45 protein-coding genes and 2 tRNA genes (1 of these 47 only partly in view) are annotated in these 48749 nt (G+C 62.7%); 16 read left to right on the forward strand and 31 right to left on the reverse strand.

The window, feature by feature from the left end; translation table 11 throughout:
- Window positions 1–229, reverse strand: partial view of an excinuclease ABC subunit UvrB gene (uvrB, locus tag ACW5W4_RS09360; protein ID WP_456689191.1) — the 5' end (the start) only. The gene continues 1784 nt to the left of window position 1, outside the view; the window shows 229 of its 2013 coding nt (coding positions 1–229); its start codon is at window positions 227–229; the stop codon falls past the left edge of the window.
- A 132-nt stretch (window positions 230–361) separates the two neighbouring features.
- Here uvrB and ACW5W4_RS09365 point away from each other — a divergent pair.
- Both ACW5W4_RS09365 and ACW5W4_RS09370 read left to right on the forward strand, forming a co-directional pair.
- A tRNA-Asn gene (locus tag ACW5W4_RS09365) sits at window positions 362–437 on the forward strand.
- A gap of 782 nt (window positions 438–1219) precedes the next feature.
- Entirely contained in the window at window positions 1220–2905 is a 1686-nt protein-coding gene (locus tag ACW5W4_RS09370; protein ID WP_408795421.1) for an aspartate:alanine antiporter, read from the forward strand.
- 118 nt (window positions 2906–3023) lie between these two features.
- Here ACW5W4_RS09370 and alr read toward each other — a convergent pair whose 3' ends face one another.
- The 15 genes from alr to pspA form a co-directional block, all read right to left on the reverse strand.
- The gene (alr, locus tag ACW5W4_RS09375; RefSeq protein ID WP_456689192.1) at window positions 3024–4088 is read right to left on the reverse strand and encodes an alanine racemase; all 1065 of its coding nucleotides are present in this window, start codon (window positions 4086–4088) and stop codon (window positions 3024–3026) included.
- Between the two features lie 409 nt (window positions 4089–4497).
- Window positions 4498–6162, reverse strand: coding sequence for an AMP-binding protein (locus tag ACW5W4_RS09380; RefSeq protein WP_456689193.1), 1665 nt, complete (start codon window positions 6160–6162; stop codon window positions 4498–4500).
- Window positions 6163–6261: 99 nt separating this feature from the next.
- Window positions 6262–6540, reverse strand: coding sequence for a YfcL family protein (locus ACW5W4_RS09385; RefSeq protein WP_408795414.1), 279 nt, complete (start codon window positions 6538–6540; stop codon window positions 6262–6264).
- A gap of 102 nt (window positions 6541–6642) precedes the next feature.
- Window positions 6643–7758: an ATP-NAD kinase family protein gene (locus ACW5W4_RS09390; RefSeq protein ID WP_456689194.1), complete on the reverse strand. Its 1116-nt coding sequence runs from the start codon at window positions 7756–7758 to the stop codon at window positions 6643–6645.
- Window positions 7759–7864: 106 nt separating this feature from the next.
- Complete coding sequence (locus ACW5W4_RS09395) at window positions 7865–8419, reverse strand: OmpA family protein (RefSeq protein WP_456689195.1); 555 nt, start codon at window positions 8417–8419, stop codon at window positions 7865–7867.
- The gene (locus tag ACW5W4_RS09400; protein ID WP_456689196.1) at window positions 8416–9687 is read right to left on the reverse strand and encodes a diguanylate cyclase domain-containing protein; all 1272 of its coding nucleotides are present in this window, start codon (window positions 9685–9687) and stop codon (window positions 8416–8418) included. Before ACW5W4_RS09400 ends, ACW5W4_RS09395 begins: the two co-directional genes overlap by 4 nt.
- Entirely contained in the window at window positions 9684–10238 is a 555-nt protein-coding gene (locus ACW5W4_RS09405; protein WP_427262362.1) for a YfiR family protein, read from the reverse strand. Before ACW5W4_RS09405 ends, ACW5W4_RS09400 begins: the two co-directional genes overlap by 4 nt.
- 204 nt (window positions 10239–10442) lie before the next feature.
- On the reverse strand, window positions 10443–11990 hold the full coding sequence (tyrR, locus tag ACW5W4_RS09410) for a transcriptional regulator TyrR (RefSeq protein ID WP_408795401.1): 1548 nt from the start codon (window positions 11988–11990) through the stop codon (window positions 10443–10445).
- Window positions 11991–12148: 158 nt separating this feature from the next.
- Entirely contained in the window at window positions 12149–12487 is a 339-nt protein-coding gene (locus ACW5W4_RS09415; protein WP_427262364.1) for a 4a-hydroxytetrahydrobiopterin dehydratase, read from the reverse strand.
- Between the two features lie 45 nt (window positions 12488–12532).
- On the reverse strand, window positions 12533–13327 hold the full coding sequence (phhA, locus tag ACW5W4_RS09420) for a phenylalanine 4-monooxygenase (RefSeq protein ID WP_456689197.1): 795 nt from the start codon (window positions 13325–13327) through the stop codon (window positions 12533–12535).
- Window positions 13328–13513: 186 nt separating this feature from the next.
- Window positions 13514–14551 (reverse strand): YcjF family protein, encoded by a 1038-nt coding sequence (locus ACW5W4_RS09425; protein ID WP_456689198.1) that lies wholly within the window; start codon window positions 14549–14551, stop codon window positions 13514–13516.
- A 59-nt stretch (window positions 14552–14610) separates the two neighbouring features.
- A complete protein-coding gene (locus tag ACW5W4_RS09430) occupies window positions 14611–16026 on the reverse strand; it encodes a YcjX family GTP-binding protein (RefSeq protein WP_427262367.1) in 1416 nt (471 codons plus the stop codon).
- Window positions 16023–16427, reverse strand: a complete 405-nt coding sequence (gene pspC, locus ACW5W4_RS09435) for an envelope stress response membrane protein PspC (RefSeq protein WP_456689199.1) — start codon at window positions 16425–16427, stop codon at window positions 16023–16025. The genes ACW5W4_RS09430 and pspC overlap by 4 nt, the downstream gene beginning before the upstream one ends.
- Window positions 16424–16660, reverse strand: a complete 237-nt coding sequence (gene pspB, locus ACW5W4_RS09440) for an envelope stress response membrane protein PspB (protein ID WP_041994160.1) — start codon at window positions 16658–16660, stop codon at window positions 16424–16426. Before pspB ends, pspC begins: the two co-directional genes overlap by 4 nt.
- Before the next feature lie 3 nt (window positions 16661–16663).
- The gene (gene pspA / locus ACW5W4_RS09445) at window positions 16664–17341 is read right to left on the reverse strand and encodes a phage shock protein PspA (protein WP_456689200.1); all 678 of its coding nucleotides are present in this window, start codon (window positions 17339–17341) and stop codon (window positions 16664–16666) included.
- 195 nt (window positions 17342–17536) lie between these two features.
- Between pspA and pspF the strand changes: the two genes are divergently transcribed.
- From pspF to ACW5W4_RS09475, 6 genes are all read left to right on the forward strand, one after another.
- Window positions 17537–18595 carry a phage shock protein operon transcriptional activator gene (gene pspF / locus ACW5W4_RS09450; RefSeq protein WP_456689201.1) on the forward strand — a complete coding sequence of 353 codons (1059 nt, stop codon included), beginning with the start codon at window positions 17537–17539 and terminating at the stop codon, window positions 18593–18595.
- A 63-nt stretch (window positions 18596–18658) separates the two neighbouring features.
- Complete coding sequence (gene sapA / locus ACW5W4_RS09455; protein WP_456689221.1) at window positions 18659–20254, forward strand: ABC transporter substrate-binding protein SapA; 1596 nt, start codon at window positions 18659–18661, stop codon at window positions 20252–20254.
- Between the two features lie 78 nt (window positions 20255–20332).
- Window positions 20333–21292, forward strand: coding sequence for an ABC transporter permease (locus ACW5W4_RS09460; protein ID WP_408795381.1), 960 nt, complete (start codon window positions 20333–20335; stop codon window positions 21290–21292).
- A gap of 35 nt (window positions 21293–21327) precedes the next feature.
- Complete coding sequence (locus ACW5W4_RS09465) at window positions 21328–22221, forward strand: ABC transporter permease subunit (RefSeq protein WP_408795379.1); 894 nt, start codon at window positions 21328–21330, stop codon at window positions 22219–22221.
- Window positions 22222–22303: 82 nt separating this feature from the next.
- Window positions 22304–23302 carry a peptide ABC transporter ATP-binding protein gene (locus tag ACW5W4_RS09470; protein WP_456689202.1) on the forward strand — a complete coding sequence of 333 codons (999 nt, stop codon included), beginning with the start codon at window positions 22304–22306 and terminating at the stop codon, window positions 23300–23302.
- A gap of 97 nt (window positions 23303–23399) precedes the next feature.
- A complete protein-coding gene (locus ACW5W4_RS09475; protein ID WP_456689203.1) occupies window positions 23400–24200 on the forward strand; it encodes a peptide ABC transporter ATP-binding protein in 801 nt (266 codons plus the stop codon).
- A 133-nt stretch (window positions 24201–24333) separates the two neighbouring features.
- Here ACW5W4_RS09475 and miaE read toward each other — a convergent pair whose 3' ends face one another.
- Window positions 24334–25101 carry a tRNA isopentenyl-2-thiomethyl-A-37 hydroxylase MiaE gene (gene miaE, locus ACW5W4_RS09480; protein ID WP_456689204.1) on the reverse strand — a complete coding sequence of 256 codons (768 nt, stop codon included), beginning with the start codon at window positions 25099–25101 and terminating at the stop codon, window positions 24334–24336.
- A gap of 152 nt (window positions 25102–25253) precedes the next feature.
- Between miaE and ACW5W4_RS09485 the strand changes: the two genes are divergently transcribed.
- Window positions 25254–25853, forward strand: coding sequence for a Yip1 family protein (locus ACW5W4_RS09485; RefSeq protein WP_456689205.1), 600 nt, complete (start codon window positions 25254–25256; stop codon window positions 25851–25853).
- A gap of 79 nt (window positions 25854–25932) precedes the next feature.
- Here ACW5W4_RS09485 and purF read toward each other — a convergent pair whose 3' ends face one another.
- From purF to lrp, 8 genes are all read right to left on the reverse strand, one after another.
- On the reverse strand, window positions 25933–27453 hold the full coding sequence (gene purF / locus ACW5W4_RS09490; RefSeq protein ID WP_427262376.1) for an amidophosphoribosyltransferase: 1521 nt from the start codon (window positions 27451–27453) through the stop codon (window positions 25933–25935).
- Window positions 27454–27471: 18 nt separating this feature from the next.
- A complete protein-coding gene (locus ACW5W4_RS09495) occupies window positions 27472–27963 on the reverse strand; it encodes a CvpA family protein (RefSeq protein WP_041994188.1) in 492 nt (163 codons plus the stop codon).
- Window positions 27964–28087: 124 nt separating this feature from the next.
- Window positions 28088–29677, reverse strand: coding sequence for an AbgT family transporter (locus ACW5W4_RS09500; RefSeq protein ID WP_456689206.1), 1590 nt, complete (start codon window positions 29675–29677; stop codon window positions 28088–28090).
- A 234-nt stretch (window positions 29678–29911) separates the two neighbouring features.
- Window positions 29912–31207, reverse strand: coding sequence for a serine--tRNA ligase (serS, locus tag ACW5W4_RS09505; protein ID WP_456689207.1), 1296 nt, complete (start codon window positions 31205–31207; stop codon window positions 29912–29914).
- A gap of 212 nt (window positions 31208–31419) precedes the next feature.
- Entirely contained in the window at window positions 31420–32763 is a 1344-nt protein-coding gene (locus ACW5W4_RS09510) for a replication-associated recombination protein A (protein ID WP_456689208.1), read from the reverse strand.
- A gap of 70 nt (window positions 32764–32833) precedes the next feature.
- On the reverse strand, window positions 32834–33442 hold the full coding sequence (lolA, locus tag ACW5W4_RS09515; protein WP_408795359.1) for an outer membrane lipoprotein chaperone LolA: 609 nt from the start codon (window positions 33440–33442) through the stop codon (window positions 32834–32836).
- A 55-nt stretch (window positions 33443–33497) separates the two neighbouring features.
- Window positions 33498–35996 (reverse strand): DNA translocase FtsK 4TM domain-containing protein, encoded by a 2499-nt coding sequence (locus tag ACW5W4_RS09520; RefSeq protein ID WP_456689209.1) that lies wholly within the window; start codon window positions 35994–35996, stop codon window positions 33498–33500.
- A gap of 191 nt (window positions 35997–36187) precedes the next feature.
- Window positions 36188–36679 (reverse strand): leucine-responsive transcriptional regulator Lrp, encoded by a 492-nt coding sequence (lrp, locus tag ACW5W4_RS09525; RefSeq protein ID WP_005300047.1) that lies wholly within the window; start codon window positions 36677–36679, stop codon window positions 36188–36190.
- Between the two features lie 1082 nt (window positions 36680–37761).
- Here lrp and trxB point away from each other — a divergent pair.
- Together trxB and ACW5W4_RS09535 are read left to right on the forward strand one after the other, a co-directional pair.
- Window positions 37762–38712, forward strand: coding sequence for a thioredoxin-disulfide reductase (trxB, locus tag ACW5W4_RS09530; RefSeq protein ID WP_456689210.1), 951 nt, complete (start codon window positions 37762–37764; stop codon window positions 38710–38712).
- Window positions 38713–38769: 57 nt separating this feature from the next.
- Window positions 38770–40011 carry a diguanylate cyclase gene (locus tag ACW5W4_RS09535; protein WP_456689211.1) on the forward strand — a complete coding sequence of 414 codons (1242 nt, stop codon included), beginning with the start codon at window positions 38770–38772 and terminating at the stop codon, window positions 40009–40011.
- Between the two features lie 103 nt (window positions 40012–40114).
- Here ACW5W4_RS09535 and ACW5W4_RS09540 read toward each other — a convergent pair whose 3' ends face one another.
- Window positions 40115–40585: a glycine zipper 2TM domain-containing protein gene (locus tag ACW5W4_RS09540; protein ID WP_427262383.1), complete on the reverse strand. Its 471-nt coding sequence runs from the start codon at window positions 40583–40585 to the stop codon at window positions 40115–40117.
- A 20-nt stretch (window positions 40586–40605) separates the two neighbouring features.
- Here ACW5W4_RS09540 and aat point away from each other — a divergent pair, with 20 nt between their 5' ends.
- The 3 genes from aat (at window position 40606) to infA (ending at window position 42313) form a co-directional block, all read left to right on the forward strand.
- Window positions 40606–41313 carry a leucyl/phenylalanyl-tRNA--protein transferase gene (aat, locus tag ACW5W4_RS09545; protein ID WP_456689212.1) on the forward strand — a complete coding sequence of 236 codons (708 nt, stop codon included), beginning with the start codon at window positions 40606–40608 and terminating at the stop codon, window positions 41311–41313.
- Window positions 41310–42026 (forward strand): arginyltransferase, encoded by a 717-nt coding sequence (locus ACW5W4_RS09550; protein ID WP_456689213.1) that lies wholly within the window; start codon window positions 41310–41312, stop codon window positions 42024–42026. Before aat ends, ACW5W4_RS09550 begins: the two co-directional genes overlap by 4 nt.
- Window positions 42027–42094: 68 nt before the next feature.
- A complete protein-coding gene (gene infA, locus ACW5W4_RS09555; RefSeq protein ID WP_005300033.1) occupies window positions 42095–42313 on the forward strand; it encodes a translation initiation factor IF-1 in 219 nt (72 codons plus the stop codon).
- A gap of 65 nt (window positions 42314–42378) precedes the next feature.
- On the opposite strand, the gene clpA is transcribed toward infA, so the two are convergent.
- Window positions 42379–44631, reverse strand: coding sequence for an ATP-dependent Clp protease ATP-binding subunit ClpA (gene clpA / locus ACW5W4_RS09560; RefSeq protein WP_427262385.1), 2253 nt, complete (start codon window positions 44629–44631; stop codon window positions 42379–42381).
- 59 nt (window positions 44632–44690) lie between these two features.
- Window positions 44691–45008, reverse strand: coding sequence for an ATP-dependent Clp protease adapter ClpS (gene clpS / locus ACW5W4_RS09565; protein WP_041994230.1), 318 nt, complete (start codon window positions 45006–45008; stop codon window positions 44691–44693).
- Window positions 45009–45238: 230 nt separating this feature from the next.
- Here clpS and cspD point away from each other — a divergent pair, with 230 nt between their 5' ends.
- Window positions 45239–45457, forward strand: a complete 219-nt coding sequence (cspD, locus tag ACW5W4_RS09570) for a cold shock-like protein CspD (RefSeq protein WP_041994233.1) — start codon at window positions 45239–45241, stop codon at window positions 45455–45457.
- Between the two features lie 204 nt (window positions 45458–45661).
- On the opposite strand, the gene ACW5W4_RS09575 is transcribed toward cspD, so the two are convergent.
- Both ACW5W4_RS09575 and ACW5W4_RS09580 read right to left on the reverse strand, forming a co-directional pair.
- Window positions 45662–45749 (reverse strand) — tRNA-Ser (locus tag ACW5W4_RS09575).
- A 226-nt stretch (window positions 45750–45975) separates the two neighbouring features.
- On the reverse strand, window positions 45976–46431 hold the full coding sequence (locus ACW5W4_RS09580; protein WP_456689214.1) for a YbjN domain-containing protein: 456 nt from the start codon (window positions 46429–46431) through the stop codon (window positions 45976–45978).
- Window positions 46432–46587: 156 nt separating this feature from the next.
- On the opposite strand from ACW5W4_RS09580, the gene ACW5W4_RS09585 reads away from it, so the two are divergent.
- Window positions 46588–47925: a flavohemoglobin expression-modulating QEGLA motif protein gene (locus tag ACW5W4_RS09585; protein WP_456689215.1), complete on the forward strand. Its 1338-nt coding sequence runs from the start codon at window positions 46588–46590 to the stop codon at window positions 47923–47925.
- Between the two features lie 79 nt (window positions 47926–48004).
- Here ACW5W4_RS09585 and ACW5W4_RS09590 read toward each other — a convergent pair whose 3' ends face one another.
- Window positions 48005–48586 (reverse strand): thymidine kinase, encoded by a 582-nt coding sequence (locus tag ACW5W4_RS09590; protein ID WP_041994243.1) that lies wholly within the window; start codon window positions 48584–48586, stop codon window positions 48005–48007.
- Between the last annotated feature and the right edge of the window lie 163 nt (window positions 48587–48749).

A 48749-nucleotide genomic window follows, 5' to 3' on the forward strand; every position in this document is an offset into this window, starting at 1 on the left:
TCTCCCCATAGAGCTGGGCGGCCAGGGTCTTGTTCGGCGCCAGTATCATGGTGGGGCGGTTGAGGGTGGCGATGACGTTGGCCATGGTGAAGGTCTTGCCCGACCCCGTCACCCCGAGCAGGGTCTGGTGGGCGAGACCGGACTCAATCCCCTCGAGCAGCTGACCGATGGCGGCGGGTTGATCCCCCGCGGGTGCAAATTGGCTGACGAGTTGAAACGACTTGCTCATGGCGACTCCGGACAAGAAAAGCAAAGCGCAAGTGTACCCCGACTTTCCCCGTGACGGGTATCGCTCTCCACCCCCGAGCGGCTATTGACCCGACGTGGCGCTATCTGTATAGTGCTCCTCCTTGCCTGATGTTCCCCCGTAGTTCAGTCGGTAGAACGGCGGACTGTTAATCCGTATGTCACTGGTTCGAGTCCAGTCGGGGGAGCCAATTCCTCACCATCTCGGTGCAAGTTATCCACTTTAGTGCCCCCCTCTGCCAAATTTAATGCACAAGTCTCCTTGACGCGCATCTCACACCCCTTGCCTCCCTTGCTCCCCCGTCAGTGTTTTGTGCTGCCGCCTTTAACTATTTGATTTTTATAGAAACATATTTTCAGCGGTATTTTTTGAACAGGCCTGCCAGGCCAGTAACCGCAAGGGCTGGCGCCCCTTTTTCAATTTTCACGCACAGGGTTATCCACAGAATCTGTGGGTAAGTGCCCCTAGCCCAGACGGCGCCTGCGTTTGGCCCATTCAGGCCCCGCCTCCCCTCCCCATTCCGAACCAACCTGATTTTCTGCTGTTTTCCAGCCAGGGCCGACGCGAGCGGGATCGGCCTGGCAACGCCACCTTTTTTGCTGCCTGATGGGCGAGCCCAGATGCCATGGGTCAGCGGGGCATGGCGCCAGGTGGCCACGCCGCCCAGGGGGCGTTCCCCTGTGCCAATCCGGCAGCATCATGCTCTGTTATGGGGGCGAAATCGCGCCCGGGACAGCATTCTCTAAACGCCGCCTCGACCTGCGTCTCGCCGGGGGCCAGACAGCACAAATCACTCATTGACAGCGGCTCTGACAGACGGAAAAACTCGCGCGCTCGCCCAGGAGGGTGAAAACCCCATGCCCCCGAACGGGGCACCCGCCCGAGATGTCGATTTGTCCCATCCGACGCTTCTTTATTGGCGAGGGATCCGGCACAATACCGGCCCCACTTTTTTCCTCGGTTTTTCCGGGCATGACCATAGATTTCGTGACACTGCTACACCAAAGCGACTCCCTGCTGCTGTTCGTGGTACTGGCCTTCGGCCTGCTGCTGGGCAAGGTGCGGGTCGGCAACTTCCAGATAGGCAACACCATAGGGGTGCTGTTCACCGCCCTGCTGTTTGGCCAGATGGGCTTCCAGTTCTCCGCCACCACGGAAAACCTCGGCTTCATGCTGTTCATCTTCTGCGTCGGCATCGAGGCGGGACCGCACTTTTTCAGCGTCTTCCTGCGCGACGGCATCCACTACATCACCCTGACCCTGGTGATCCTGCTGACCGCCCTGCTGCTCACCGTGGGGCTGGCCAAGTTCTTCAACCTGGGGCCCGGCATGGCGGCCGGGATCCTGGCGGGCTCCCTCACCTCCACTCCGGCCCTGGTCGGTGCCCAGGATGCCCTGCGCAGCGGCCTGCTCAACCTGCCCCATGAGACCGACATGCGCGCCGTGCTCGACAACATGGGCATCGGCTACGCCCTGACCTACCTGGTGGGCCTGGTGGGATTGATGCTGGTGGTGCGCTATCTCCCCGCCATGGCACGGCTGGATCTCAGCACCGAGGCCCAGAAGATCGCCCGCGAGCGGGGGCTGTCGGACAGCGAGAATCGCAAGACCTACCTGCCCATCATCCGCGCCTATCGAGTCGGCCCGGAGCTCGCCGCCTGGATAGGTGGCCGCACCCTGCGGGAAACCGGCATCTATCCCCACACCGGCTGCTATGTGGAGCGCATTCGCCGCAACGGCATACTGGCCAGCCCCGATGGCGACGCCGTCATTCAGGAGGGGGACGAGATCGCCCTGGTGGGTTATCCCGAGAGTCACGAGAAGCTCGACGTCAACTACCGCAACGGCAAGGAGGTGTTTGACCGCAACCTGCTGGATCTGCAGATCGTCACCGAAGAGATAGTGGTGAAGAACGACGCCGTGGTGGGCCGCCATCTGGTGGAGCTCAATCTCACCGAGAAGGGCTGCTTCCTCAACCGGGTGGTGCGCTCCCAGATAGAGATGCCGTTCGATCGCAACATCATGCTGCAAAAGGGCGACGTGCTGCAGATCAGCGGCGAGAAGCAGCGGGTCAAGCAGCTGGCCAACAAGATCGGCTTCATCAGCATCCATAGCCAGACCACGGATCTGGTGGCTTTCGCCACCTTCTTCGTGCTGGGCCTGCTGATCGGCTCCGTCTCCCTGGTATTCGGCCAGCTGGAATTTGGTCTGGGCAACGCCGTCGGCCTGCTGCTGGCGGGGATCCTGATGGGTTACCTGCGGGCCAACCACCCGACGGTCGGTTATGTACCGCCGGGCGCCCTGCGCCTGGCCAAGGATCTGGGCCTCGCCGTCTTCATGGTGAGCACGGGCTTGAAGGCGGGTAGCGGCATCCTGGATCACCTGAGCCAGGTGGGGGCCGTGGTGCTCTTCTCCGGCATGCTGGTGACCACCTTGCCGGTGCTGGTGGGCTACCTGTTCGGGGTCTGGGTCTTGAAGATGAACCCGGCCCTGCTGCTGGGGGCCATCACCGGGGCCCGCACCTGCGCCCCGGCCATGGACGTGGTCAACGAGGCCGCCAACAGCTCCATCCCGGCGCTCGGCTACGCTGGCACCTATGCGGTGGCCAACGTCATGCTGACCCTGGCCGGCTCCTTCATCATCGGCTTCTGGTTCTAGCGCCCCTGTCCTAAGACGCCTCCCCCTGGGAGGCGTTGTTGTCTGCGCTGTCCGCTCGCCTCCTCGCGCCATGACAACAAACAGGCCGCCCAAGGGCGGCCTGTTGCAAGCTGGCGACTCAGCACATCTGCCATGCGACCCGCCCGGTCAGCCGGGTCACCAGCTCGTAGGGGATGGTGCCTATGTGCTCGGCTACCCGCTCGACCGGCAGCCCCTCCCCCCACAGCACCACCTCGTCCCCCACCCGATCGGTCGCCGCCGGGCCGAGATCCACGGTCAGCATGTCCATCGAGACCCGCCCGACGATCGGCACCTCGCGGCCATTGACGAGCATGGGTGTCCCGGTCGGCGCCAGTCTGGGATAACCGTCCCCGTAACCGGTCGCCACCACCCCGAGCCGGGTGGCATGGGGGGCGTGCCAGTGGGCACCATAGCCAACGGGCGCCCCGGCCGGGCAATCACGCACCGCCATCAGCCGGCTCTTGAGGGTCATCACGGGACGCAGCCCGCGATCGCCTCCGCTCTCCCCGGCGAAGGGGGAGATGCCATAGAGCGCGAGTCCGGGCCGCACCCAGTCTCCCAGCGCATCGGCCCAGCCCAGCAGGCCGGCCGAGTTGGCCAGGGCCTTCTCCCCCGGCAGGTGGCGGGTCAGGGCATGAAACCGGGTGATCTGCTCGGCCGTCGCCTCGCAGTCAAGCTCGTCGGCGCGGCCAAAATGGGTCATCTGCCGCACCGGCTGCGCCACCCAGGGGCAGCGCGCGAGGCGCGCCAGCACAGCGGCCAGCTCCTCGCCCCGGATCCCGAGCCGGTTCATCCCCGTGTCAATCTTGAGCCAGAGGGTAATGGGGCGGCTCGGCGCCGCCTGCTCCAGCAGCGTCACCTGTTCGTGGCAGTGCAGGGTCGTCTGCAATTCCCACTCGGCCATCTGGGCCAGCTGCTGCCCATCATGGAAACCGCCCAGCACCAGGATGGGCTGCCTGATGCCATGGCGGCGCAGCTGGATCCCCTCATCGACACGGGCCACGGCGAACGCCGGGGCCTCGGCCAGCGCCTGCGCCATCTGCAACATGCCGTGCCCATAGGCGTTGGCCTTGAGCACCGCCATGATCCGGCGATCCCCCGCCTGGGCCTGCAATACCGCCACGTTGTGCCGTAGCGCCGCTACGCTTATCTCCGCTCTCACTGGAACCTCCTGTTCACTCGCCGCTACCCGCGGCGATATCGGGCAAAACAACGCCGTTTCGCGATCCCTGTGGTTCGCAAAATTGGGAGACGGCTGATGATGGATCCCCGGCCTGCCAGGCTGGACGAAGGCTCGCCAGTGGGCCGGTTCACGATGGAGGCAGTATACGATAGGGGTTACAGCTTTTTGCGCTATTTTAACAAGAAAAACACATAATCAACAAAATAACAAACCACAAAAATGACATGTGATAGATATCATTACTGGTCATTCCATGTATATGTAAAACAATACCCCGCAAACAGCGGCACCACGCAGTCCATCGCGCTACCACCCTACCCCTCACCCTGCCGCTGCCACAAAAAACCCCGCATGGCGGGGCTTTCGGAGAATAACGCGGCGGGAGGGGTCAGGATTCCCACACCACGCTGCGATCGGCCGGCCACTGGTCTCCCAGCTCGGCATATTTCTGCTCCAGCAGATGGCGGCGGATCTTCATGGTCGGGGTCAGCACCCCGTTCTCTATGTTCCAGGGGGTCTTGACCACCAGGATGCCCCTCAGCCTGGCATGAGCCTCCAGCTGGCCGTTGACCCGTTGCCGCGCCGCCTCCAGCTGGGCGTCTATCTCGGCATGATCCCCCTGCATGGCCCGCTCGGCCAGCTGTACCAGGGCGATGGGCTGGGGCATGCCGTAACCGATAACGCACAGCTGCTCTATGATGGGATCCTGTCCGAGCAGCCCCTCGATGGGCACCGGAGCCACGTACTTGCCCTTGGCGGTCTTGAACACATCCTTCATCCGCCCCGTGATGGTGAGATAGCCCTCGCTGTCGAGCTTGCCCATGTCCCCGGTGTGCAGCCAGCCTTCGGTATCGATGGCCTCACTGCTGTGCTCGGGATCCTTGTAGTAGCCCAGCATCATGCCTTCGCAGCGGCAGAGGATCTCCCCCTCCGGGGAGATCTGGATGCGCACCCCGGGCCCCGCCTTGCCGACCGTGCCTATCTTGTCGGCCCGGAAGGGATAGTTGAGGGTGGCGTAGGCATGGTTCTCCGTCATGCCCCAGGCCTCGGTGATGTTGAGGCCTATGCTGTGGTACCACGCCAGCAACGCCGAGGCCACGGGGGCCGAGCCGCAGCCCAGCACCCTGGCCTGATCCAACCCCAGCCCCTGTTGCAGCTTGCGCTTGATGAGGCCGGAGACGAGGGGGATCTTGAGCAGCAGCGCCAGCTTCTTCTGGGGCAGCTTCTCGTGGATCTTGATGCGGAACATGGCCCACAGACGGGGCACAGAGATGAAGACGGTGGGGCGGCAACGTTTGACGTCGTCGATGAAGGTGTCGAGGGACTCGGGGAAGCTGATTTCGGCGCCGCTGAACAGGCTGCCGCCATAGATGTAGACCCGCTCCGTGATGTGGGCCAGGGGCAGGTAGGAGAAGCCGCGATCCTGCTCCCTCAGCCCCACGGCCTCCACCAGTTTCTCGCAGGACCAGGCGTAACGCTCGACGCTGAGCATGGCGCCCTTGGGCTTGCCGGTGCTGCCCGAGGTGTAGACCAGGCTCAGCAGATCCTCGCCACGCTGGGCAGGCAGATCCCGGGCCGGCTCGTGACTGGCCAGCAGGGCATCCCACTGATGCTGAGCCGGCATGGTGTCATAGGGCATGGCGATGCGCGGCAGATCCGCCGGCAGACCCGGTTCCTGGCTGCGCCAGTCGTCCAGCTTGCCGACGAACACGGCCCTGGCCTCGCTGTGACGCAGCACATATTCGATGGTATCGACGTTGGCGGTGGGATAAATGGGCACGCTGACATACTGGCCCATCTGCATCGCCAGATCGGCGATGAACCACTGGGCGCAGTTCTTGGAGAGCAGGGCAATCTTGTCCCCCGGCTCGAACCCCATGGCCCGCAGGGCCGTCACCAGGCGACGCGCCTCATCGGCCACCCTGGCCCAGCTGAAGTCGTGGTACTGACGGTTGATGGTCTGACGAAGGTAGATCCGATCCGGACAGTGCTGCTCCCAGTGATAGAGCATGTCGAGGGGCAGTCGCTGGGCGATGGTGGAGGCGCTGGTCATGGTGCTTTCCCTGAAACAGATGAGGTTATTTATTATTAACCTTTTGTTAACTTTCGGGAAAGCGCCAATCTTAAACTTGTGTTTGAATTGTGTCTGGGATCAAGCTTCTGCCTGCAGTTGCAGCCGTTTCCACATGGTCTGAACCAGGGTCTCATCCTGCTCCGACAACTCCCCCTGCAGGATCGCCTCGTTGAGGCTGCGCAGCACATAGCTCTTCACATCCCGCACCAGGGTCTTGCCCTCCAGCTCGGCCCTGGCCACCGCCAGCGAAATATGGCCTCGCAGATAGCCCCCGGCAAACAGCTCGTCATCGGTCGCCGTGGCGACCATGCTGTCTATCAGTTCCAACAACTTGTGCTCAAAATCATGAATCGTCATTTAACGCAGCCTCATGCGCCGGAGTGGCCGGCAAGATAACGTTGGGGTGGAGCCCAGGTCCGGTTGACCGGGCGCCACGGGGTCAGCCGCATCCTTGCTGTGCTATTGCGGGTTGGCCACCGGATAGATGACCTGATCCCGATATCCTGTGATGATGCGCCGATAACCACACAGCGCCCGATCCAGCGCCTCGTCACCGGTATCCACCAGCAGGGGGCGTCCGTCGAGCCGGGCCAGCTTGCGTTTGCTGGCCACTATCTGGATGTTGTCCAGACCGACCGCCCGGATCACCTCCGGGCTGAGCTGCTGATTACCGCGGCCAAACAGGTGTCCCTGACCGCCGATCAGGGTCACGATCAGCCGGCAGCGACGGCCCTGGATCCGGGTCAGGATCTCGCGGGCGCCCAGATCCTGCCCGATCAGCCGGCCATTTTCCACCAGATCCACACCAAGCAGGCTATTTTCCAGGCCAAGGTGCGCCATGCAGGCGGCGACCGTGCCCCCCGACCCCATCAGATAGAGGGTGTCGGGAGCCATCTGCTCCACTATCTCGGCGGCGATCTCCTCGAGCACCAGCTCCTCGCTCTCCCGGCCCCCCTGCTTGACCGCCTGCACGTAGCGCAGATCCCCGGGTACCTTGAGCTGGCCATAGTGGCGGGCACGCACCTTCCCCTCGCGAAAGGCCGCCTCGTCGATGTCCATCACCTCCCCCTCCATGAGGCTGAGCAGCTCCCCCTCTATCATGCGGGCGGCCACTCGGCCGCTGGCCTGGGGGGTCACGCCGTAGACACCGGAGTGGATCTTGCAACCGGCGGGGATGCCGAGCACATGGAGCCGCTCCCCCACCTCGGCGCAGATGTCCCGCGCCGTGCCATCCCCACCGGCGAACAGCAGCAGATCCACACCGGCCTCCAGCATGCGCCTCGCCGCCGCCCGGGTATCCTCCGGGGTGGTCTGGGGGGCCGCTGGACGATAGATGATGGTGTGGCTCAGGCCAAGCTCGGTCACCAGGCGCTCCCCCATCTCCCCGGCCACGGTCACCACCTCGAACGGGTGCGACAGCCCCAGCAGGGGTTGCAGCGCCAGGCGGGCCCGTTCATTGGCCCTCGGCACGGCCCCGCGGGCCAGGGCCTCGGCCAGCATGCCGTCGCTCCCCTTGAGGGCAACCTGACCCCCTATGCCGGCGACCGGGTTGATGATCACTCCTAGCCGAAACATGGCTCTTCTCCCTGCATCCTGTCCGATAGTGGCCGCTATTCTAACCAGCGTCCGCCCGGGCACAAGGGGCAAGGGTGCTGGATCCCCATCGGGCCTCCTCCCCTCGTCAACGACAAGAGGGGCGCCCCTGGGCACCCCTCTCTTGCTTCACACACCGGCGCCCGGGCGCCACGGCCCCCGGGTACTGGCTGGGGACGACGATGGAGACTCGCCGGTTCTGGGCACGCCCCTCCCGGGTCTTGTTGTCGGCGATGGGCTCGACCTCTCCCCGCCCCTGGATGATCAGATCCCCGGGCTTCATGCCGGCGGCCACCATGACATCCGCCACCGACTGGGCGCGGGTGAGGGAGAGCCGCTGGTTATACTCGGCCGGACCATTGGTATCGGTATGACCCTCGATCCGCACCCGGCTGAGCTCCACCAGCTGCAGGCTGTCGGCCAGTTTCTCGACCGTGCCCCTGGTCTGGTCGCTGAGCCGGCCCACGTCATTGGCAAACAGCACCCGATTGGAGAGATCCAGGGTCCAGCCCTCCTCAGTCAATCGAAACCCCTGCTCCTTGAGCATGGCGATCTGCTCGGCGCTCAGCCCGGTCTGGGTCGCACAGCCGCCGAGCACGGCCAGCAGGATCCCGACCAGGGCGGTGCAAATAGCCATCTTCATTGCTTCTCTTCCTCTGTTGGTGTGTGAACCTTCTCTTGCCTGGCTCGCCGCGCCTTGTCCCGACGCTTGGCCAGATACATGGCATGATCCGCATGGTGCAGCAGGGTCTCGGCCGTCTGGCCATCGGCAGGGAAATGGGCCGCCCCTATGCTGAGGCTGCAATCGAGGCGATGACCATCGGCCAGGGCGATGGGCTCGGCCATGGCCTGGCCGATCCGCATCATGATGTCGATGACATCCTGATCCGCCGAGATGACGCTGAGCAGCACCACGAACTCATCGCCGCCCAGGCGCGCCACCAGATCCTGGGGCCTGAGCTGGTGCTGCACCCGGCGGGCAATGGTCACCAGCACCTCGTCCCCTGCGCCATGGCCCAGGGTATCGTTGATCTGCTTGAAGTTGTCGCAATCGAGGTAGAGCAAGGCGAAACGCTCGTGCTGGCGCAGCCCCTCCAGCACCGCCTGCTGCAAACGGGCCTCGAACAGTGCCCGATTGGGCAGCTCGGTCAGCTTGTCATGGGTCGCCTGGTGCAGCAGGCTGGCGTTCTCCCGCTGCTGATGGGCCTGCCAGGCTTCCAGCTCGTCGAGCAGGGAGTTGAAGTCCTGACCCAGGGTATCGAGCTCGGTGATGCTGGCCGCCGGGACCCGCAGGGCGAGGGAGCGCTCCCGGCTCACCCCGTGCGCCACCCGCGCCAGGGAGCGCAAGGGAGTGGTGATGGATCGCTGCATCAGGCGGGCAATATAGAGGGCGCCCAGGGTACTGAGCAGCATGCAGAGCAGCATGGCCGCCAGCACCTGGATCAGAAAGCTGAGCAGATACTGGCCATGACCCACCAGCTTGATGGTGGCGATCTCGCGGCCATTGTGGGCCATGGGCAAGATGATGGGGCCGGGCAGCACCAGCTCCGCCAGTTGCCGTTCCAGGGCAAACCAGGGCTTTGAGGCATGCCTGCTCCAGCTCGCCAGCACCTCCCCCGAGCTGAGCACTATGCTCACCTCGGCCACGTCCTCGTGAGAGGCGATGTTTTGCAGCGCTTCGCGCGCCGCCTCGCCATCTTCGAACACCACGGCGGCTTCCGTGGTGTAGCTGATGGCGCGGGCCACCAGATCCAGATTGTGATCCGTATAGAAACGCAGGGAGAGCAGGGCCACGCAGGTGAGCAGGCCGCCCACCAGGCAGACTCCGGTCAGGGAGACCATCAGGTGGGTACGGTCCAGGCTCTGACGCAGGGAGAGCCGCTGCTTGCCAAATCGGAAGAAGGCGATCATGGCAGGCCTCCGGCCCGGCCCAGTTTGAGCACGGCGGGATGGACCTTGACCCCGCTCAGGGCCAGGGCATCCAGGTTGACATTGAAGCGCACCCGATCGTCACTCACCAGCAGGCGGAAGACGCTGTTGGCACTGTTGGCCCCCCCTTGCTCGCTGACGCTGAGGATGGCGACGTCTTGCAGGCGGGCGAACAGAGTCAGGCGCTCCTCCTCGGTCAGGGTGCCCAGATAGAGCACATCGCACTGGGCCGGGATCAGGGGGTCTCCGGCGCTGTAACGGCGCACGCTCACCACACGGCCATTGGCCTGGCGGCGGATCTGAAACAGGCCGTCGGCATATTCGGTGGGGCCCACCACACAGATGCGCAAGCGCGCAGGCTCCACCGGCCAGCGGGTATAGCTGAGGATGTCGAGCACCGTCTGGCGCACATGGTCAACCCGCAGCTCGGCCTGGTTGGCGACGCGATTCGGGGGCTGGGTGTCGGCCAGTGCCAGCGAGCTCGCCAACAGACAGAGACCACCCAGCAGGTGGAGCAGATACGATAGATGCATAAAGTTGTTCTTGTTAATAGCCGAACAGATCCTAACACGGCCCCGCCAGAGAGAGTTAGCCTACGGCAATGCAGCGGGTCACGTTTTGTCAAATTCCCCCTGCCGGAGGATGCCGACGCCAGCGCCCCTCCCCCAACGCTGGCCGGCGCAGACATGACAAGGGGCCCTGACGGCCCCTCTCCTTTTCCTTGCGGCGACGCGGTGCTACTTCTTGCCGATGCCGTATTCCCGCAGCTTGTTGGCGATGGCGGTATGGGAAACCCCGAGCCGCTTGGCCAGTTGGCGGGTCGAGGGGAAGGCCGGGTAGAGGCGCGCCAGCAAGCGGCTCTCGAAGCGCTTGACCGCCTCGTCCAGATCGCCTTCGAACCACTCGTCGATGAGCGGCATGGCCTCCTGGGCCACCGGCAGATCGATCTGCTCCGGGCCAATTTCGTCCCCTTCCAGCAGGGTCATGGCGCGGTAGAGGCAGTTGCGCAGCTGGCGCACGTTGCCCGGCCAGCGGTAGGCGGTGAGATACTCGGCCATGTTGCGGGTGAAACGCGGCTTGGGGCGCTGCAACTCGCTGGCGAAGCGGGCCACGAACTGCTGGGCCAGGGCCATGATGTCGGCCTTGCGCTCGCGCAGGGGCGGCAGCCCCAGGCTCAGCACGTTGAGGCGATAGTAGAGATCTTCCCGAAACTTGCCCTCGGCCACCAGATCCAGCAGCTGCTTCTGGGTGGTGCAGATGAAGCGCACATTGACCTTCACCTCCTGCTCGTCGCCGACCCGGCGAAACACCCCGTCTTGCAGCACCCGCAGGAACTTGGTCTGCAGATGGGCAGACATGTCGCCAATCTCGTCGAGCATCAGGGTGCCGCCGCTGGCGAGCTCCAGCACGCCGCGCTTGCCCTCTGTGTTGTTGCCAAAGGCGCCGGGGGCATAGCCGAACAGCTCGCTCTCGGCCACGTTATCGGGCATGGCGGCGCAGTTCAGCGCCATGAAGGGGTGGCTGGATCTCAGGCTGGCGCCGTGGCAAGCCCGGGCCAGCAGCTCCTTGCCGGTACCGGTCTCGCCGACGATGAGCAAGGGGGCATCCTGCATCGCCAGCTTGCTGGCCTGGGCCAGCACCTGCTTCATCTTGGGACTCTCGGCCTGGAGATGCTCGAAGCCCCCCACCTCGATGGCATGGAGGGCACTGAAATGCAGGCCGACCCGGCGGGCGGATTTCAGCACCACCACGGCGCCGGCCAGGGCCTGTCTGCCCTTCTCCTCGGCCACGAACAGCGGCATGAGATCCGCCAGGTACTCCTCTCCCCCCAGGCTCAGCTTGCAGGTCTGGGGCTTGATGTCCGCCGATTCGAGCCAGCGGGTGAAGGCAAACCCCTTGAGCAGGGAGCCCAGCGGCTGCCCCTTGACCTCCGCCAGCGGCAGGTTGAGGGTGGTCAGGGCCGACTGGTTCACCTGGGTGATGCGGCCACGGCTGTCGAGGGAGAACACCAGATCCGGCAACGCCTTGAGCAGGGCGCGGATCTCGTGATGCTCCCGCTCCGAGGGCAGATAGGGGATGGTCTTGACGTCGTGCACCCCGGGGATGCGGCGGATCTCCGGCATCAGATGCTGGAAGTCGCGAAACTCCAACTCGGGGAAGTTGAGGTAGATGATGCCTGTGGTATCGATTTCGATGCCGCGCAGATCGATGTTGTGCTCCACCAGACGATCGAGCAATTCCCGGGTCAACCCCAGGCGGTCTTCACAGCTGACTTCAAGACGCATTCGAGACACACTTCCTGGCTAACTTCATGATGGGCGTGATAATAACGTCTCGTCCCCGCCAGCGCGAGACTTGCCCGGCAAAAATGCGGGCCCGCCCCGATCTGCTCCGGGCGGGCCCGCCGTCATGACGCCGGGGCATGGACCCCGGCGGCCTGATCCTAGTCAAGCAGCGCGTCGGTGCGTGCCGCCATGATGAAGTCGTTGCGATGCAGGCCATGGATCTTGTGGGTCCACCAGCTCACGGTCACCTTGCCCCATTCGGTCAGGATGCCGGGGTGGTGAAATTCGGCCTCGGCCAGCTCGCCGACCCGGTTGGTGAAGGCCAGCGCCTCCTTGAAGTTGCGAAAGGTGAACTCCCGGCGCAGTTGCAGCGCCCCTTGTTCGCTCACCGGCTGCCAGTCGGGCAGGGCGCGCATCAGCTGTGCCAGCTCCTCCTCGCTCACCCTGGGGGCATCGGCCCGGCATGCCTCGCAATGCTGGTTTGCCAATTGGGACATCTCTCTCTCCTGTTTGCTATGACGAAAACGACGTGACGGGCGGCCCTAGCCGGCGGCCCTGCCCGGTTTGGGGGGATAGGCGGGGGCGAACAGCCCCAGCGCCCTCGCCTGCGCCAGACTGGCCAGTATCTCCTCCCGGGTCAGCTGGTAGAGGCTGTCCAGGCTCGGCAACACATAATAGATCGGCTGCATGATGTCGATGCGATAGGGGGTGCGCAGCACGTCCAGCAGCCGGAAGGGCTCGAGACGCGGCCTGCCCGACAGGGCATAGCTGGTCTCGCCGATGGAGGAGAGGATGCCGCCGCCATAGATGCGCAGCCCCTCCGGGGTCTGGAGCAGACCGAACTCCACGGTGAACCAGTAGAGCCGCGCCAGGAAGACCCGCTCCTCCTTGCTGGCCGCCAGCCCCAGCTGGCCATAGGTGTGGGTGAAGTCGGCGAAGGCCGGGTTGGTCAGCATGGCGCAGTGGCCGAAGATCTCGTGGAAGATGTCCGGCTCTTGCAGATAGTCCAGCTCCTCCCGGCGCCGGATGAAGGTGGCCACCGGAAACTGGCGATGGGCGAGCAGGTCGAAGAAGCGGTCAAAGGAGATGAGCGCCGGCACCGCCACCACGGACCAGCCGGTGCAGGGGGTGAGCACGGCATTGATCTCGCCGAGCTGGGGGATGCGATCCCGGGGCAAGTCGAGCAGGCTCAGTCCGTCCTGGTACTGGCGGCAGGCGCGCGCCTCGAGACAGGGCAGTTGGCGCTCGATCAGGGTTTGCCAGGTGGCATGCTCCTCCTGGCTGTAAGCGATAAGCCCCTGGCCATCTGGCTGGTGGGCGTGGTAGTGAGTTCCCATGCTGGCATCCTGCTGCAGCTGTGGCCATGGTGCCCCCCTGCCTTCCATGCCGCCGACGGAGTGATGGCGAGGGGGCGAAAGCGGCACCTCATGGGATCACTGTAACGATTTGCCTCCTGAAAAAGCAGCCGACCCTGGGTCGGCTGCCTGCGGCTGAATGTAAAGAAAATGTGACAGGTCAGTCTGTCAGGGCGCGGGGCGCTCGCCGTTGAGGTAACCCGCCAGCTTGCGCACCAGCCCCTTGCGCATCTCCGAGAGTCTGGGCTTCTCGTCGGCACACCAGGGCAGCGGGCGGCAGGCCTCCATGGTCCGCAGGCCGAGGCGGGCGGTGAGCAGGCCGGCCCCCACCCCCTGCGCCGCCCGGGCGGAGAGCTTGGCGGTGAGCTCGGCCCCCAGCAGATCCATGCCCACCTCGGTCACCAGCTCGGTGGCGCCGGCGTAGAGCATGTTGCGAAACACCTGGCGGATGAGGCGAATGCGGCTCCAATAGCCCAGCTCGATGGCGTAGACATCGGCGATGTCCTCGATCATGCGCAGGTTGCGCCACAGCATCAGCATCATGTCGACGGTGGCGAGCGGGCTCAGGGCCACCAGCACGGCGGCCTCCCCCGACCATTTCGCCACCCTGGCCTGGGCCAGCTTGTCGCGCTCGGTCAGCACCAGCTGGCTGTAGAGGGTCAGCACCTCCCGATCGCTGTGGCTCTCGTCCTGTTGGGCGAGCCAGGTGCGATACCCCTCCCGCCCCTTGTCGCCGCTCTTTGCGGCCAGGGCCTCGCAGAAGGCCTGCCCCTGCCCCACCCCCTGATGGGCCAGCAGATCTTCGGCCCGGGAGCGTACATCCTGGCGCCGCTTGAGCCTGCGCAGCCGCAGCCACTCGCGCCCCGTCACGGTGGCGGTGCCCACCAGCACCAGGCCGGAGGCCAGCAGCCAGGCCCCGCCCCAGAGGGGAGATGCGGCAAACTGATCCACCAGGAAGGCACCAAACTGGCCCAGGGACAACAGGCCGACCGCCCCCAGTCCCCAGGCCAGCACGCGGTGGCGACGGCGGGGCCGCACCCTCAGCGCGGGTTTGACCTCGGTCAGGGGATCCAGGGCTTCCAGGGCCTCGAAACTCGCCTCTTCCAGCAGGCGAGCCCGGGCCAGGGGCGCAGGCTCGGGGGAGGAGATCGTCTCCTCCAGCACGATCCGGCCCTGCAATCCGGGCTTGTGGCCAGCGTCACTCATGATGATTCTCCTCGTGCCGCCTGGGACTCAGGGGCATGGATCCGGGGCGCCTTGCCCGGTTATTCAAGCTTGTCGCCAAGCAGAAACTCCAGGGCCGCATCCAGCCGAATGTGGGGCATGGCCTGATGGGGGCTCATCGCCAGGGGGCGAAAGGCCTGAAAGTCGAACTGCTGCCCCTGCCACCAGCCTGCGGGCGGGATCTGGGCCGGCACCTCGCCCGGGAAGAGCAGCAGCGGCTCACCGGCCAGGCTGGTGCCCTTGATGGCGGGAAACTCGCGCCCGCCCGCCATGCCCCTGCCCGCCTCGGTCGCCTTGATGGACGCCAGGGCCAGGCACTCGGTCGCGATGCCTTCGAAGCGGGCCTGACCGCGCCCCTGCTGCACCAGATGCTGCAACAGGGAGACCAGGGGACCATGCTGCTCAGGGGTGACGTGATCGGCCTTGCTCGCCACGAACAGCAGCTTGTCGATGCGCGGGGCGAACAGGCGCCGCCACCAGTTGCTCTTGCCGTAGGCGAAGCTCTCCATGATGCGGGCGATGGATTGCTGCATGTCGGCGAAGCTCTCGGCCCCGGCGTTGAGGGGCGCCAGGCAGTCCACCAGCACGATCTGGCGATCGAAGCCGGCGAAATGCTGCTCATAAAACCCCTGCACCAGATGCTGCTTGTACTGCTCGAAGCGGCGGCCCAGGGTGGCATAGAGGCTATCCTCGGCCGGGGTGCCCACGGGGGGATCCCAGACCCAGGGCACGAACTGGAGCATGGGCGCCCCCTGGTATTCGCCGGGCAGCACGAAGCGCCCCGGCTGAATGAGGTGCAGGCCGAGTTCGTCCTTGCAGGCATGCAGATAGGCGGTGTAGCGCTCGGCCAGGCGCGCCACCTCCCCCTCGTCGAAGGGGCGATCCGGCTGCCAGGGCTCCCCCTGCTCGGTCCGCAGCCAGGGGGCCGCCAGCGCCGCCAGGGCAGGACGCGTGAGCTGCTCGCGCACCTGCTGGCTCCACTGGCCGTAGCTCAGCGCCAGCAGGGGCAGATCCAGCAGCCATTCGCCGGGATAGTCCACCAGATCCAGATAGAGGGTCGAGACCTCGCCCAGGTGACGGCGCAGGGGATGGCGGGTGCGATAGCGCAGCTCGAGACGCACCTCGGCCACGCCGCGGGTCGCCTCGGGCCAGGCCGGCGGCTCGGCGAACAGGGCGCCCAGGCCCCGTTCATAGGCAAAGGTGGGGATCTGGGGGTTCTGCTGGGGAACCCGGCGGGCCCCCAGCAGCCGCCCCTGGCGCGCGGCATCCCACAGGGGCAGACGGCCATCGACGGCGGCCCGCTCCAGCTGATGGACCAGGGCCGTGATGAAGGCGGTCTTGCCGCTGCGCGACAGCCCGGTCACCGCGAGTCGCAGGTGGCGGTCGCGTACCCGGTTGACCGCGTCCTCGGCCTTGTGCTGCAAGGCCGAGAGCTTTCTCTCCAGTGTGCGTATCAAAGTTTGTTGAATTCTCGCTGCAGGGTGAACTCCTTGGAGGTCACCAGTTTCTCGATCTGCTGGACCCTGGGTTCGAGGGCGGCCAGCTCGCGACTCACCTTCTCCATGGCCTGGAGCGGCGTCATCCCCGCCTCCCAGCTATGGGCTTTCATCCGGCTCTCCATGGGAGCCGGCTCCGGGGTCAGCAGCACCGGCTTCTTGTCGAGCAGGAACCAGGCCGCGATGTAGGCGGTGAAGGTGATGAAACCGGCGAAGATGAGGCCGCTGATGGCGAGCAGCCGCACTATCCAGATCTCGACCCCGAAGTAGTCGGCGAGGCCGGCACAGATCCCGGCGATCCGCCCCTTCTGGGGGTCACGATAGAGGTTGCGGCGCTGTTCCTGTCCGAACGAGTGACTCATACCCGATTCCTCCAGCCGGGCACTTCGGCATCCAGAATGGACTCCAGTGCGCCGACCCGCTCCTGCATCTTGTCTGCGGTTTGCAGCAGACCCTGCAACTGTTCGCGCTCGTTATCGGCCAGGCCGACCCCGATCCGCCCCTTGGCCCGGTAGTGCAGCACCAGCCAGATGGGTGCCACCACCACCATGAAGACGATGATGGGCGTCACGAATACCCCAAGAATGTCTTCCATCCATTACTCTCCCTGCTTGCCGTCACTGCCCTGGCCCATCTTCTGGCGCAGGGCTTCCAGTTCACGGCTGATCTGATCGTCCACTTCCAGCTCGGCAAACTGGCTGGCCAGGGTCTTGTCGGACTGACCCAGATCGGCCCGCGCCTCCATCTCGTCGATGCGACGCTCCATGCGATCGAACTTGTCCACCACCCCCTGGCTGCCGCCCCGGGCGACCTGGCTCTGCACGTTCAACCGGCTGCTGGCCGCCTCGCCACGGATCGCCATGGCTTTCTGGCGGGCGCGGGCATCTTCGAGCTTGGCCTCGAGCTGGCGGATCTCGTCGCCCAGCTTCTCGATGCCGGCATCCACCGCCTGGCGCTCACGTGCCAGGTTGTCGCCGAGCTCGGCCTGTTTCTTCTTCTCGATGAGGGCGGCGCGGGCTAGATCTTCCCGTCCCTTGGCGAGGGCCAGCTCGGCCTTGCCCTGCCACTCGTCGACCCGCTCCTGATGGCGGGCGACCTGGCGACCTATCTCTTTTTGCTCGGCCAGGAAGCGGGCCAGGTTGGAGCGCTCCTTGACCAGTTCGTCTTCCATCTCCTGGATGATGAGGCGCACCATCTTCTGGGGATCTTCCGCCTTGTCCAGCAACGCCGTCAGGTTGGAGTTGATGATGTCGGCCAACCGGGAAAAAATGCTCATGATGAGACTCCTGTGATTGCATGGGTGAGTGACGCTGGGAATACAGCAACCATCATGCCAATCTTTTGAATCAACTTAACTCTATGATTTATATCGGCATACTATGTTACACCGACTCGAATGCAAACGGACAGGTGATAAAAATAGCCAACTCTTGGTAAGATTGACCAGCTTTTATCAATCACAGGGATCATCATGACCACGGCCACGGAAAGCCTGCTCGGCGTGTCGAACGCCTTTCTCGAGATAGTTGAACAGACCTCTCGCCTGGCGCCCCTGCGCAAGCCCGTGCTCATCATAGGGGAGCGGGGCACCGGCAAGGAGCTGATCGCGCACCGCCTACATTATCTCTCGCCGCGCTGGGATCAAAGTTTTGTCACCATCAACTGCGCCACCTTGAGCGAGAGCCTGCTGGAAACCGAGCTGTTCGGCCACGAGGCGGGCTCCTTCACCGGCGCCGCCAGGCGCCATCAGGGCCGTTTCGAGCGCGCCGACGGCGGCACCCTCTTCCTCGACGAGCTGGCCACCACCAGCGCCCGGGTGCAGGAGAAGCTGCTGCGGGTCATCGAGTATGGCGAGTTCGAGCGGGTGGGCGGCGCCAAGGCGCTCAAGGTGGACGTGCGCCTGGTGTGCGCCACCAACGAGGATCTGCCCGCCCTGGCCGAGCGCGGCGATTTTCGCCATGACCTGCTCGATCGGCTGGCCTTCGACGTCATCACCCTGCCCCCCCTGCGCGAGCGGCAGGATGACATCCTGCTGCTGGCGGAACATTTTGCCCACGGCATGACCCGGGAGCTCGGCTACGAGCTGTTTGCCGGCTTCTCCCGGGAGGTGAAGGCCCTGCTGCACGACTACCCCTGGCCCGGCAACGTGCGGGAGCTCAAAAACGTGATCGAGCGCAGCATCTATCGTCAGGGCAACCCGAGACTGGCCCTGGCGGAGCTGGTGCTCAACCCCTTCGACTCCCCCTGGCGTCCCCGCAGCGCGCGCCAGCCAGCCACCTCCCAGGCAGGCCCGGGCTGGGAGGTGGCTGAAGCGGAGACAAAAGAGGCCCATGATGCCGGGTTGCCGACCCTGCCTTGCGACCTGAAAACCCAGGTGGCGCGGGTCGAAGTGGATTTACTCAAGCAAGCGATGCGACAATCCCAGTATAATCAGCGCAAAGCCGCCCAACTGCTGGCCCTGAGTTACCACCAGTTTCGCGGCATGCTGCGCAAATACCAGCTGCTGGACGGGGACAATGACCCCGCCTGAGAGGCCGATGATCCCGGGTCATCCGCCTCACCAACCTGCTAACGACATGGTTTCACAATGAGAATGCTCAAACCACTGCTGCTCGCCAGTCTCGTGCTGCTCGGCGGGTGTCAGAAACAGACGGAGGCCTCCAGGACGGGGCTCATCTACTGTAGCGAAGGGGCTCCCCAGACCTTCAACCCCCAGCTGGCCAATTCCGGCGCGACCCTGGATGCCAGCGCCCGCCCCCTCTACGATCGGCTGCTGGAGTCGGATCCCGCGACCCTGGCCCTGCGCGGCGGCCTGGCCCTCGACTGGGCCGTGAGCGAGGACGGGCTCACCTATACCCTGAACCTGCGCCAGGATGTGTTGTTCCATCACACCGCCTGGTTCTCCCCCAGCCGCCCCTTCAATGCCGACGATGTGGTCTTCACCTGGCAGCGCCTGCTCGACCCTCAGCACCCCTACCACGCCGTCTCCGGCGGCCAGTATCCCTATTTTTCCAGCCTCGGGCTGGATCAGCTGCTGCGCCAGGTGCGCGCCAATGGCCCCCATCAGGTGGTGTTCGAGCTTAACCGCCCCGATGCCTCCTTCCTCGCCACCCTGGCGAGCGACTATGCCGTGGTGCTCTCCGCCGAATATGGTCAGGCCATGCTGGCCGCCGGGACCCCGGCCCTGCTCGACAGCCGCCCCATCGGCACCGGGCCGTTTCGCTTCAAGGCCTATCGCCACAACGAATTCATCCGTTTCGAACGCCATCCCGGCTACTGGCGTGGCCCGGCTCCCCTCGAGCAGCTGGTCTACGACATCACCCCCAAGTCCTCCAAACGCCTGGCCAAGCTGCTTACCGGCGAGTGCGACGTGATGAGCTACCCCTCCGCCAGCCAGCTGTCGGTGATCCAGCAGCATGATGATCTCACCCTGGCGGTGCAGCCCGGCATGAACGTGGCCTTCCTGGCCCTCAATACCCGCAAGGCGCCCTTCAACAAGGTGCAGGTGCGCCAGGCCATCGCCAGTGCCATCAATGTGCCCAACCTGTTGCAGGCGGTCTATTTCGGCACGGGCCAGAGCGCCAACAGCCTGCTGCCGCCGCGCTCCTGGGGATACGATCCCAGCTCCCCTGTCCGCAAGCCGGATCTGGCCCGCGCCCGCACCCTGCTGGCGGAGGCAGGCCTGCCCCAGGGCTTCGAGATGCAGGTGCTGGTGGGACCGGGCTCGCGCCCCTACAACCCGGATGCCCTGAAGACGGCCCAGCTGATCCGCAACGATCTGGCGGAGGTGGGAATAAAGCTGCGCATCGTGCAGCAGGAGGATCCCGTGATCGAGCAGCGCCTGCGCAAGGGGAACTACGACAGCCTGCTGTCGGGCTGGATGGCCGACAACGCCGACCCGGACAACTTCTTTCGCCAGTTGCTCAGCTGCAGCGCCGTGGCCCAGGGCAACAACGACAGCCGTTGGTGCAACCCCGCCTTCGATCAGCTGCTCGATGACGCGGTCGGCAGCGGCCAGCTCTCGTTTCGGCTGCGCAACTACTATTACGCCCAGCGCATGCTCAACGAGCAGTTGCCGCTCATCCCCCTGGCCCATGCCCTGCGCATCCAGGCCAGCCGCAAGGATGTGCTGGGGCTGGAGTTGATGCCCTTTGGCGGCACCTCGTTCAACCAGGTGCACAGGAAATGACCATGGTGCTCTCTTGCCGCGCGCCGGGCTCGCCGCCCCGGTTCACATTCCCCATCATCCACAGGCGGAGGGACTGACATGCTGCTCTACATAGTGCGCCGCATCAATCTGCTGCTCATCACCCTGCTGGCGCTGACCCTGGTCGCCTACCTGCTCGACTATCGCCTGCTCGGTCAGCAGCCCGGTTTCTGGGGGGGCTACCCCGACTTCCTGCGCCACATCTTCGCCGGGGACCTGGGGGTCTCCAGCGTCTCTGGGCGCCCCGTGCTCGACGAGATCTACCACTACTTCCCGGCCACCCTGAGCCTGTGCGTCGCCGCCTTCGCCATCTCCCTGCTGGTGGGCATACCCCTCGGCACCCTGGCCGCCCTCTATCAGGGGCGCGGGCTGGATCTCTCCATCATGACCGCCGGCCTCATCGGCTATGCGGTGCCCGTGTTCTGGCTGGCCCTGCTGATGGTGATGTTCTTCTCCCTGGATCTGGGCTGGCTGCCCGCCTCCGGTCAGCTCAGCCTGCTCTATGACGTGCCGTCCATCACCGGGGTGGCCCTGGTCGATGTGCTGCTCAGCCGGGAGCCCTGGCGCGAGGCGGCGCTGCACGATGCCCTGCGCCACATGATACTGCCCTCCCTGGTGCTGGCCGTGGTGCCCACCACCGAGGTGATCCGCCACGTGCGCAGCTCCCTCATCGACGTGATGAAGCAGAACTACATCAAGGCCGCCGCCAGCCGCGGCCTCTCCCGCCGCCAGATCGTCTGGCGCCATGGCCTGAAGAACGCCCTGCCCCCCGTGCTGCCCCTGCTCGGGTTGCAGCTGGGCAGCGTGCTCACCTCCGCCATGATCACCGAGGTGGTGTTCGACTGGCACGGGATCGGCCGCTGGCTCATCAACAGCATCGCCCTGCAGGATTATGCCGCCATCCGGGGGGCCACCCTGGTGGTCGCCGGTTTCGTCATCTTCATCAGCGTCAGCACAGATCTGCTCACCACGCTCATCTACCCGGCGCGGCGCAAGGAACTCTATGCAAAACAAGACTGAACGCGCTCATGGCATGAGCGGGAGCGCCCTATCCCATGCAAGATAAAGCCAACCTCTACCCCGAGCTCAAGATCCTCTCGCCCCTGGCGCAGACCTGGGTCTCCTATCGACGCAATCCCCTGGCCATGGCCGCGCTCTGGTGCTTCGCCGCCCTGCTGCTGCTCACCCTGATAGGCCCCCTGCTGGTGCCCTACGGCATGGACGAGCAGCACAGCGAGCACCTGCTGCTGGCCCCCTCCTGGGCCAGCAGCGGCAACATCGACTTTTTCCTCGGCACCGACGATCTGGGGCGCGACATACTGTCACGGCTGGTGATTGGCGCCCGGCTCACCTTCGGCTATGCCCTGGGGGTGGTGGTGATCGCCATGGTGGTCGGCACCCTGATCGGCATGCTGGCCGGCATGAGCAAGGGGCTCAAGTCGAGCGTGCTCCATCACCTGCTCGATACCCTGCTCTCCATCCCCTCCCTGCTGCTGGCCATCATCATGGTGGCCATCCTGGGGCCCGGTCTCGGCAACACCCTGATCGCCATCACGCTGGCGCTGATCCCCCCCTTCATCCGTGCCACCTACAACGCGGTGCACACCGAGATGCAGAAGGAGTACATCATCGCCAGCCGCCTCGACGGCTCGCCCCCCTGGCGCATCATGCGTCTGGCGGTGCTGCCCAACATAGTCGAGACCCTGGTGGCCCAGACCACCCGCACCCTCTCCGCCGCCATCCTGGACATCTCGGCGGTGGGCTTTCTCGGGCTGGGGGCCCAGTCGCCCCAGCCGGAATGGGGGGCCATGCTGGCCGACTCCAGCGATCTCATCTATCTCGCCCCCTGGACCGTGACCCTGCCCGGCATGGCCATCCTGTTCAGCGTGCTCATCACCAACCTGGTGGGAGAAGGGATCCGCGAAGCGCTCAAAGAGGGGAATGATTGATGATGCCCTTGCTCGATACCCACCCCCTTGCCCAGGTCCCCAACCCGTGCCTGGCACCCAGCCGCCATGAGGAGCGCCACTGATGCCCCTGCTCGATATTCGCAATCTCACCATCGAGATAGACACCCCCCAGGGCAAGGTGAGGGCGGTGGACAAGGTGAGTCTCACCCTGAACGAGGGGGAGATCCGCGGCCTGGTGGGCGAATCTGGCTCGGGCAAGAGCCTGGTGGCCAAGGTGATCGTCGGCATCCAGAAGGACAACTGGGTGGTGCGCGCCGATCGGATGCGCTTCAATGACATGGATCTGCTGACCATGGAGCCGAGGGAGCGGCGGCGCATCATGGGCCGCGAGATCGCCATGATCTTCCAGGATCCCACCAGCTGCCTCGATCCCTCCGAAGTGATTGGCACCCAGCTGGAGGAGGCCATCCCCACCAGCGCCTTCAAGGGCAAGTTCTGGCAGCGCTTCCAGTGGCGCAAGAAGCAGGCCATCGCCCTGCTGCACCGGGTCGGCGTCAAGGATCACCGCAAGGTGATGCGCGCCTACCCCCACGAGCTCTCCGACGGCATGTGCCAGAAGGTGATGATCGCCATGGCCATTGCCAACCAGCCCCGCCTGCTGGTGGCGGACGAGCCCACCAGCGCCATGGAGTCCACCACCCAGTCCCAGATCCTGCGGCTGCTGGACAAGATGAACAAGCTGGGCAACACCACCATCCTCATCATCAGCAATGACATCGCCGCCATCGCCAACCTGACGGACAACATCAACGTCATGTATTGCGGCCAGATGGTGGAGGTGGGGACCCGGGAGCAGATCCTCACCTCCCCCCACCACCCCTATACCCATGCCCTGCTGCAATCTATTCCCGATTTTGACAAGCTGGTGCACCACAAGTCGCGGCTCGAGACCCTGCCTGGGGTCATTCCCCCCTTGCAGCATCTGCCCATCGGCTGCCGGCTCGGCCCGCGCTGCCCCCATGCCCAGAAGCTGTGCGTGCAGACTCCCTTGATGAGCAAGGTCAAGGGCCATCAGTTCAGCTGTCACTTCCCCCTCAACATGGAAGATCCAAAGAAATGACGGCCCATCATGATCTGGTCACCCCCCAGGTTGCCCCCCTTCACGCCAGGGCCGGGATCCTGCCCCCGCCCTTTTTGCCGACCCCGGAGTCATCGCCGTGCTGACTGAGCCCACTCATCCCCCCTCACTGCTCCAGGTCAGGTCGCTGAGCAAGACCTACCAGAACCGCACCGGCCTGTTTCGCTCCCGGGCCGTGCAGGCGGTCAAGCCGCTCTCCTTCGATCTCGAGGTCGGCCAGACCCTGGCCATCGTCGGCGAGGCCGGCTCCGGCAAGAGCACGCTCGCGCGGATCCTGGCGGGCATGATTGAACCCTCCAGTGGCGAGATCCACATCGAGGGCCAGCTGATGCGCCACGGGGATTATCAGGCGCGCTGCAAGCTGCTGCGCATGATCTTCCAGGACCCGAACTCCTCCCTCAACCGCAAGATACGGGTGGGCCAGATCCTGGAGACGCCGCTGCGGTTGAACACCGAGATGAGCGAGGAGGAGCGCCAGGAGAAGGTGATGCAGACCCTGCGCATGGTGGGCATGCTGGCGGATCACGCCTTCTTCTATCCGCAGATGCTGTCGGCGGGACAGCAGCAGCGGGTCGCCCTGGCCCGGGCGCTGATCCTCAACCCCAAGATAGTAGTGGCCGATGAGGCCCTCTCGACCCTGGACATCTCGGTGCGTTCCCAGATCATCAACCTGTTGCTGGAGATGCAGGAGACCATGGGGCTCAGCTATGTGCTGGTGGCCAACGATCTCGGGGTGGTGAGCCACATCAGCGACGAGGTGCTGGTGATGCACGACGGTCAGGTGGTGGAGCGGGGCAAGACCCTCAAGGTCTTTGCCGATCCCCAGCACGAGGTGACCAAGAAGCTTATCCAGAACTACAACAACGAGTATCGCCGCTGACCCCTGCCGCCTCCGGCGGGCGGCAGACCCTTCCTGGTTTTTTCCCAAAAAAATCCCGGCACAGTGGCCGGGGATCGCGCTCAAAACAGTCTGTGTCGCTCGTCGTCAGGAACCTGTGCAAGCATAGGGGCACCTACGAGGCAGCACCACTGTCAAGTCTGACAGGCAGGCCGCTGTGAAAGCGGAACTGTTCATCGGGCGTGAGGATGAGACTCGCCTCCAGGGCGCCGAAGAAGGCGATCCGCTCATCGATATTCTCCCCCGCATATTGCTCGGCCAGGGCCAGATAGTCCTGATAGTGACGGGCCTCGGAGCGCAGCAATGAGGTATAGAAGCGGCCAAGCTCCTCATCCAGATGGGGGGCCAGCTTGGCGAAGCGCTCGCAGGAGCGCGCCTCGATGAAGGCCCCTATGATGAGCTTGTCGACCACGGCGGCGGGCTCGTGGTGGCGCACATGCTGCATCAGGCCCCGCGCGTAGCGGGAGGCGGTGACAGGGCCATAATGGATGCCCCGCGCCGCCATCAGCTCGAGCACCTGCTCGAAATGGTGCAGCTCCTCCTGGATGAGGCGCACCATCTTCACCAGCAAGTCGTTGCGTTCGAGCTCCTCGAACACCGTCCTCTCCTCCTCCCCCATGGTGCGCTTGCCCAGGATCTGCGCCTTCTCCGGCAGGGCATCGAGCTCGCGATAGAAATCGAGCTTGGGCAGCAGGTGGCGCTTGCCCTTGGGCAGGCAGTAACGACGCACCAGGCTGTGGGCGGTCAGGGCGGCCTTGTTCTCGCAGTTGGCATGATCGATGAGCAGGGTCGGCAGCTGAGCGGGATCCCGTGCCACGGCAATCCACTCATCCGGGGTTTCACAGTGCAGAAATTGGCGAACTGGCGCGAGCAAGGCGTCCATCGAATGACCTCGAAACGGGATGGGGGCGCCATGTTACCGGATCTTGGCGGCGAACTCGAGTCCGGCCCCCGCCTTGACGATTAACCGATCATTAACAATAACTAATGGCAAGGCAAACCAGCCGGGGTTCGCCATATTTAGGGGTAAATACCATGATCCTGAACCACATATGGGGGCTCTACGCCCACCCGAAAGATGAGTGGCACGATATAGACGACCACCAGGAAACCGTTAGCCACAGCCTCACCCACGTCGCCCTGATGGCGCTGATCCCCGCCCTGTGCAGCTACTTCTCGGCCGTGCATCTGGGTTGGCAGGTGGGGAACGGCGAGCCCATCATGCTGACCATGCGCAGCGGCATCTGGATGGCGAGCGCCATGTACCTGGCCCTCATCGTCGCCGTCATCCTGCTGGCGGTGCTGGCCCTGTGGATGGCCCGCACCTTCGGCGCCGACCCCAACATGTCCCAGACCCTGGAGCTGGCCGCCTACACCGCCACTCCCCTGTTCATGACCGGCTTCGCCGCCCTCTATCCGGTGATGTGGTTCATCATGCTGGTGGGTCTGCTCGGCCTCGCCTGGTCCATCTACCTGCTCTATACCGGCATCCCCATACTGATGCACATCCCGGAGGAGCAGGGCTTCATCTATGCCAGCTCCATGGTGACCTGCGGCCTGGTGCTGCTGGTCTGCCTGATGGCGGGCACTGTACTGGTCTGGGACTGGGGACTGGGCCCCGTCTTCACCAGCTAGTGTTGCGGGACAACCATAAAAAACGGAGGCCATCGGCCTCCGTTTTCATTCATGCGCCGGGGCGCAGCCTGTAAAACGTTTAACTGCCTTCGTTAAAGATTTCCAGGTTGTTGGTCTCTTCATTCCACTCACGCACCGCCTTGCTGTCGTCGTTGCGCAGGGAGTTGAGGTGATCCAGGTAGGCCTGATCCACATCGGCGGTCACATAGTTGCCATTGAAGACCGAGGTCTCGAAGTGGCGCAGCTCGGGGTTGAGTTCGCGCACCGCCTCTTCCAGATCTTCCAGATCCTGGAAGATCAGGCCATCGGCGCCGATGAGCTTGCACACCTCTTCCACTTCACGGCCATGGGCGATCAGCTCGTTGGCAGTGGGCATGTCGATGCCGTAGACGTTGGGGAAGCGGATCTCGGGGGCGGCGGAGGCGAAGTAGACCTTGGCGGCGCCCGCTTCCCGTGCCATCTGGATGATCTGCTCCGAGGTGGTGCCGCGGACGATGGAGTCATCCACCAGCAACACCTTCTTGCCCTTGAATTCCGAGCTGATGGCGTTGAGTTTGCGGCGTACCGACTTCTTGCGCTGGGTCTGGCCCGGCATGATGAAGGTGCGGCCGATATAGCGGTTCTTCACGAAGCCCTGACGGTACGGCAACCCCAGGGTGTGGGCGATTTCCAGCGCCACGTCGCAGGAGGTTTCCGGAATGGGGATGACCACATCCACGTCCAGATCGTCCCATTCCCGGGCGATCTTCTTGCCCAGCTTGCGGCCCATGTTGAGGCGGGCGGCATAGACGGAGACCTTGTCGATGCAGGAGTCCGGGCGGGCGAAGTAGACGTACTCGAAGATGCAGGGGTTGATCTGGGGGGCATCGCTGCACTGCTCGGAGAAGAGCTGGCCCTGCTCGGTGATGTAGATGGCCTCGCCCGGGGCGACGTCGCGCACCGTCTCGAACCCAATGGCGTCAAGGGCCACGCTCTCGGAGGCGAGCATGTACTCCAGCTGGCCCTGCTCGTCGACCCGGCGGCCCAGGATCAGCGGGCGAATGCCGTTGGGATCCCGAAAGCCGATGAGGCCGTGGCCGATCACCAGGGAGACCACGGCGTAGGCGCCACGGATCTGCTGGTGGGTCTTGCGCACCGCGGCGAAGATGTCTTCCGGACGCAGCGCCATCTTGTCGCACAGATCCAGCTCGTGGGCCAGCACGTTCAACAGCACTTCGGAGTCCGAGGTGGTGTTGATGTGGCGGCGGGCCACCTTGAACTGCTGCTCTTTCAGATCCTTGGCGTTGGTGAGGTTGCCGTTGTGGGCCAGCACCATGCCGTAGGGGGAGTTGACGTAAAAAGGCTGGGCTTCCGCGGCACTGGAGCTGCCTGCGGTGGGATATCTGACATGACCTATGCCGATATGCCCTTTCAGTCGCTGCATGTGACGCACTTCAAACACGTCCTTCACCAGGCCGTTGGCCTTGCGTTGCCGGAAGTTCCCACTGTCAATGGTCACGATCCCGGCGGCGTCCTGGCCCCTGTGCTGCAACACCGTCAAGGCGTCGTAGAGGGCCTGATTGACGGGGGTGGTGCCAACTATACCGACAATACCACACATGTCCTTGCTACCTCGAAGTCACTGTACCTGTTTAAGAAAACTCGATGAGTTCTGCATGAAATCAAAGAACCACTGGATGACCAACCCGAATTCGGGGATCAGCCGGGACCCCGTCCACCAGTCGGCCTGGGGCAGGCTGGTGAAGGTATCCATAAAAAACAGCAGGGCGCTGACGATGAGCGCCCCGCGCAGGGCACCGAAGCAGACGCCGAGCACCCGATCCGTGCCGGAGAGCCCCGTCTTGCTGACCAGCTCCCCCACCACATAGTTGACGATGGCCCCCAGGATCAGGGTCGCCACGAACAGGGCGGCGATGGCCAGGCCATTGCGCAGCAGTTGATCCGTGATGGAGGTGAAGAAGACGGCGAGATCGGAATAGAAGTTGCTGGCGATAAAGAAGGCAACAAACCAGGTGACGAGGGACATGGCTTCCTTGACGAAACCACGCACCAGGCTTATCAGTGCGGAGAGGGCCACTATGCCCAGAATTGCATAATCAATCCAAACCATGAGTCGTTCGTGTGTCCTGCAAAATTGCGGCGAAGTCTAACAAAAACGATTGCGAATTGCTTGGGAAACTTCTCGTCTCCCCCGCCAAAAGACGAAGGGGCGCCCAGTTGGCGCCCCTTCTCCCTTAGCCTGCCACCGGGTAGAGGGTGGCCGCCCCCGGGCCCACCGGCAGGCCCAGCACGAACACCCAGAGGTAGAACAGCAGGCTCCAGCCCACCAGGAACACCAGGGTATAGGGCAGCATGGTGGCGATCAGCGTACCTATGCCGAGGGACTTCTGATAGCGCACCGCCACCGCCAGGATCAGGCCAAAATAGCTCATCATGGGGGTGATGATGTTGGTCACCGAATCACCGATGCGGTACGCCGCCTGGATCACCTCGGGGGAGTAGCCAATCAGCATCAGCATGGGCACGAAGATGGGGGCCGTGACCGCCCACTGGGCCGAGGCCGAGCCTATCATCAGGTTGATGACGGCGCACATCAAGATGAAGCCGAAGAAGAGACCCGGGCCGGTCAGGCCCAGAGCCTGCAGGGCCCCTGCCCCCTTGACCGCAAACACGGTGCCGAAGTTGGTCCAGGAGAAATAGGCCACGAACTGGGCCGCGAAGAACACCAGCACTATGTACATGCCCATGGTGCTCATGCTGCTCGACATCGCCTGGATCACCTCCTTGTCGCTCTTCATGGTGCCCACCACCTTGCCGTAGACGAAGCCGGGCACGGCGAAGAAGACGAAGATGAAGGCGACGATGCCGTGCAGGAAGGGAGAACCCGCGATGGCGCCCGTCTCGGGATGACGCAGGATGCCGTCCGCCGGCACCACCGTCAGGGCCAGCAGACCACTCACCACCAGCACGGCCGCCAGGGCCGACCAGAGCCCGCGCTTCTCCCGGGCACTCAGGGCCTCGGCCTGTTGATCCAGCACCACGCTCGCCTCGCTGGCATCATACTTGCCGAGCTTGGGCTCGACGATCTTCTCGGTCACCCAGGCGCCCAGACCCGTGATGAGGAAGGTGCTGACGAACATGAAGTACCAGTTCACCTCGGGGCCGACCACATAACCGGGATCGATGATGCGGGCCGAGATCTGGGTGATGCCGGCCAGCAAAGGATCCACAGTGCCCAGCAGCAGGTTGGCGGAGTAGCCGCCGGACACGCCGGCAAAGGCCGCCGCTAGCCCCGCCAGGGGATGGCGCCCCAGGGAGTGGAAGATCATGGCCGCCAGCGGGATCAGCACCACGTAACCGAGCTCGGCCGCCGTGTTGGACATGATGCCGGCAAAGACGATGGTCAGCGTGACCATGCGGCGGGAGGCGCTCATCACCATGCCACGCATGGCGGCGCTGAGCAGACCCGAGTGTTCGGCGATGCCGACCCCGAGCAGGGCCACCAGCACGGTCCCCAGAGGGGCGAAGCCGGTGAAGTTGGTCACCAGGTTGGAGACGATCCGTTGCAAGCCTTCGGCGCTGAGCAGGCTGACCACGGTGATCATGCCGTCCGCGCTGCGACCGGGCGCCCCTTCCGGGCGTGGATCCACCACGCTGACGCCAAACCAGGCGGCGATGCCGGAGGCCAGGATCAGGGTGAGGGAGAACAGGGCAAACAGGGTGATGGGGTGCGGCAGCAGGTTCCCGAGCCACTCAACACCGCTGAGAAAGCGGTTGAACAGGCCTGGGCGTGCGGGTGCCAGCTGTGTCGTCCTCGACGTCATTCATTACTCCTTATCCATTTGAAACATGCTGTCGGCCGGTGCAGCCGATGCGCCTGCGTTTCTGATGAACCTGAGCAAGGACGGAGTGCACACCCTGATCACCGGACCGAGCCAATCCCTGATGAATTGACCGCGAGCCTTTTACCGTCAGTTAACTGAATGGAATATGAATGAGAATGTTAATAACAAAAAAGCCATGGCGAGCCATGGCTTTTAACATGCAATGGAGGCCAATCAACCGATATGGGTCAGGCCGCCCATGTAGGACTGCAGCGCCGCCGGGATGGCGATACGGCCATCGGCCTGCTGATAGTTCTCGATGACCGCCACCAGGGTGCGACCCACCGCCAGGCCGGAGCCATTGAGGGTGTGCAGCAGCTGGGGCTTGCCGTCGATGCGCACCCGCGCCTGCATCCGGCGCGCCTGGAAGTCGGTGCAGTTGGAGACGGACGAGATTTCGCGGTAGGTATCCTGGGCCGGCAGCCACACTTCCAGATCGTAGGTCTTGGCGGCGCAGAAACCCATGTCACCGGTGCACAGCGCCATCACGCGGTACGGCAGCTCCAGCAGTTGCAGCACCTTCTCGGCGTGACCCACCATCTCTTCCAGCGCATCCCAGGATGTTGCCGGGTGAACCAGCTGCACCATCTCGACCTTGTCGAACTGGTGCATGCGGATGAGACCCCGGGTATCACGGCCATAAGAGCCGGCTTCGGAGCGGAAGCAGGGGCTGTGGGCCGTCATCTTGATGGGCAGCTCCTGCTCGTCGAAGATCTCGTCGCGGGCCATGTTGGTGAGCGGCACTTCGGAGGTCGGGATCAGGGAGAACTTGCGCATCTTGCCCTCGTCTTCCCCTTCGCCCTCGATACCGGTGTTGAACAGATCTTGCGAGAACTTGGGCAGCTGACCGGTGCCGTACAGGCTGTCCGGGTTGACCAGATAGGGCACGTAGCACTCGGTGTAGCCGTGCTGCAGAGTGTGCAGATCCAGCATGAACTGCGCCAGGGCACGGTGCAGGCGGGCAATCTGCCCCTTCATCACCACGAAGCGGGCACCGGAGAGCTTGACGCCGTTCTTGAAGTCAACACCCTTGGCCGCCTCGCCGAGATCGATGTGATCGCGCACCGGGAAATCGAACGTGCGCGGCGTGCCCCAACGACGCACTTCGACGTTGTCGCTCTCGTCACGGCCCACCGGGGTGGTGTCGCTCGGCAGGTTGGGGGTAGCGTCGGCGATCTCCTTGATATCCCGCAGCAGGGCCTCGAGCTCGACCTTGCTGGTTTCCAGCTCGTCGTTGATCTTGGTCACCTCGGCCTTGAGCGGCGCCACGTCTTCACCCCGACGCGCAGCCTCGCCGATGGACTTGGAGCGGGCGTTGCGCTCGGCCTGCAGCTCCTGGGTGCGGGACTGCAGATCCTTGCGCTTCTCTTCCAGAGCATTGACCGCCGCTACGTCCAGAACGTAGCCACGTGTCGCCAGACGAGCGGCAGCGTCGTCGATTTCGCCGCGCAGATATTTGGGATCCAGCATGGTTTACCTACTTTTTTAAAATGGGATCTGGGCCCGGGTCATCATGATTGGGCAAAAACACAGATCCGGGAGTTAACATCGGTTGGCGCACCCCTATCGTCTTCACCATCGGGCATCAACATCGGCCCAAGAAATCAAGAAGATGGCGCAAGGCCGAGACAAGCGGGGTCAGAGGGGCAGTGTATCAGACCGCCCCCCCGCCCGAACAGGGACTATTTGTGCCGTTTACGGGGGCTCTGCCGGTCCAACCCCTGCAAATACGCGAGTTTTTGCGCTATCTGCTTCTCGAGGCCACGCTCGGTCGGCTCATAGTAGCGAGTCCCGGCCAGCTCGGTGGGGAAATACTCCTCCCCGGCGGCATAGGCCCCCTCCTCGTCGTGGGCATAGCGGTACTCGGCGCCATAGCCGAGCTCGCTCATCAGCCTGGTGGGGGCGTTGCGCAGGTGCGGCGGCACCTCGAAGTCCGGCAGATTCTTGGCGTCATTGAGCGCCGCCTTCCAGGCGGTGTAGACCGCATTGCTCTTGGGGGCGCAGGCAAGATAGACGATGGCCTGGGCGATGGCCCGCTCCCCTTCCGCCGGGCCGACGCGGTGGAAACAGTCCCAGGCCGACAGCGCCACCTGCATGGCTCTGGGGTCGGCGTTGCCCACGTCTTCCGAGGCAATCGCCAGCAGGCGGCGGGCGATGTAGAGGGGATCGCAGCCGGCGCTCACCATGCGGGCATACCAGTAGAGGGCGGCATCCGGTGCCGAGCCGCGGATGGACTTGTGCACCGCTGAGATGAGGTCGTAGAAGTGATCCCCCCCCTTGTCGAAGCGTGCCACGTGCTCCCCCACCACGGCGGCGAGCAGGGCGCTGTCGATGAGGCGCTGCCCCTGGCCGTCGGCTTCGGCCATGTCGGCCAGCAGCTCCAGATAGTTGAGGGACTTGCGCCCGTCCCCATCCACGGCTTTGGCCAGCGCCACCTTCACCCCGGGGGCAAAGGTGAGGCTGGGGTCATTGAGGCCGCGAGGCTCGGTCATCGCCTGATCGATCATGGCGAGGATGTCCTCCTCCTCCAGCCGCTTGAGCAGGTAGACCCGGGCCCGGGAGAGCAGCGCGTTGTTGAGTTCAAACGAGGGGTTTTCTGTGGTGGCGCCGATGAAGGTGATGGTGCCGTCTTCGATGTGGGGCAGGAAGACATCCTGCTGGCTCTTGTTGAAGCGGTGCACCTCATCGACGAAGAGGATGGTGCGCACCCCACGCCAGCTGTTCTCTTTGGCCTTGTCGATGGCGGCGCGGATCTCCTTGATGCCGGAGGTGACCGCGGAGAGCCGCTCCACCTCGGCCTGGCAGTAGTGGGCCATCAGTTCGGCCAGCGTGGTCTTGCCGGTGCCGGGCGGCCCCCACAGGATCATGGAGTGGCAGTGCCCCGCCAGGATCGCTTTTCGCAGGGGCTTGTCGGGCCCGAGGATATGCTGCTGGCCTATGTACTGGTCGAGGGTTTGCGGCCGCATCCGGGCCGCCAGCGGACGAAAGTCCGACGAGAAATCCAGGGACAAGTTGCTCATCTGCATCGACCGCTCTGGGTTGTGGCGACCGCCCACTTGGGGCGGCCTGACGAAGATTCCAGTGACAGGCGCACCATCAGCGTTGGTCGTCCAGCTGGGCCCCCTTGGGCATCTTGAACACGAACTCGCTCCCCTTGAGCGCCGGTTTGCGGTTGAAGCGGCTGAGGGTGAATTCGCTCCACTGCCCCTGGGCCTCTTTCACGTCGAAGCGTTCTATATTGTCCTGCCGATCGAAGCTGACCCGGAAGGAGGCGATCAGCTCATCCTGGTTGCGGCTGGTGACGGTGAACACATTGCCCTGACGCACCACGTCGTAGTGCTTCCAGTACTTGTCATCGCCGCTGGCGATCAGGATGAAGGGGGTATTGACCACGGCGTCCTGCAGCTTGAGGGCGGTGACCTGCTCGACGAAGGGATCATAGATCCAGACATCCTTGCCGTCCGCCACGATCAGGCTCTCGTCCGGGCTCTGGGTATGCCAGTTGAAGCGATTGGGTCTGGACACCAGCAGGTCGCCGCTCGCTTTTTGCAGCTCCTTGCCCTTGCTGTCATAGACGGTCTGCTGGAACCGGGCGGAGAAGAGGTTGACCGCCGCCAGCTTCTGTTTGAGATCGCTGGCCGCATCGGCCCAGGCCTGGCCGCTGGCGATGAGCAGCACAGTGCCCATCAGTAAGGTTTTTTTCATAGGGTCTCTCGCTAAAAGGCCACGCCCCGAGGGCATGGCCAGAATACCACTGCGGTTAATCGCGCACCGGGGGCGGTGCCAGCACGTCGCGCTGGCCGTTGCCGCCCGGGCTGCTGACGATGCCCTGATCCTGCATCTGCTCGATGAGACGGGCCGCCCGGTTGTAACCTATCTTGAACTTGCGCTGCACGCTGGAGGTGGAGCCACGGCGCGATTCCACCACGAAGGCCACCGCCTCGTCGAACAGGGGATCCAGCTCCTCGTCGCCGCCGCCGTACTCGCCGCCACCGCTGCCCCCCTCTTCCGACTCGCCGGAGAGGATCTCGTCGATGTAGTTCGGCTCGCCCCGCAGTTTCCAGTCCGCCACCACCTTGTGCACCTCGTGGTCATCGACGAAGGCGCCGTGAACCCGGGTTGGGTTGGAGGTACCGGCCGGCATGTAGAGCATGTCCCCCATGCCGAGCAGGGATTCGGCGCCGCCCTGATCCAATATGGTGCGGGAATCTATCTTGCTCGACACCTGGAAGGAGATCCGGGTCGGGATGTTGGCCTTGATGAGGCCGGTGATGACATCCACAGACGGGCGCTGGGTGGCGAGGATGAGGTGAATGCCGGCGGCCCGCGCCTTCTGGGCGATACGGGCGATCAGCTCTTCCACCTTCTTGCCGACGATCATCATCATGTCGGCAAATTCGTCCACCACCACCACGATGTGGGGCAGTTTTTCCAGCTCGGGCGGCATCTGATCCATGGAATCGCCCGGGCGCCACAGGGGATCGAGCAGGGGATCGCCCGCCTCGATGGCGGCCAGCACCTTGTCGTTGTACCCCTTGAGGTTGCGCACCCCGACCGCCGACATCAGCTTGTAGCGGCGCTCCATCTCGCCCACGCACCAGCGCAGGGCGTTGGCGGCATCCTTCATGTCGGTCACCACCTCGGTCAGCAGGTGGGGGATCCCCTCGTAGACCGAGAGTTCCAGCATCTTGGGGTCGATCATGATGAAGCGCAGATCGTCCGGGGAGGACTTGTAGAGCATGGAGATGATCATGGTGTTCACCCCCACCGACTTGCCCGAGCCCGTGGTACCGGCCACCAGCAGGTGCGGCATCTTGGCCAGATTCACCACCACGGGTTCCCCCGCGATGTCCTGGCCCAGCCCCATGGTGAGCGGATTGTGGCTGGCCGAGAAGGCCTCGCAATCCAGGGTCTCGCGCAGGTAGACGGTCTGACGTACCCGGTTGGGCAGCTCGATGCCGACATAGGTCTTGCCCGGGATCACCTCCACCACCCGCACACTGCTGGCGGACAGCGAACGGGCGAGATCCCGCGACAGGTTGGTTATCTTGCTCGCCTTCATGCCAGGGGCCAGATCCAGCTCGAAGCGGGTGATGACGGGGCCCGGATAGACGCCGACCACCTTGGCCTGCACGTTGTAGTCCGCCAGCTTGGCCTCCACCAGGCGCGCCATGCGCTCCAGCTCATCCGGGCTCATGGACTGGGTCTTGACCGGGGGGCGATCGAGCAGTTCCAGGCTCGGCAACGGTGCCATGCCAGCCATGGCGGTGCGCCGGGAGACGGGGCGGGCTGCGGGGGCCGGGCTCGGCGCCTCGTCCCCATTGTCGGCCCAGGGCAGATCCATCTCCTCTTCCCTGGCCATGACCACGGGCTGGCGGGGACGCGGGGCGCGCCTGGGCGGGGCTGGCTGATCGTCCTCGTCGTCGAAATCGGGATCGAACTGGAAGGTATCCTCGTCGAGCTCAGGGAGCCAGTCATCGGATTTGGCCGCCTTGCTCCCCTTCGCCGGTTGGGACGCCTTGGTACGGCGCACCCAGCCGCCATGGGGCTCATCCTCCTCATCCTCCAGCGCCAGGGCGCCGGCGCTGCCTTCCAGCAGGGGATCCGGCCCTTCAAAACGGGGCTGGCGCCAGCCGCCGTTCAACCAGTTGCCGAGGGTGGTGGGCAGGTGATAGAGGGCGGATACACCGCCGGTACAGGCGCTGCCGAGCCGCTCGACGATGGTGAGCCAGGACCAGCCGGTAAACAGGGTGATGCCGGTGGCCACGAAGCAGAGCAGCATCAGGTTGGCCCCCACGCCGCCAAACAGCGGGATCACCGCGGAGGCGATCACATCGCCGACCAGGCCGCCGGCGGAGAAGTTCTGCATGTCGTTGAAGTTCATGCTGGCAATGGCCGACATGCCGAGCACGGTCAGCAGGAAACCGACGATGCGCACCGACAGGGTCAGGTAGTCCACGTCCAGCAGCCGGCTCGGCCGCCAGAACAGGCTCCAGCCCAGCAGCACCATCAGGGGGGGCACCAGATAGGAGAAGGCTCCGAAGGTGAACATGGTGATATCGGCAATCCAGGCGCCGGCGCTGCCCGCCAGATTCTTCACCTCCCCCTGCCAGGAGGTCTGTGACCAACCGGGATCGGCGGGGTGATAGGTGAGCAGGGCAAGCAAGAGGTAGGCGGCCAACAGCGTGATGGCGATCAAGACGGCTTCGAAGATCCGTTGGGTGCCTGATAATGGAGTAAACAGCTTTTTCTCGGCCAAACTCCGGCTCCTTTCTGAAAACATGGTAACGCATGGGACAAGGGGGCCCAGTATCCCTGAAAATCCTATCGCTTGTCAGCCTGCGTACCCATTGACGCGACAAGTCCGACAAGCAGAAACGAGCGGACCTGCCGCTCGTTTCTGACGTTTATGATGCATCAATCGCTCGTTACATCACAGCACAAAATACTCTATCGGGTGCTGATCACCAGACGACTACTCTGTTTCACTTCCTCCATCACCACATAGGTGCGGGTATCGTTGACACCCGGCAGGCGCAGCAGGGTTTCCCCCAGCAGGCGGCGATAGGCGGACATGTCGCTGACGCGGGTCTTGAGCAGGTAGTCGAAATCGCCGGAGACCAGATGGCACTCCTGGATCTCCTCGAGCACCTGAACAGCCTTGTTGAACTGCTCAAACACATCGGGGGCGCCACGATTGAGGGTAATTTCCACAAACACCAGCAGAGACGCATCCAGATAATGAGGGTTCAGAATGGCGGCATACCCTTCGATATACCCCTGCCGCTCGAGGCGACGAACCCGTTCCAGACACGGTGTGGGACTCAGGCCAACTCGTTTGGACAACTCAACGTTCGAAATCCTGCCATCCTTTTGCAGCTCATTCAGAATGTTGCGGTCAATCCTGTCCAAATCCTTTAGCCGACTCTTAGCTTCCATCATTTAATTCCATCCTTTGGCTATTTTTTGGTAAGAATCACCAGTCATTTTATAATTATGGTCACAAATCCTGTCAATGCCTGAATAAAGAAGGTGCAAATGCCGCACAACATCAGGGCGACATGAAACACCGATCAATAGACGAGGGATAGCATGATTATCGGTGTACCTGAAGAAATAAAAAACCATGAATATCGCGTAGGCATGGTTGTGGTCAGTGTACGTGAACTGACAGCATGAAACCATACCGTTTTCGTCCAAAGCGGGTCGGGAAGCCCTGCAGGCTCCATCGACGCAGATTATCACGCTGTCGCTGGCGCGATCATGGCCTTCTCTGCCTATGTTTTCGCCAACGCAGGGATCCGCCTCAACACCCCGCAATCCGGGCGATGGGGTGCGCCGCCCACCCAGGGGGATCGCCGCCCCAGAGGCATGCTGCCGGGCCCCAGCACCATCCCCCTCATGCCAGTACCCATGGTCAACCATGAGGGGAGCGTTTCCCTGCGGACCCCTTTCCCTGATGCACCCCGCGCATGTCTATGCACATGGCCATCCACCAGCCAGCCCCGCATCAAAGAGCAATATGCTGGCTGGCACGTCCCAGACACCGCGGCCTGGGTATCGAGGCCCCGCAGACCCTCTCTGGCCACCTTGCCGGCAGACGCCTCGCCAGCCCGGGCGACACTGCGCCAGGAGTTGTCATCCGTGCCCAGATCAGCGCCATGATGCAACCCCATGACGCGGATCTGGCGACCAAGGGAGGCCCCTATGAATGCGCCTCCATCTGGCAAGGCCTCATTCCCCTCGCCCGGCGCAGGCCATGGCAATACCGCCAAGCGGGGACACAGGCGAGCTGCCTCCACCCGTTGACAAGCGGCCCCATCGGAATTGGGTCATGAAAGCGAGCGTCCCTGGTGCTGGTTTCACCCCCCCCGCTCCCTGCGGTACGAGAGAGGAGTCAGGGGGCATGTTCGCCGACAAAGGCTGCCGCCGAAACGATTGGGACAATCGGCACGCCGCCCTTTGACCCCGGATCACGAATTCCCTACAATCGCGCAAACTCATTACCTCTCGGAAATCACACCATGAGCGAAGTCATTCACAGCAAATTGCTGATCCTGGGTTCAGGCCCCGCGGGCTACACGGCCGCCGTCTACGCCGCCCGTGCCAACCTCAATCCACTGCTCATCACCGGCATGCAACAGGGTGGCCAGCTGACCACCACCACGGAAGTGGAGAACTGGCCGGGTGATCCGGAAGGGCTGACCGGTCCGGCACTGATGGAGCGCATGAAGGAGCACGCGGAGAAGTTCGAGACCCGCATCCTGTTCGATCACATCAATGAGGTCTCCCTGATCCAGCGTCCGTTCCGCCTCAAGGGTGACAGTGGTGAATACAGCTGCGATGCCCTGATCATCGCCACCGGCGCCTCCGCCAAGTACCTGGGGCTGCCCTCGGAAGAGGCGTTCAAGGGGCGCGGCGTCTCCGCCTGCGCCACCTGCGACGGTTTCTTCTATCGCAACCAGGAGGTGGCCGTGGTCGGCGGCGGCAACACCGCCGTGGAAGAGGCGCTCTACTTGGCCAACATCGCCAAGAAGGTGCATCTGATCCACCGCCGCGACGAGTTCCGCGCCGAGAAGATCCTGATCAAGCGCCTGCACGACAAGGTGGCAAGCGGCAACATAGTGCTGCACACCCACCAGACCCTGGACGAGGTACTGGGTGACGACATGGGGGTCACCGGGGTTCGCCTGCGCAGCACCCGGGACGAGAGCAGCTCCGAGCTGCCGCTGATGGGGGTCTTCATCGCCATCGGCCATCAGCCAAACACCCAGATCTTCGAAGGCCAGCTGGCCATGGAGAACGGCTATCTCCAGGTGCGTGGCGGCCTGCAAGGCTTTGCCACCCAGACCAGCATCGAGGGGGTCTTTGCCGCCGGCGACGTGGCCGACCACGTCTACCGTCAGGCCATCACCTCGGCCGGGACAGGCTGCATGGCCGCCCTGGATGCCGAGCGATATCTGGACGCACAATAAGCACAAGGATATAAAGGGCATGCCAATTGGCATGCCCTTTTTCTTTTAAGGAGTCTGATGAAGCGAAAAATATTGATAGTCGAAGACAGCCTGACGATCCGCCGCATGCTGACCCAGGCCATCGCCCAGCAAACCGGGTTGGAGATCGATACCTTCGATACCCTGGAGGGGGCGCGTCACTGCCAGGGAGAAGAGTATTTCGTCGCCCTGGTGGACCTCACCCTGCCGGATGCCCCCGCCGGCGAAGCGGTCAAGGTGTTGATGGAGAGGGGCCTGCCTGTGGTGATCCTCACCGCCGATATCAGCGAAGAGAAGCGGGCGGCCTGGCTGGAGGCCGGGGTGATGGACTATGTGATGAAGGATTCACGCCACTCCCTGCAATATGCCGTCGGTCTGGTGCATCGCCTCTACCTCAATCAGGGGATCGAGGTGCTGGTGGTGGATGATTCGCTCACCTCCCGTCATCGCACCGCCGCCCAGTTGCGCAAGCAGCTGTTGCAGGTACATGAGGCGAGTCATGCGCGCGAGGCACTGACCCAGCTTGATCAGCATCCCGCCATCCGGCTGGTGCTGGTTGACTACTACATGCCGGAGATAGACGGCATCAGCCTGGTGCGGATGCTGCGGGAGCGCTACAGCAAGCAGCAGCTCGCCATCATCGGCATCTCTGTATCGGACAAGCATGGCCTCTCCGCCCGCTATCTCAAGCAGGGAGCCAATGACTTTCTCAACCAGCCATTTGAACCGGAAGAGCTGCAGTGCCGGGTCAGCCACAATCTGGAAGCCCTGGAGCAGTTCAACAGTATCCAGGATTCGGCCAATCGCGACTACCTGACCGGGCTCTACAACCGGCGCTACTGGTTCAACGAGGGACAGAAGTGGTTCGAGGAGCATCAGCGGCTGCAGACGCAGCTCGCCCTGTGCGTGCTCGACGTGGACCATTTCAAGCAGGTCAACGATCACTGGGGTCATGCCATCGGCGACATGCTGCTCTGCCACCTGAGTCGCTTGCTCACCCAGTTCTTCCCCGATGCCATGATAGCCCGGTTCGGCGGCGAAGAGTTCGCCCTGATGGCACCCCATTGCACCGTGCCCGTCCTGCTCAAGCGCCTCGAAGGACTGCGCCAGCAGATGCGGCAGCAGCCACTCTCCCGGGAGCACCCCCTGTTCGTGCGCGCCAGCTTTGGTGTCATCAACGTCGGGCGGCTCTCCATGGACGAGGCGTTGCGCGAGGCGGATCGCCAGCTATATCAGGCGAAGAACACCGGCCGCGACAAGATAGTCGCTCAGGCTCTCTGAACGCCCCTCGCACAGCCATTCCGTGTAGTACCGCCCGGCGCCCCTTGCGGCGGCAGCCGGGTGATTCTCCCCTCACTGCCTGTCCCTCTCCCTGCTTGTCCTGTCAGTAGGTCTTGTCGACCCGCACCCCGTCATCAAAATAGAGGATCCGCACCTTGTCCCCCTGGGCGAAGACCATGGCCGAGTCAAAGTCCTGGATCACATTGACCAGCGCCCCCTGATCGCTGCGAATGAGCAGCTCCACCAGCTTGTTCTCCACCACCTCGCTGCCGGACTGGTAATATTGCGCGGCCCCGGCGCCCGCCAGCGCCCCCACTGCGGTGGCAATCTCCCGGCCATGACCGCCGCCGAACTGGTTGCCAAGCAGGCCACCGATCAGGGCCCCGCCCAATGTCTTCCAGCCCGACTGCGCCGACTCGATCACCTGGCGCTGGGTGATGTTGCGCATCGTCTCCACCTGACCAAACACCACCTGGTTGACCGGCCGCGCCGTATTGCGCTGGTACACCTCGGCACCGGCCTGCGCCGTGACAAAGCACAGCAGGCTGGATACTATCAGGATAATGGCCTTCATCTGCGAAACCTCTCGATGCTATGTCTTGCTACCTGACCCAACTGGATGATGAGCCGAACCGGTTCCCTCACCCCAAGCACGCGCTGGATGAGCCCAACGGCCTGCTGGCGATCGGGGGGGACCTCAGTGCTCCTCGTCTGCTCGCAGCTTATCACAACGGGATCTTCCCTTGGAATGAACCCCACCAGGCCCTGCTCTGGTGGTCACCGGATCCCCGCGGTGTCCTGGTACCCTCGCGCCTGCATGTCGGTCGCAGTCTGCAGAAATTTTTACGCCGCCACAGATTCGATATTTCCATCAACCGTGCCTTTAATGAGGTGATCACCGCCTGCGCCGCTCCCAGGCCTGGCGCCAGCGGCACCTGGATAAGCGATGAGATGATCGCCGCCTACCAGGCGCTTCACCGCCTGGGCCACGCCCACTCGGTGGAGGTGTGGCAAGATGGTCAGCTGCAAGCCGGGCTCTACGGCATCGCCGTCGGGCGCCTCTTTTGCGGTGAATCCATGTTCAGCCGGATCGACAACGGAGCCAAAGTCGCCATGTGGGCACTGTGCCGTCATTTCGAGTGCCATGATGGCGCCCTCATCGACTGCCAGATGCAGAACCACTTCCTGGCCACGCTGGGCATCGAAGAGTGGCCCCGCAGCCACTTCCTCGCGACACTGGCGACGCTGCGACAACAAACGCTCCGTGAGGGATGCTGGCAAGCGAGGTTCATTAGCCTATGACAGAAGAAGTGATCCTCAAGGTCGGCCTGACCCCCAAGCATGCCTGCAGCTATCTCGAGCATCAGCAGGAGCAGTTGCTGGTACTGATGGATAACGAACTGCTCAACGCCAATGGCTATGAGCGCCTGCTCACCGCCGGTTTTCGGCGTAGCGGCAACGACATCTATCGCCCCCATTGCCCGAGTTGCAACGCCTGCCAGTCGCTGCGCATCCACAACGAGCAATTTGTCCCCAGCCGCAGCCAGAAACGTATCTCGCAGCAGAATCAGGACCTCAACCTGGTGCTGAGCTATGACGACAAGCCCGAGTATTATCAGCTGTACGAGCGCTATATCCGCCAGCGTCATCGGGATGGCAGCATGTATCCGCCCAGCCGCAGCCAGTATAAAGGGTTCCTCCATTGCGACTGGATGCCTCCCCTCTACCTGGAGATCCGTCTGGACAACCGCCTGATTGGGGTCGCCGTCACCGATCTCCTGCCCCACTCCCTGAGCGCCATGTACACCTTCTTCGATCCCGAATTTGCCGATCGCTCCCTCGGCACCTTTGCCATCTTGAGCCAACTGGATCTGGGGCGCAGAACCGGGCGTCACTGGCTCTATCTGGGGTATCAGGTGGAAAAATGCCGCAAGATGAAATACAAGAGTCGCTTCCTCCCCCACGAGCGTCTCATCCAGGGTGAATGGAAAAATATCGTCACCAAGCCCGAGTAAACTTTACACATTGGCTTAAATCCGGCATGATCCAGCGGATTTTTGTTGTGGCTTATCAAGAGGATTCAATGGCTAAAGAAGACAGTATTGAGATGCAGGGCACTATCTTGGAAACCCTGCCCAATACCATGTTCCGTGTGGAACTGGAGAATGGTCACGTGGTTATCGCTCATATTTCAGGCAAGATGCGCAAAAACTACATTCGTATCCTGACTGGAGACAAGGTGACAGTCGCTCTGACTCCCTACGATCTCTCCAAGGGTCGTATTGTTTTCCGCTCTCGCTAAGCCAGGAATTCAGCAAAAAACCCCAACCTGATGGTTGGGGTTTTTTGTCGTTTCATGGCGTTTTATCAGTGGGACACGGCTTCAACATCGACCTGAAAATCGAAGCTGAGGCTATCATTTACCATCTCAACCTTGACGATACCCCCATCGACCAGTGAGCCAAACAGGATCTCATTGGCCAGGGGTTTCTTGAGGTGTTCCTGAATGACCCGACTCATGGGTCTGGCTCCCATCGCCCTGTCATAGCCCTTCTCGGCCAGCCAGTGACGGGCTCCCTCCGAAATTTCCAGAGACACGCCCTTGGCGTCCAGCTGAACCTGCAGTTCCACAATGAACTTGTCGACGACCTGGTAGATCACCGCCATATCCAGATGGTTGAACCAGATGGTGTGGTCGAGTCGATTGCGAAACTCGGGACTGAAGGTCTTGTTGATCACCTCCATGGCGTCATGACTGAGATCCTGCTGCTGGAAGCCGATGGACTTACGCTGGGTCTCCTGTACGCCGGCATTGGTGGTCATCACCAGGATGATGTTGCGAAAATCGGCTTTACGGCCGTTGTTATCGGTCAGGGTCCCGTTGTCCATCACCTGCAGCAACAGATTAAACACATCCGGGTGCGCCTTCTCTATCTCATCGAGCAGCAAGACCGCATGGGGATGTTTGATCACCGCGTCGGTCAACAGCCCCCCCTGCTCAAAACCGACATAGCCGGGAGGAGCGCCGATCAGGCGTGATACCGTGTGCCGCTCCATGTATTCGGACATGTCGAAACGCAGCATCTCTACCCCGAGCGCCTTGCCCAGCTGCTGGGTCACTTCCGTCTTGCCCACCCCGGTCGGGCCGGCAAACAGGAAACAGCCCACAGGGCGGTGTTCATTGCCCAGACCGGAGCGAGCGAGGCGAATGGAATCGGTCAACACAGAGATCGCCTTGTCCTGACCAAATACCACCATCTTGAGGTTGCGCTCCAGATTCTTGAGCACCTCTTTATCGGAAGAAGAGACTGACTTCTCCGGGATCCGCGCAATTTTGGCCACGATAGCCTCAATTTCGGCCACGTTGATCACTTTTTTACGCTTGCTCGCCGGCAGCAGCCGCTGACCCGCACCCGCCTCGTCGATCACGTCGATGGCCTTGTCAGGCAAGTGACGGTCGTTGATATATTTCGCCGAAAGCTCGGCCGCGGCGCGAATGGCCTTGGCGGTATAACGGACGCTATGGTGCGCCTCATAGCGACTCTTGAGTCCCATCAGGATGCGGGTGGTGTCATCTATCGTGGGTTCGACGATATCGATCTTCTGGAAGCGGCGCGCCAGTGCGCGATCCTTTTCGAATATCTGGGCATATTCCTGATAGGTGGTCGAGCCCACACAGCGGAGCAAACCATTGGACAGCAGGGGCTTGATGAGGTTGGCCGCATCCAGCTGCCCACCGGAGGCCGCCCCCGCCCCAATGATGGTGTGGATCTCGTCGATAAACAGGATGGCCCCTTCCTGACGCTCGATCTGCTTGAGCAATACCTTGAGGCGCTTCTCGAAGTCACCGCGGTACTTGGTGCCCGCCAGCAGAGAACCCATGTCCAGGGAATAGATGGTGCTGTCGGCAATCACCTCCGGCACATCCCCCTTGACGATGCGATAGGCCAAGCCTTCGGCAATGGCCGTCTTGCCGACGCCCGCCTCTCCCACCAACAGGGGATTGTTCTTGCGGCGGCGGCACAACACCTGAATGGTACGGCTCAGTTCCTGATCCCGGCCGATCAGGGGATCTATCCTCCCCTCCAGCACCAGCTGGTTGAGGTTGGTGGCAAAACTTTCAATCTGGGCGGCAGAGACGTCGTCGTCCGACTCGGCACTATTGGGCGGGGAGTCGGGTTTGCTGTCCTTGCGGACCCCATGAGAGAGAAAGTTGACGACATCCAGCCGGCTGATGTCGGCTTTCTTAAGGAAATAAGCGGCTTGGGATTCCTGCTCGCTGAAGATGGCGACCAATACGTTGGCGCCACTGACCTCGGTATGGCCCGAGGATTGCACATGGAATACCGCACGTTGCAGTACACGCTGGAAGCCCAGGGTAGGCTGGGTCTCCCGGTCTTCGTCATCGGCAGCGATCAGCGGTGTCGTCTGGCTGATAAAGGCACCGATCTCCTTGCGCATCAGTTCCACATCCGCACCACATGAACTCAAGGCCTCATGGGCTGAGCTGTTATCCAGCAGGGCTAACAACAGGTGCTCGACGGTCATGAATTCGTGACGCTCATCTCGAGCGAGCTTGAAAGCCTCGTTCAGCGTCTTCTCTAACTCTTTGTTCAACATAGGCACCTCCCCTCAGTACAGCAACAATGTGGTGTCGTCTTGTCATCACGTCATGTCGTTTAGGCCTTTTCCATCGTACATAGCAGTGGATGTTCGTTATTACGTGAATAGGTGTTGACCTGGACCACCTTGGTCTCCGCTATCTCGGCGGTGAAGGTGCCGCAGATCCCTTTACCACTATAATGCACACTTAACATGATCTGGGTTGCCTTCTCCAGATCCATCCGGAAGAACCGCTGCAACACCTCGACCACAAACTCCATCGGGGTGTAATCGTCGTTGTTGAGCAGCACCTTGTACATGGGCGGTGGCTGCAACTTGGTCTTCTCAGACTCGGCAATCTCTTCATTAACAAAGAGTTCTTTTTGCTTACTCATGGCTGTGCTTGGGTACCTCTAGATTACTACCGTCCGCCATCATGCTGTCAATAGAGTTGTTAACTGGATCACAGGGCTTGTTAACAACTTCTTGACTCGACTCTCAGTTGGACTAAATTGGTTACTTGCTAATCGGCGCCCCACCATTATTGGGTAGATATAGCTAGTTATAATGGGCTGGCGCAGGTTACTCAACGACTTCAGGGTAATCAATAAAAGGATGTAGAAGTATGGCAACCGGAACAGTCAAGTGGTTCAACAACGCAAAAGGATTTGGGTTTATCTGTCCGGAAGGGGGCGGTGACGATATCTTCGCCCACTACTCCACCATTCAAATGGAAGGTTATAAGACGTTGAAGGCGGGCCAGGCTGTGCAGTTTGAACTGCAGCAGGGTCCGAAGGGGAATCATGCCGCTGTTATTGTGCCAAACGAAGCGCAAAACATCTGAGCCAGGATGGATAAATAAAAAATCCGGCCTCATATCAGGCCGGATTTTTTATTTATTGCCAATAGCGCTCCCTCTTCCGAGCCGGGCAGATGCGGCCTCCCCCCTTCTGCCAAGCTGCCAAGACTTGGGTCTATGGCTGGCGCCACGGCGCAGGCAAACGCTGCAGATAGCAAAAAACCGACCCTGAGGTCGGTTTTTTTAATTTGGCGGTGAGGGAGGGATTCGAACCCTCGATACGTTGCCGTATACACACTTTCCAGGCGTGCTCCTTCAGCCACTCGGACACCTCACCAAATTTTTTACTTCTCTGAAGTGGCTTTCGGAGCACGCGTTGCGTGCTTCTATTCCGACTTCGTCGGTGGGCAGCCATTCGGACACCTCACCAAATTCTGGTCTGTTATTTAACGTGTTCAGCCAACACGAGTTCGCTGCGCTGTTGCGCTGGAACGGGGCGTAATTTAGGGGAAAGCCGCTCGCCCGTCAACGGCTTTCTGTCCATCTGACGACTGACCGCCGGATTAATGTACAGCGCCAGGCTCGACCACCATCTCAGGCAGATTGAGAAAGCCCAGGCGCTCGCACTCGGCGACCACGTCATGGGTTGCGGCTATGGTGCTCTGGACGAACAGAATGAACTGCTCGACGGTGAGACCTGCCTTGGTAAACACGGTATGCCCTACCACCAGGCGCGGCAGGTTGTCATCTATGATGTCGAGAAACAACTTGAGAGACGGGTATTGCATGTTGAGCCGGCCGAGCTCGGCCACCAGGGGCAACAGGGCCGAGGGGCGAACCTCCAGCTCGGAGGAGAACAGCAGCCCCTCCTCCTCGACGAAGACGCGGCTCTCCTGAATGCCTTCCACGGACTGCAGGGAGACGATGTGGATGCCATGGCATTGATCGCAGACATAATGCTCGATGCGAGCCTGCTGCAACCAACGCATTATCATTTCGGAGCTGGGTGTATTCATCATGACGTTTCGAAACTCTGGATAGCGAGGGGCGCAGTCTAAACCAATTTGTGGCCAACCTGAAGCAGAGGCCCTCCCCTGCTGTGTTTGCGCTTCTTTTTGGCACGAACAGTACCTTATACTCAGCCCACCCAAGCCTCCGCCCTCAACCGAGTACCGATGACCATCCAAGAGAAATATCGCCTGCACCTGAAGTCGCTCTCCGACGAACTGCTGGTGCTGCAAAAGCCGATCCGCATCTTGGACGCGATCAAGTGGCCCCATCGTATTGGCCATGACTTCCTGGCCAAGGGGGGGAAAACCCTGCCCGCCATCGATGCCGACTTCTATCAGCGGCTGGCCCTCGGTTTCGATCCGCGCAACAAGTATCTGGAGCTCAAGGAACTCAGGGACAGGATCCGCAGGAAACTCGGCCCTCACGATGAGCTTGGCCGCATCCTCCAGGCCAACGTCGATCAATACATGGTGGTGATAGAGATGCTGCGCCAGCGCGGCCAACCTGACTTTTTGCGCTACAGCCAGCACCTCTATGGTTCGGCCCGGGACCATCTGCGCGGCGATCGCAAAACCCTGCGCGAACTGGGGGAGCGATTGTGCGACATCTTCTCCCTGCCCGGCGCACGCCACCTGGTGCGGCCCTATCCCAAGGAGTTCGAGGGGCAAGCCGCCGTCGATCGGTTGCAGGAGAAGCTTTCCGGTTATTTTCGCGACGGTCAGGTGCAGGTCAAGCTGAGCGATGGCATCGTCTCGGACGCCGCCGCCGGGGGCGATTACATCAAGCTGAGCAGCCATGCCCGTTTCTCCGAGCTGGACTTGCAGGTGCTCGAGGTCCACGAGGGCTGGGTGCATGTCGGTACCACCCTCAATGGCCGCCAGCAACCCTACGCCACCTGGCTGAGCGCCGGGTCGCCGCGCATCACCGCCTGTCAGGAAGGATTGGCTGTGCTGATCGAGACGCTGACCTTCAGCTCCTTCCCGGATCGGGCCAAACGCATCTCGGATCGGGTCATGGCCATCGACATGGCCGAGAATGGCGCCGATTTCATCGAACTCTATCGCCACTTCCTGGACAAGGGGGCGAGTGAGCATGATGCCTACAAGATCACCCAGCGGGTGTTTCGCGGCGGCATGGTGGCTGGCGGTGCCTGCTTCACCAAGGATCTCTCCTATGTGAAGGGGTATGTGGAAACGGTCAACTTCATCCGCAGCGCCGTGCTGGAAGGGGTGCCCGAGATACTGCCCATGCTGTTTGTAGGCAAGGTCACCCTGGATGACATCCCGGTGCTCTATCAGCACTATCTGGAGGGACTGATCGCCGCCCCCCAATACCTGCCCCCCATGTTTCGCGATCTGACCGGTCTCTACGTCTGGTTCGGCTTCGCCTCAGGCATGTCGCTGGTCGACATCGGCCGGGTCCAGCAACACTTTCGTCAGCTGTTCCACCGCCTGCCGGTGGCGGATCCCATCATCACCCCGGTCGATTGCGAATTTGATTGAGCCAACCGGGCTCAGGCATCGAGATCCCGCGCAATAAAAAGGCCCAATCGGGCCTTTTTACCTCATGGCGTCGAGCGCCTCAGCGAAATGCCTGACCAATCAGATAATGTTTGCGGCACAGGGAGACATAGCGGGCATTGCCCCCAATCTCCACCTGGGCGCCGTCCCGCGCCACCTGGCCATCGGCATTGACCCTGGCATTCATGTGCGCCTTGTTGCCGCACCAGCAGATGCTCTTGAGCTCCTCCACCTTGTCTGCCAGACAGAGCAGATGGTAAGAGCCGGGGAACAGCTCGGCACGAAAATCGGTCTTGAGCCCGTAGGCGATGACGGGGATGTCCGCTTCGTCCACCACCCGTGCCAGCTGATAGACCTGCTCCTTGGTGAGAAACTGCGCCTCGTCGACGATGAACACATCGATGGGCTGCTCGGCATGGCGTGCCTTGACCATCTCGAACAGATCGCAGCTGTCGCTGAACACCTCCACCTTCAACTCCAGACCGACCCGGGCGCTGATCACCCCGAGCCCGAACCTGTCATCGATGGCCGGCGTCATGGCGAGCGGGTGCATGCCGCGTTCGAGATAGTTGAAGTGCGCCTGGATCAGCTGGGTAGACTTGCCCGAGTTCATCGCGGCGAATTTGTAGTGTAATGAGGCCATGCTTGCTCCGATGCCAATTGATGGCGCGCATGCTAACGCAGGGAAGCGTCAAAAACAAAGGGGCCCGCAGGCCTAATGCCAGTCAGTTAAGGCTGACTGGCATTGTTTTTATTGGCTTTTTTCACACTGTACTTCTGTGGTCTTGGCTTCACGCAGCGAGGGT

Source organism: Aeromonas crassostreae (genome assembly GCF_054052445.1).

Excerpts from the sequence above, each read along its gene's own strand:
- ACW5W4_RS09370 (WP_408795421.1), top strand. The coding sequence starts at position 1,220 with ATGACCATAGATTTCGTGACACTGCTACACCAAAGCGACTCCCTGCTG.
- ACW5W4_RS09380 (WP_456689193.1), bottom strand. The coding sequence starts at position 6,162 with ATGACCAGCGCCTCCACCATCGCCCAGCGACTGCCCCTCGACATGCTC.
- ACW5W4_RS09385 (WP_408795414.1), bottom strand. The coding sequence starts at position 6,540 with ATGACGATTCATGATTTTGAGCACAAGTTGTTGGAACTGATAGACAGC.
- ACW5W4_RS09390 (WP_456689194.1), bottom strand. The coding sequence starts at position 7,758 with ATGTTTCGGCTAGGAGTGATCATCAACCCGGTCGCCGGCATAGGGGGT.
- ACW5W4_RS09395 (WP_456689195.1), bottom strand. The coding sequence starts at position 8,419 with ATGAAGATGGCTATTTGCACCGCCCTGGTCGGGATCCTGCTGGCCGTG.
- ACW5W4_RS09400 (WP_456689196.1), bottom strand. The coding sequence starts at position 9,687 with ATGATCGCCTTCTTCCGATTTGGCAAGCAGCGGCTCTCCCTGCGTCAG.
- ACW5W4_RS09405 (WP_427262362.1), bottom strand. The coding sequence starts at position 10,238 with ATGCATCTATCGTATCTGCTCCACCTGCTGGGTGGTCTCTGTCTGTTG.
- tyrR (WP_408795401.1), bottom strand. The coding sequence starts at position 11,990 with ATGCGTCTTGAAGTCAGCTGTGAAGACCGCCTGGGGTTGACCCGGGAA.
- ACW5W4_RS09415 (WP_427262364.1), bottom strand. The coding sequence starts at position 12,487 with ATGTCCCAATTGGCAAACCAGCATTGCGAGGCATGCCGGGCCGATGCC.
- phhA (WP_456689197.1), bottom strand. The coding sequence starts at position 13,327 with ATGGGAACTCACTACCACGCCCACCAGCCAGATGGCCAGGGGCTTATC.
- ACW5W4_RS09425 (WP_456689198.1), bottom strand. The coding sequence starts at position 14,551 with ATGAGTGACGCTGGCCACAAGCCCGGATTGCAGGGCCGGATCGTGCTG.
- pspC (WP_456689199.1), bottom strand. The coding sequence starts at position 16,427 with ATGAGTCACTCGTTCGGACAGGAACAGCGCCGCAACCTCTATCGTGAC.
- pspB (WP_041994160.1), bottom strand. The coding sequence starts at position 16,660 with ATGGAAGACATTCTTGGGGTATTCGTGACGCCCATCATCGTCTTCATG.
- pspA (WP_456689200.1), bottom strand. The coding sequence starts at position 17,341 with ATGAGCATTTTTTCCCGGTTGGCCGACATCATCAACTCCAACCTGACG.
- pspF (WP_456689201.1), top strand. The coding sequence starts at position 17,537 with ATGACCACGGCCACGGAAAGCCTGCTCGGCGTGTCGAACGCCTTTCTC.
- sapA (WP_456689221.1), top strand. The coding sequence starts at position 18,659 with ATGCTCAAACCACTGCTGCTCGCCAGTCTCGTGCTGCTCGGCGGGTGT.
- ACW5W4_RS09460 (WP_408795381.1), top strand. The coding sequence starts at position 20,333 with ATGCTGCTCTACATAGTGCGCCGCATCAATCTGCTGCTCATCACCCTG.
- ACW5W4_RS09465 (WP_408795379.1), top strand. The coding sequence starts at position 21,328 with ATGCAAGATAAAGCCAACCTCTACCCCGAGCTCAAGATCCTCTCGCCC.
- ACW5W4_RS09470 (WP_456689202.1), top strand. The coding sequence starts at position 22,304 with ATGCCCCTGCTCGATATTCGCAATCTCACCATCGAGATAGACACCCCC.
- miaE (WP_456689204.1), bottom strand. The coding sequence starts at position 25,101 with ATGGACGCCTTGCTCGCGCCAGTTCGCCAATTTCTGCACTGTGAAACC.
- ACW5W4_RS09485 (WP_456689205.1), top strand. The coding sequence starts at position 25,254 with ATGATCCTGAACCACATATGGGGGCTCTACGCCCACCCGAAAGATGAG.
- purF (WP_427262376.1), bottom strand. The coding sequence starts at position 27,453 with ATGTGTGGTATTGTCGGTATAGTTGGCACCACCCCCGTCAATCAGGCC.
- ACW5W4_RS09495 (WP_041994188.1), bottom strand. The coding sequence starts at position 27,963 with ATGGTTTGGATTGATTATGCAATTCTGGGCATAGTGGCCCTCTCCGCA.
- ACW5W4_RS09500 (WP_456689206.1), bottom strand. The coding sequence starts at position 29,677 with ATGACGTCGAGGACGACACAGCTGGCACCCGCACGCCCAGGCCTGTTC.
- serS (WP_456689207.1), bottom strand. The coding sequence starts at position 31,207 with ATGCTGGATCCCAAATATCTGCGCGGCGAAATCGACGACGCTGCCGCT.
- ACW5W4_RS09510 (WP_456689208.1), bottom strand. The coding sequence starts at position 32,763 with ATGCAGATGAGCAACTTGTCCCTGGATTTCTCGTCGGACTTTCGTCCG.
- lolA (WP_408795359.1), bottom strand. The coding sequence starts at position 33,442 with ATGAAAAAAACCTTACTGATGGGCACTGTGCTGCTCATCGCCAGCGGC.
- lrp (WP_005300047.1), bottom strand. The coding sequence starts at position 36,679 with ATGATGGAAGCTAAGAGTCGGCTAAAGGATTTGGACAGGATTGACCGC.
- trxB (WP_456689210.1), top strand. The coding sequence starts at position 37,762 with ATGAGCGAAGTCATTCACAGCAAATTGCTGATCCTGGGTTCAGGCCCC.
- ACW5W4_RS09535 (WP_456689211.1), top strand. The coding sequence starts at position 38,770 with ATGAAGCGAAAAATATTGATAGTCGAAGACAGCCTGACGATCCGCCGC.
- ACW5W4_RS09540 (WP_427262383.1), bottom strand. The coding sequence starts at position 40,585 with ATGAAGGCCATTATCCTGATAGTATCCAGCCTGCTGTGCTTTGTCACG.
- aat (WP_456689212.1), top strand. The coding sequence starts at position 40,606 with ATGTCTTGCTACCTGACCCAACTGGATGATGAGCCGAACCGGTTCCCT.
- ACW5W4_RS09550 (WP_456689213.1), top strand. The coding sequence starts at position 41,310 with ATGACAGAAGAAGTGATCCTCAAGGTCGGCCTGACCCCCAAGCATGCC.
- infA (WP_005300033.1), top strand. The coding sequence starts at position 42,095 with ATGGCTAAAGAAGACAGTATTGAGATGCAGGGCACTATCTTGGAAACC.
- clpA (WP_427262385.1), bottom strand. The coding sequence starts at position 44,631 with ATGTTGAACAAAGAGTTAGAGAAGACGCTGAACGAGGCTTTCAAGCTC.
- clpS (WP_041994230.1), bottom strand. The coding sequence starts at position 45,008 with ATGAGTAAGCAAAAAGAACTCTTTGTTAATGAAGAGATTGCCGAGTCT.
- cspD (WP_041994233.1), top strand. The coding sequence starts at position 45,239 with ATGGCAACCGGAACAGTCAAGTGGTTCAACAACGCAAAAGGATTTGGG.
- ACW5W4_RS09580 (WP_456689214.1), bottom strand. The coding sequence starts at position 46,431 with ATGATGAATACACCCAGCTCCGAAATGATAATGCGTTGGTTGCAGCAG.
- ACW5W4_RS09585 (WP_456689215.1), top strand. The coding sequence starts at position 46,588 with ATGACCATCCAAGAGAAATATCGCCTGCACCTGAAGTCGCTCTCCGAC.
- ACW5W4_RS09590 (WP_041994243.1), bottom strand. The coding sequence starts at position 48,586 with ATGGCCTCATTACACTACAAATTCGCCGCGATGAACTCGGGCAAGTCT.